A 57,671-nucleotide genomic window follows, 5' to 3' on the forward strand; every position below is an offset into this window, starting at 1 on the left:
ATTGCTCTTGGGCGCTTTTCTATTTTGCCAGAAATTCTTGCGCTTGTCAAGAACTTTTTTCTGGCCCGCTGCTGCCTTCTGCGACAGCAACGTTTTTTATCTTACTAAAGCTCCTTTGTTTTGTCAACTGGCTTTTTCAGAAAATTTGTACTCAAGCAATCACTCACTTAAGGACAGGTAATACTTTACACTTTTTAGCCGGTTCAGTCAAATAGGCCCTTTTGTTCGTGGTTTATGCAGCAGGAAAACACAATTAGTTTTTACTAATGGATGTCGTCCCTTATTTTTGGCTCTTTGCGGTAGTGTCAGTGCCAAACATTCGTAATTTGCTGATTTTAGGCTTGCTTTTGTTAACCAAAAAAATATTTTTTTATGAAACAAAAGGGGCTTTTTTGTTAAAAGCCCCTCATATCTATATTAAACTTGCTTCCTTAGTAATTTTCTTCATTCCGTTCATATATGGCACCAAGGCCTCCGGTACCGTAACCGTGCCGTCCACATTTTGGTAATTTTCTAAAATAGCGGCAACGGTGCGTCCAACTGCAAGACCAGAACCATTCAGCGTGTGGACCAGCTGCAGCTTGCCGTCTTCGCCGCGGTAGCGGATTTGTGCGCGGCGTGCCTGAAAGTCGGTACAATTGGAACAACTGGAAATTTCCCGGTACTTATCCTGGTGCGGCATCCAGACCTCCAAGTCGTAGGTCTTGGCGCTGGTAAAGCTGGCATCCCCGGTGGCCAAAGCAACCACGTGGTAGGGCAAATTCAACTTTTGCAACAAGTGTTCGGCGTTGGCCGTCAACTTGTCCAGTTCAGCCCACGACTCTTCCGGCTTGCAGATTTTGACCATCTCGACCTTCCTGAACTCGTGCATCCTAATCAGGCCCCTGGTATCACGACCAGCAGAGCCCGCCTCGCTTCTAAATGCCGGCGACATGGCGGTCACGTTGATTGGCAACCGGTCTTCGTGAATCACCTCATCGCGGAAGTAGTTCACGAGCGGAACCTCGGCGGTTGGAATCAGGGTCAAGTCGCGCGGCTTGTCCGGATTATCATTGTCAACAATCGTGTAGACATCTTCGCGAAACTTCGGGAACTGGCCGGTCCCCTGCATGGATTCGTCGTTAACCAAGTAAGGCGGAATTATTTCCGTATAGCCGGCCCTGGTATTTTCGTCTAGGAAAAAGTTGAACACTGCGCGTTCAAGGAGCGCACCCGCACCCTTGTAGTACACAAAACGGGCACCCGAAACTTTTGCACCGCGATCCCAGTCCAGAATGTCCAAATCTGTTCCGATATCCCAGTGCGCCTTGGGCTCAAATGCAAACTTCTGCGGTTCGTGCCACTTGCGTACTTCCTGGTTGTAGCTTTCGTCTGGTCCAATTGGAGCGGAATCGTCCGGAAAGTTGGGCAGCCGCAGCAAAATATAATTTTGCTTGGCGGTCAGCTCGTTAACGCGCTCATCCAGCTCCTTAATCTGGCTGCCAACTTCACGCATTTCCTGGATGGCACCCGCAGCATCTTCCTTGTTGCGCTTGGCCTGTGCAATTGCCTTAGACACCTTGTTGCGCCGGGCTTTAAGCTGCTCGCTGCGGCTCAAGCCCACACGGCGCTCCTCATCAATCTTAATCAATTCGTCTAGCTCTTCCGGTTTAATTCCCCGCGTGGCAAGTTTTTCCTTTGCCCAGTCCAGTTTTTCCCGGATCACTTTAATATCTAGCATTTTTTACCTCCATGAAAAAAGCCAACTCATCCCTCACGTTGGGACGAATTGGCTCATGCTTGGCTTCGCGGTACCACCCAGTTTCAGCCGCCAAAAGGCAGCTGCACTCATAAATAGGCGATAACGGTGCCGCAAGCCGTGTAACTATTAATTACCCACCTAATGGAATCTGGAAACAACCACTGTTCGCTTGCACCAACCTGTGAACTCTCTTAAAGCGGTCTTAGGATTCCGTGTTTGCCATTATTTTAAGCCATTCTGCTTTTTTTAGCAAACAGTATTTTTCGCCATATTCAGCCGCTGACAATCTTTTTCAAATTCAAAAAGGACAGAGCTCGCACAATAAATATGTTGTACATTTTTTGTTTCTGGCTTATTATTTTATAATAAATATTATTTTGGAGGCAAAAATGAACATCTTAAAGTGGTCCAATAAGAAATGGCTGAAGATATACTCTTACGAGCTGCTCTTCTGTATCCTGTCATTAGCACTGCTGATCCTATTTTTTCACGGATGGGCAAGCAAAACGGGCGCCAGGGGTGTCGCCTTAACGGTCTTACTGCTCATCGGGGGCACAAACCTCTACTGCCTAAGGTCCAGCCGGCCCAACCAAATCGTCCACGGCATATCCAAGTGGCTTAACATCGTCATTGTGCCTACTTACCTCTGTTCATGCTGGGTGCTTTTGGGCAACCTGCTGCTCAAAACGCTGCCTCAGGTAGAGATACTCACGGTCATCTTATTATGGCTAATCTACGTCGTTTTGTTGTTGCCCCTGGCAATGTCATGGGCGGCAACGGTCAAAAACTGGTTTTTGCGGCTGCTGGCCATTACCTTTATCGGCATTCAGTACGGGCCGGACGCCAGGTTAAACGTTGACAGGCACCTAACGCTGATGCATGCAATCACTTCCCAGGGTGTGATCGCAGCCCTCAGTCTCTTTGTTCTCGCCTGTTTTCTGGGTTACGCCTGGGGCTTTCGGTTTAACCCCAACCTTAAATTCCGGAAGGGCCCGAACTTCCAGCAATCCGTCTTTGTTATTTTGCTCTTGTTCACCCTGATTGATCTGCTATACAACTGCTTCAACGCGTACAACCAAGACCTGTGGTCAGCCCTGTTCCGCTATGATATCGGCAGCCTCAAGTTCTCTTGGCCTAACCTGACCGCTGCGCTTGAACCCGGAATCCTGGAAGAAACGGAACGCTACCTCAACATCATCATCCTGCTTGCCGGTTTCAACCGTTTTCCCAAGTGGCGGGTTCCAATTGCAGTCTACGGCTCGGCCCTCCTGTTTGGGCTGCCCCACCTCAGCAACCTCGGTATCTATGGTGAAACGTTGCCGGCCACGCTGGCCCAAGCAATTGGCGTTACCGGTGACGGTTTCCTCTGGGCCGTGCTTTACTTGTATAGCGGCAAAATCTGGCCCTCCATGCTGGCCCACTTCATGATTGACTTCATCGCCGACCTGCAGGTTGGCTGGAACGGGCCCGGTTGGGACTGGCACGGCTATGGTAGCGACTACCTGTATACCATTATCATCGTCGGCGTCCCGCTCATCTTTTCACTCTGGATGATGTACGGCAGGCGGCGCCAGGTCATGGAAGAAAACGTCGACCGCATGATGCGGGGTTCCCAATTATGGGCACCGCTGACAAGCGGCAATTTAACCTAAAGAAAAGGAAGGACACTAGCTGAGAGCTGCCCTTCCTTTTTACTTGCCATCTTTTTTACTTGTCTTCTTTACAAGCCAGCCAGTCGGCTTTTTTTAGCAGGTAATATTTTTCTTCATAGTCAAACAAGCGGCTTATTTGACCCAAGTCCACCGCATACACGTACGTAAAGCCCAAGCGCTTGAGCAGTTTTTGCGAGCGCTGGTTCTGCTTGAAGGTGCCAGCCCAGATTTCTTCCTGCTTCAACTGGTTAAAGGCATAGTCAAACAAAATTTTGAGTGCCGCCGTCATGTAGCCGTGCCCCGAAAACTCCTTGTCCAGCAGAAAGCCGACTTCCTTGGTCTTCAGGAGCTCACGCTCGCTTGTGCCCCGTTCGTACAATTCGACCAGGCCAATCGACTGCGTGCTCCTGCTAAGGCAGACCGCCCAGCTGTACGGGCGAGCCGCATACTGGCCCGCCGCAACTTCCGCCTCAGCCAGGTTTTGGTAGCGGCCAAAGCCGGCCATCTGCTGATAATATTCGTCCTGTCCCCACTTTAACAGCATTTGCGCATCGGCCCCCTTAAAGGGGCGCAGGTAGATTCGTCCACCCATCACTTGCCTACCAGCTTAAGCAGCCAGCCCATCCCGAACTTGAGGGCAATGCTATAGGCCCCAATCGTCCAGGGTTTGCCCAGAATAATAATCCAAAAGTAGGTCCAAAATTTCATGTCGGTCAAGCCGGCCAGGAGGCAGAGCACGTCATCTGGGGCTATTGGCGCCACGATGCAAATTGCAAAGAACCAGTTGAACTTGTGCTGATTCTTCGTCCACTTCATGTACTTGTCGAGCGTTTCCTCGGAGACGATGTGCAGGATGAAGGGCCGTCCGTAAAACCGGGCCAAAAAGAAATTGATGATCGAGCCCACGCAGACACCGACGTAGTTATAGATAAACCCGGCCCAGGGACCAAAGAAAATAACGCCGCCAAGAAGCGACACGCCCCCGGGAATAATGGGAATAACCACCTGAATTATTTGAATGATGACAAAAACGACGGGGCCGATAATCATCTTGTCGGCCAGGTAATTCTTCATCTTTGCTTGACTGGTGAAAATACCCAACCGGTACCAATAAATACACAATAGAACAATAATGACTCCGCTGACTACGGTTAGAATGTTAATCAACCTTCGACTGGCTTTGGGTGACAGACGCATAATTTACCTCCAGTATTACGTTTCATTTTACCAAAAAAACGGGCCTATGATTAGTGTTTCAGTCACTAAATACAATAATTATCTCAATTAACTATTCATGACTGAATAGCAGACCCCAATATGCTGGCCTGCCCGGTTCCCAACGCCCAAATCTTTGCTCGGGGGCAACTTTAGCAGAATGAAAATAAACGGGCCCCCTTATTTAACGTATAATAGTCTTAAAAAATAAATTACTGGAGGTATTCTAATGACTAAAATTACCACTGACGTTGTCTACGACCATCAAAAAAATCTGACCGTCGATATTTACGCGCCAACCGCGGATACGGCTCCCAGCAAGGTGCTGGTTTTTTGGCACGGGGGCGGCTGGTTCCGCGGCGACAAGGATAGCCTCAGGGACCTGTGCACCAGGATTGCCGACCAGGGCTTTATCGTATTCGCCCCCAACTACTCCCTTGCGCCCGCAAACCGCTTTCCCGCAGCGCACCAGGACTGCGTCCGCTTTGTCGAGTGGCTCCTTGCAAGCAAGTATGTTGATAACGACCACCATCCACGTGCCATCACCCAGATTGGAGCCAGCAGCGGTGGCGTGATGGCCCTCTACCTTGCAGGCAGGTACGGCTTTCCCACGGTCACTTGGTCTGCACCCGTCAACTATTCGGACTGGATGAGGGACCACGAAGACGTCAAGCCTTCAGCCGATGCTCAGAATGAGTTGGGCGTACGCGACCCAAGCGATATCAACAAAGCTTTTTACAAGTACTTCGCACTGACTTATGCCGGGGCAAACGACGCGGAAATTTTCGCCCGACTGGATGCCAAGTCGTACGACTACCACAAGCTCCACCAGCTGCTAATGATCAATTCGACCCGTGAACTTTCGCCCCTTAAGTACCTGCTGGACTTTGTTGACACGCTGGCCGGGGAAAACCACGGCGTCGACCTCAAAATAATTCCGGGCAGCAGGCACGCCATGTCATACGCAGACCAGTACTTGCCCCAAACCCTCGCCTACCTCAGCAGTGCCATCTAAGCGACCTGCGCATGACTGGCCAAAGTTACTTATTAATAATTAGTAAAGCCTGGGCCGATAAATATCAACCTTAGTGAAAACGTTTTATAATTAGCACAGTAAATAAGGAAAATTATTTTATTTTATAAAAATTGCTTTGTGAGGAGATAATATTATGGCTAAATATCAATCTATTAATCCATATACCAACGAAAATTTCGCTAGCTACGACAACCCAACGTCTAGCCAAATTGAAGAAGCTATCGGCTTGGCCCACGCCCTGTACAAGAAGTGGCGCCATGAAAGCCCTGAAAGCCGCGCCGCCATTCTTCATCAAGTTGCAGAAAAACTGCGTGAACACAGGGATGAGATGGCCGAGATGATGACCCGCGAGATGGGCAAGCTGCTTGCAGAATCAAAGGGCGAAGTTGATCTCTGCATCGGCATCTGTGATTACTACGCAGACCATGGTCCAGAAATGCTCAAGCCGCAGCCAATTGAATCAAAATTGGGCAATGCCTACTATTTGAAACAGGCAACCGGCGTTATCATGGCCTGTGAGCCGTGGAACTTCCCGCTCTACCAGGTAATCCGGGTCTTTGCACCCAACTTTATCGTCGGCAACCCGATCCTGCTTAAGCACGCGCACAATGTTCCGGGCTCGGCTGCTCTGACTGCCAAGATTATTAAGATGGCCGGCGCACCTGAGGGCAGCCTGATCAACCTTTATCCAAGCTACGACCAGCTCGATGATATCATTGCTGATAAACGGGTTCAGGGCGTGGCACTGACCGGTTCGGAGCGTGGCGGCGCATCTGTCGCCGAAAACGCGGGCAAGAACCTTAAAAAGTCAACGATGGAACTCGGCGGCAACGATGCCTTTATCGTTCTAGATGATGCTGACCCCGAAGTTCTCAAGCAGGCCCTAAATTCCGCCAGGACGTACAATACTGGGCAGGTATGTACTTCATCTAAGCGAATCATCGCGGTCAAGTCCCGCTACGAAGAAGTTCTGCATGAACTGAAGGATGCTTTTGCCAGCCTGGAGCCGGGTGACCCGCTCGCTGCCGACACGACTCTGGCGCCGATGAATTCTGCAGGTGCCAAGGACAAGCTGACCAAGCAGGTCAAGGCCGCAATTGACGGCGGCGCAAAGGTTTACTACCAGTACCCAGAAATTGATTCGGAGGGGGCCTTCTTCCGGCCAATCATTCTGACCAACGTTGACCGGGACAACCCCGCATTTGACCAGGAGTTCTTTGGCCCCGTAGCTATCGTTTATGAAGTTGCAGACGAAGACGAGGCAATCGACCTTGCCAACGATTCAAGCTACGGCCTAGGTTCGTCAATCATCAGTGCCAATGTTGAACACGCACGCGCTGTCGCTGCCCAGATTGAAACAGGCATGACCGTTATCAACGGTACCTGGATCAGTTCCGGGGAGTTGCCGTTCGGTGGCGTCAAGAAGTCCGGCTACGGTCGTGAACTTAGCGCGCTGGGCATGATGGCCTTTGTCAACGAGCACCTCGTAATCGACATAGCCCAATAGTAATTTTGGCAAAATAAAAAACTGGACTTAGAGCCCAGTTTTTTTATTGACTGCGGTATTTTTTACTGAATAAGTTGTAGGCAGCAAGCAGCGTCGTCATGAAGCTTGACAGAATCAAAAAGTACGTGGACGTTCCAACCGAGACCGCATACACAAGCAGCTCGCTCGTGATGCTGCGCAAAACGCCCGTATTGGACAACGCACCGCTTGACATGCGGTAAATCAAGTAAATAAGAAAAGCTGTTTCAATCAGGGACAGGGTAAGGGCGATTACCTTGCCCTTTTTGGTTCCCCGCAAGGTATTATAAATGATGAACAACGGGCCCAGCAAAAGCAGCAGCCAGATTACGCAGAGCAGTATGCCTGCAAGAAGCGTCGAACTGGAAGAAAACAGGTGACCCGCCAAACCAAACGTAACCCGCGTAACCGACATCTTGCCGGTGTATGCAACATCAGCAACCGACGCGCCCGAACCCGTAAACATGACAATCAGGTTGATCACAGCCATCAAAACCACCAGCAGCTGCACGTAAGTAAAGTGCTTCTTGAAGGCCACTTCCCTAGACTGTTCGCGGCTACGGGAAGCAAACCTGCCCCTTGACGTTGTATCCTCGACGTTGTTGAACATGTTTGAACAAACCTGGTTGACCTTTTCCGTTAAGCGCCGGTCCGCCGTGTAGCGTTCAATCTTGTCCGTCCGCACACAGACGAAGTAGAGCCAGACAAGCAGGACAAAGAAGCTGATCCAGCCAAAGCTGCGTGAGAAGCTCATGATGATGAGCAGCAGAACGCCCAGTAAAAATACAATCATACTGTTGGCGTGAATCCACTCCAGCATTTTTTGAACAACCTGGTTTTGCTTCTTGGGGTAAAATTCCTGCCGGTAAACCTTCCGGCTAGCAATCCTCTTCCCCGTTTCGTCATTTTCATGCTTAGCCTGCTGGTGCTCATTTGCAAAGAACGCATCACGGTATTTCTGCAGGTTAAAATGACATTTGGGACAGATTTCATCTGTGTCAGCAATCCGTTGGCCACAATTGGGACAAGTAGTCATATCTTTACTTCCTTTATTCGTCTCAAAACTCAATGACTTAATCATAAAACAAAATGCGCAATAAAAAAACTTCTTTAACCGACTTTTGGAATAATTTATCCTGCCTGCGCCCCAGCAAATAAAAAAGATTGAGAAAACTCTGAAATGAGTCCCAAAAGTTAGACAACTTTCGGGACTCATTTCACTCACTTCAGAGCAATTCAATCTTTTTCATTTTTACTAAAATTATTTTTTAACGCGTCTGCTCTTATTCCAGTGGATGCCTTCATAAGTGAGCTTAACGGCTGCCGACAAGGTGATTGGCATGATAAAGACCAGGATAACCAGGCCAATAATCACGGCCAGTGCAACTTCGATCAGGGTCGGAATGCCGGACGGAATCAGTGCGGCAAACGTACCGCCGAGGATAATTGCCGCCGAAACGACGACCGTTCCGATAATGCCGCAGGCCTTCAATATCCGCGCGCTCGGCGTGCCGCCCTCAAGCGCACGGTAGCGCGTCATGAGGAAGATGCTGTAATCAACGCCCAGCGCAATCAGCATGATGAAGCCGAAGAAAGGCGTATTCCACGTCAACATGTTCTTGCCCAGCGTCGCCTTAACCACCCACTCGCTGATTGACAGTGAGCAGAAGTAGGCGATGAGCAGCGTGCCCAGGATATATAGTGGCTGCAGAAGCGACCGGGTAACAAAAATCAGGGCAATCCCTATGCCGATCAGCATGATTGCTGCAGTTCTGATAAAGTCCTTGTTGGCAACGGCCCTAACGTCGGCAATCTTGGAACTCTGTCCGCCCATTGCCACTGTTGCCTTGTCGAGCTTCGTGCCGGCCAGCGATTTCTTGGCCGTCAGGCTAAGATCCTGTGACAGCTGCGTCGCCCTGATATTGCTTGGGTTTGAATCAAAGACAACAAACATCATTGCCGACTTCTTGTCGGGACTGAGGTAAACGTTAATCGACTTCTGGAACATGTTGTTCTTGATAAATTCCTTAGGAATGTAGAAGGTATCGGCCGCTGAAGAACCAGCTAGAGCGGTCAGGTAGGACGCACCTTGCCCCAACCCGCTGTTTACGTCATCAACGCCCGCGGTGAGCTTAGGCATGCCGTTAGCCAGTTGGCCCGCGCCCGAATTAAGCTGACCCGCGCTTGAGTTAAGCCGGCCAATGCCAGAATTAAGCTGGCCAACGCTCGAGTTAAGCCGACCGAGGTTTGAATCAAGCTGGCCGATACCGCTGTTCAGCGTTCCAGCACCACTGTTTAGCTGGCCCGATGCGGAAGCCAGCCGGCCAACGCCGGATTGCAGCTGGCCCATTTGACCGGAAACATCCGGCATGGCAGCCTGCGCCCAGGACTTTTCAAGAGCGGCACCGGCAGCCTGCATGGCCGCCATTTTTTGTTGCGGCGTCAGTCCCGGAATGCTACCAATACTCTTGGTCAAGTTAGCCTTATAGCTCTGCTCCAGCGTGGCCTTGGTTTGCTGCTGCGCAGCCGCCAAGCCGTTCGTTCCGCTTGCTAATTGCGAATTCAATTGATTTAGCCCGCTGGTCATCTGCTGCGTGCCGCTCTGCAAACGTCCGGCACCGTTTTGCAGTTGACCGGCACCATTTTGCAGCTGGCTGGTTCCGCTCTGCAGCTGGCCGGCACCGTTTTGCAGCTGACTAGTGCCGCTCTGCAGCTGACCGGTGCCGCTTTGCAGCTGGCTGGCACCTGAACTCAATTTTTTGCTTGCCTTGCTTAACTTACCCAGGCCTGCACGAGCTTGGTCAACACCCTGGTTGACCGTGTTCAATTGGTTCTTGACGTACAGTTGGTCAATGCTCTCGCCGTAAGGCTGGGTGACCGACGTAACAAAGGAAACGCCCTTGGTTTGCTGCAGCTGCCTGGTCAACTGGTCAAGAAGGCGCAGGTCGGCCTCGTTGTCGAGACGGTGGTTGCTCTTGATGTAAAGGGTGGACGGTTCGGCCATGCCTTTAGAAAAATCTTTTTCTACAACCAACATCCCCGCCTTGGCCGGAACACTGTCAGCAATTTCATCGGTGTCATCATAATTTAGGTGTCCGGTGTACATAAGCCCGAAAGGCACCACGACTACGGCCAGAACAATCAGGTAAACAATCGGGTGGGCCAAGGTGCTCTTGGAGATGCCGTGCCACAGCTTGTCCTCGTGTTCACCGGTAAACTTCTTTACCGGCCAGAACATTTTTTCGCCTAAGACCGCCATGAAGAATGGGTTTAGCGTCAGCAGCACAATTAACAGCGCCGCAACGCCGACCGCAACGCCGACCGCCGACCGGTAAATCGAAAAGTTGGCCAGGCTCAGAGCCGAAAAACCGATTAAGATTGATGAGCCTGAATACAAAATGGTCTTGCCGGCCACCTTGAGGGCATCCTTCATCGCTTTGTAGCGGTCCAGGCCCAGGCCCAGGTTTTCCTTAAACTTGTCGTAAAGCAGAATGTTGTAGTCCGTACCGATGCCGAACAAAACAATGATCATGAAGACCTGGGTAAAGTTTGAAAACGGGAAGTTCTGGTACTTGACCAGGTTCGTCACGATTGAGAAGGCGGTAATGAAGGAAACGCCTACCGTTAATAACGAAATTAGCGGCACAATCGGCGACCGGAAGACGATGACCAGAACGATGAAGATGAAGACAACGGTTATTGCTTCCGTCTTCTTGATGCCCTCCTGAATTGCGTTCGAGAAGGCGTTCTGGAGCACATCGGCCCCGGTGACATAGGTGCGGATGCCAGCGGTCTTGACCGCACTAGCAAGCTCCTTGTCCACCGCATCGATTGGCCCGTGCTTTTTCGCAATGTTCAGCTGCATCACCCAGGTATGGTTGTTCTTAGACTTGAGTTTCTTTTTGGTGGCGATGTTATCATCGGGCGCCAAAATATCCTTAATGCCGTACCTGTCCTTATTTTCCTTCAGGCTGGCAACGGTTTGGTTGATTGCCCGCTCATCGGCAGCCGTCAGTTGGCCGCTTTTCTTGTTGAAGACAACCGCAACTTCGTAGGTGTCTTTTTTGGTTGACTTCCAGTCTTTTTGAATGGATTGTGCAACTTCACTCTGAACGTCTGCGGGCAGGGACACATTCGAGTGCTCGCGTGTTAACCCCGTAATATCAGGCAAAGCCACAACAGAAATAATCAAAATTAAAATCCATGCAATTAATGAAAATATATGGTTCTTTAATAATTTTTGCACTCTGTAAGTCCTTTCTAATTTTGTAAAATACTTTTGGGCAGAACCAACTGTAAAATCAGTTCATGATACCCCTGGTTGGCTTCAACGGCGGTTTCGCCTTCAAAAGAAGCAGACACGTCTAAAAAGACGTAGCCAAGCACCGCACCGATTAGGCCGTGCAGCGAGACCGTACTGCCGCTGCGCAAGTTTAACTTGTCGGCCAGTGCGATTACATTCATGATTTCTCGGGTAATGGCATCATCATGCTTGAACTCATTCAAGTGGTAAAGGATGCTGAAAAGGGCCGGATCACCCAAGATAAAATTGCGCACGATATCCGCAAACTTAAGCAGGGCATCCTCGCCCGAAAGGCCCATCAGGTTCTCGACCAGTTTTTGACGCAAAATCTTAACCCTACTGGCACCCACAAGCGACAACAGCTGCTTGCGACCCGAAACATAATGGTAAAGGGACTGTGAGCGGACGTTCAATTCCCGGGCCAGGCGTGGCAGGGTAGTCGCAGAAAGACCATCGCTCCTAATCATCTCCGTCGCCTTTGCAATCACTTTATTCAAATCAAGGCTTCTTTTTTTGACCAACTTCACCCCTCCTCTAAATAACACAGTGAACAATATAGCACTACACCCTGAAGAATACAATCTACAAGTTGTAAATTATTTTTTAAGCAGATAAAAAGGCTGCGTGTTCCAAGAACTCAGCCTTTGCTTAGTGCTAACTCACAGGCGTTGGTGCACTCAGTCAAACAAGGCGGCAACGGCCCGGCCCAGCTTGACAAAATTGTGGTCATCATTGGCCCAGACGCTCACGCAGTAGGTGTGCCCGTGCGTCTGGATGAGCGCAACGCTTGATTTATCATCGCCAATGCCATAAACCAGGCCGCGTGCGGACCGTGCAACCCTGGGTCTATTCTTTGCCTGGCTCAGCGTTCCCAATACCCGGTTGGAGTACTGCCGGTTCAGCGTCTTGCTCCGGTAGAGGTTGACCATAACCGCGGCCAGATCGCGTGCGCTTGTCCTGCTGCTCGGGTTGGATGCAAAGCGGCGGTTAAATTGTGTGCTGGTGGCACCCATCTTGCGGACAATGCGGGTGGCGGCAGCCGGTTTGACCTTGCGCAGCAGAACATTGCCTGCGGTCTGGCTGCCCCGCATCAGTGCTTGCTTTAGATAGGCTACACCGTAGCCAATGCCCGGCTGCAGCATCCGTTCGCCCTTTACGCGGTCAGCTTTTTTAACCTTGACAACCGTGTGCTCAGTCAGCTTGCCGTGCTGCTGCTGGTAGTAAAGCGCAGCCAGCAAAAACAGGCGGCTCGTTTCAAACACGCCGTGCGACTGGCGTGTGTTAGCAACTCGCGCAAATTTGTCCGCCTGCAGGTCCTGCACGGCGACCTGGTAGGTCTGCTCCTTGCCCATCACGTGAACAATTCTCTTTGCCCACTTTTTTTCACTGCCGCTGGCAATCTTGACCTGGTTAGGATACTCAATGCGCCCAACTCGTGGTTCGCGCACCGCCTTGCCCTTGGGGGTTTTGATGACCTCCTTTTGATTTTGACTAATAACTTCTAAGTTGGCATTCTCAACCCGCTTGAGGTTGGAGGAATACAAGATGAAGGCAAGCAGCGTCGTAACCAGTGAACCAATAAGGACCTTATTTTTCATAAATCCGCCTCACTTAAAAGAAATGGTGCCGCTTCATCAGGACAACCAGCCAGCCCATTAAGAAAATCATTACGACTGTGATGATAATCCAGTCGGATGAACTATGTCCCACAGGCAGGCTAACGTTCATCCCGTAAAAACCGGTCAGAATAGTTGGAATGGTTAAAACCAGTGACCAGACCGTCAGGAACTTCATCGTATCGTTTAGATTATTGTTCATCATGTTATTCGATGTCGCCGAGAGCGTCTGGGTAACCTGCTGGGAAATCTTAACCATCTCCGCCGATTGGTTCGACTCAATCAGAACGTCATCAAGCCGTTCGCGTGCATGTTTGGTAAAGTCTAATTGGGACAGTTTCAAGCTGTGCAGCATCATCAGGTTCGTCTGAATTGAACTCGATAAGTACACCAGGCCCTTCTCAATATTGGACAGCTTGACCAGATCTTTGTTGTTGATGTCACCGGACAGCTTCTGGTCTAAATTATTGCGTTCAACGTCCAGCTGCATGACCGCCCGCTGAAAGTACTGTGATGAATACAGCAGGAACTTCATAAGCAATTCGGTAACGTCCTGCGCCTGTGCGAGTTCCTTGCGCATTGACCAGTCGTTAAACTCATCAAAAACATAACTGGTCGCTTCTGTGTGAAAAGTAAAGATATTCTCCTCCAGAACCAAAAAGGTAACGGGCTGCGCCGTAAAATGGCGGATTGACTTGGTCGGCCAAATGGGCACGTCGTAGACCAATAAGTGAATACGGGTGTGCGTATCGTAATCGTAGTGCGGTCGTTCGTGCCGGTCGGAAATATATGAGATCATGTCCGGGGTGAAATTGAATTCATCCTGCAGCTTGATGCTGTCCCCTTCACTTAAATTGCTGATGTCATACCATCTATACTTGGTCTCCACCGGAAATTTTTGCTCTTTAATCATGTTTTCACCCCTGGCTGCTTTATTAACTGGCAGGCCTGTCAGTTTTTCGCCCCTCCTATCTTACCATTCAAGCAAAAAACGACCAATAAAAAAACGGGGATGCCCCCGTTTTTTCAAAAGATTGCCAAAATTTTGTTATTTTACTGCTGCCAGGCCGCATCAAATTTTGTCTTGCCATTCCGTATTGCCTTATCCACGTCACGATTTTTTTGTGCCGCTGCCAAGATTGACTGCATAATTGGGGTCAATTGCCCAAAGGTCGCACTTGCATCCTTGATCACGGGCACACTGTATAAGGAGTTAACGGATAAAATGGTTTCCAGCTTTGCCGGCAGCTTAAAGTTTTTATTTGTCTTATAAGCATTGGTAATTGCGGCTTCCTGGTTAACGGGAATATAGCCCGTCTTTTTAGCCCATTTGATCTGGCTGTCTTTTGTCACCAGGAAGTGCAGCAGTTTGAATGCCGCAGCCTTCTGCATTGCGCTTGCGTTGTTAAACATATACAGGTCTGTGCCCTGCTGCATTGTGTACTTGCTCGGCCGCGGGGCTACCCCGTAAGTCAGACCCGGTTTAGCCGCCTGCTTGATCCAGGTTTCCGTTGACGAAGACGTAACAAACATTGCCAGCCTTTGGTTGGTGAACGGGATATACAAGTACCGGTCTGACCCTGACATCCTGAAATATCCTGCCCTTACCCCGGCAGCATAGTAATTGACCACTTGACGGGAATGGGCACCGGTAAAGTCAATCTTGCTGGAAAAGTCATGCCCCTGATTTTTCATCCCTAAAACATAGTAGTTGTTCAAGTCATCAAAGCCGGCACCAACCACCTGGTGGCTGCTTCTTTCGTAAATTGTCTGCGCCGCCTGCCTTAATTCCGCCATGGTCGTCGGCACCCTCTTGATGCCATAGCGCTCAAGCATAGCCGGATTGTATATCAGGACCTCAATTGACTTGTTAAACGGCATGCCGTATTGAGTTTGGTCAATCTTGGCGCTATTTAACAGGTCTTCCTTGATTCCCGAAGCAGACGCTTTGCCCCAACCGACTTCTTTATTGGCCATGTACGGCTTCAGATTAGCGAGCATGTTGTTTTGGGCGGCACTCTGGAGCCAGCCGGGATAGGCTTGCGTAATTGTTGGCAGGTTTTTCGGTGATTGCATCGTTGAGTTCAGCTTGGCCTGCAAGTCATTGTAATTGCCCTGCTGTTCGAGTTTTACCTTGATATTAGGGTTCTTTTTTTCAAAGTCGCGGACTAAATCCTGCAGCGTCGCCTTTTGCACGCCTTGCATGCCATGCCAGAAGACAACCGTTGTCTTTTGGCTGATCTGCGGAATTTTGTTTGAACTTGCAGAGGGCGCCTTATTCGAACACGCACTAATGCCCACCACTGCGCTTGCCGCAATAATTAAAGCCGCAAGTTTCTTACCCAAATTCATAATTGCTATTCCTCCAAAGTGGTTATTTAGTATCAATAATATTCCATATTGTATAGCAGCAATTGGCAGAATACAATTCAATTTGCACAGAAAAATTCGTTTTACCTGCTATTTTTTGATTGCCATCACTTTAATGTTCAGTTTTTATCCGACCATTAACCATTATTAATTATTTTGTTCTTGTTTGATGATTCAGCAGCAAACAAAAGGCCCGTCATAAAAGACAGGCCTTTGTAGGTAAAATTGTTATTTAGTTTCTATTGCTTCCACGCGGCGTCAAACTTTGACTTGCCCGTGGTGATTGCACTGTTTACATTCTGGTGCTTCTGCGCAGCAGCAAAGATGTTCTGCATAATCGGGCTAAGCTGTCCGTATGCGGCACCTGAGTCTTTAATTACCGGAATGCTGTAAAGGTTCTTCATGGCACTTTCCAACTTGGCCGGCAACTTCAGCTTCTTGTTGTTCTTGTATTCAGCAGAATCGGCAGCGGTCTGGCTAACCGGAATGTAGCCCGTTGCGTTGGCCCACTTCAACTGGCTGGATTTTGATACCAAGAACTTGATGAAGGTAAAGGCAGCAGCCTTTTGGTCAGCCGTTGCGTGCTTGAACATGTAAATGTCGGTCCCTTGTGACATGGTGTACTTGCCCGGACGAGGCGCAACATCGTAAGTAAACCGGTTGCCGACGCCCTGCTTGACAAAGCCTTCACCGGCTGAGGTGCCAATGTACATTGCAACCTTCTGGTTGGCAAACGGTCCGGACAGGTAGTGCTCGGAGCCAGCCACACGGAAGTAGCCCGCCTTGATGCCATCGGCGTAGTAGTTGATGACCTTCTTTGACGTGTCGCCGGCAAAGTCAATCTTGCTGGAGAAGTTAACGCCGTTGTTTTTCATGCCTAAAACGTAGTAGTTGGACAGCGAATCGAAGCCCACGCCAACAACCTTGTGCTTACTCTTGGTGTAGATAATCTGGGCATCCTTCTTCAATTCATCCATTGTTGCCGGGGCCTTTTTAATGCCGTACTTCTTAAACATGTCCGCATTGTAGGTCAAGGATTCAATCGACTTGTTAAAGGGAATGCCGTACTGGGTGCCATTAATCTTGGCGCCATCAAGAAGGGCCGGCTTGATATCAGATTTTGCGCTGCTGCCAAAGCCAACATCCTTGTTGTTGATGTAAGGCGTCAGGTCGACCAGCATCTTATTCTTGGCCGCCGTTGCCAGCCAGTCCGGATATGCCTGGGTAATCGTTGGCAGGTTGTTCGGCGACTGCAGGGTCGAGTTGATCTTGGCCTGCAGGTCCGGATATGCCCCCTGATTTTCCAACTTGACCTTGATCTTCGGGTTTTTCTGCTCGAATTCCTTGGTCAATTCCTTCAGGGTATCCTGCTGAACGCCGGTCATGCCGTGCCAAAAGACAATATTGGTCTTCTTCGTCACCTTGGCAATCTTTTCCGTGCCAGAGTCTGAGGAAGAGCTTTTGCCGTTTGAACAGGCAGCAGTACCCACGAGCGTTAATCCAACGGCAAAAACAGCCGCAAGTTTCCTACTAAACTTCATTTGGTAAACCTCCAAAAATAAAAAACTAAACAACAACTTTTTTTGATTCACTAAAGCGTGACTTGTTCACCACGCTCCGGTAAAATCCGTTCTCCAAATGGGTTCTCCTCCAGCTCCGGATGCAATGTGTGCACCGGGATTAGTATCTTGGGCTGAACTTCCCCAATAATTTCCGTGAGTTCCTCTTCATCCGCGTGGCCGGAACAACGCAGCGCCTTGAACTCAATCTTCTTGTCCGCCAAGTCCTGCAGAAAAGGTTTGTAGGCCGGATCAAAGTCACCCAGCGGCTCGGCGTTGGAATGAATGTAGAGGCCGCTTTCCCGCAGGTCGGCATAATTGCGCACGACTTGCCAGAGGTACTTGTGATCGTCACCCAGCAGCTCCTCGTATGAAACTGCTAGTTCCGGCTTCAGATCAGTAAATTTTTCCTCCCCTGGCAGGTAATAGTACGGAAAATCCTGGTCAAGGCTTTCCTTGAGCAGGTGCGCCCGCTGCGCGTGCAAAACAACCTGACGCGGCGAAGCGCTGATTATGCGCAGGAGCCGTTCAACGTTGGTTGGGTACGTGTTGAAGGTTATCTGCCGGTGCGGATTGTCTTCCTGCAGCTGCACAATCTGCGTCGTTAGCTCCTTCTCATTTTTGGGACCGGTGAATTCCTCGCTGCTGCGGTCGTGCTTTTCTTCCGGCCAGGAGAAGCCGGTTCCCTCACAAATGAGAACGTCACTCCCCCTAGCAGCGGCCAGGAACTGATGCACCCAGTCGGGGTGGTAGCCGTGCAGCCGAATGTCGCCGGTGTAGGCAATCCTCTTATCGGGCGTTTGCACAATTAGCCCCGTTGCCCCGTACGCATCATGGTCACTGGGCCAGACTTCCAGGCTGATGTCGCCGACCTGGATGGGCTGACGGTACGTGGCCGCGGTGATTGGGCGCACGTAGCTGGCCTCGTGGCCAGCCGCCGGCAGCAGAAAATCACCGTGCTCATTCAGTGCCGGCAGCACTTGGGCCGTTATTGGACCCGCGTAAAGCGGAATTTCAGGCGCCAAAAAGTTGAGCGCCTTGCTGTGATCGAGGTGGAGGTGGGAGATATAAGCCGCGGCATGCGCCCAGCGGTCAGTATCAAGCGGCTTGCCCGTCAACTGCGGATCGTAAAAGTCAGGCACATCCCCGATTAGCTGATTCTTGATCAGCGTCTGGTAATGCTCATCCGGTAGGTCGAGCTCGGGCCGGTAAACTTCGCCCAGGTCAAACAGAACGTGGGACTTGTTGTAGGCCACCTCGATCATCGGTCCGCCAATTGTCGTCAGGCCGTTGTAAAAGGTAATGGTTGTCTTAGCCCTTGAGGTCATTGCGTACTACTCCTTTAATAATTTGCTTTCTAAAAATCAGGTACAGAATCAAGATCGGCAGTACCGTGAGCGTTGCCGCCGCGAGCTGCAGCTGCGTTTCGCTGCCCGCATCCGAGGCAAAGGCCGACAGACCGTTGTTAAGCAGCCTCATCGTGTCTTCATTGGTCACAAGCAGCGGCCAGAGGAATGAGTTCCACCCCGATATGAAGCTGAGCAGCCCAACGGTGAACAGGCCTCCCTTGGACATTGGCACCAGGATCTTCCAAATATACTCCCAGTCGCTCGCACCGTCGATCATTGCAGCCTTGTAGATGGTGCTTGAGATCGAACCAAAGTAGCTCTGCAGGTAATACATGTAAAAGATTGACGTTAAAAAGGGCAGAACCAGACCTATGTAAGTATTGAGCAGCCCCATCTGTGCAATCGTATTGTAGTTGGTAAAAATAATGGCCTCGCCCGGCACCATCAGAAGCGACAGCAGAACCATCTGGATGACGCCCTTGCCCTTAAACTGCAGGTTGACCATCGCAAACGCGCCCAGGAGCGAGTTGAACAGGCTGACGATGGTGGTCACGCTAGCAGTCAAAACCGTGTTGAAGAAGTAGCGTGCAAAGGGCGCCCGGGCAAAGACCTTAGCGTAGTTGGACCACTCAAAGTGGTGCGGTATCAGGGTCGGCGGGATTGACGTGGTCTCCTGAAAACTCATCAGGCCGCCTAGGATCATGTAGATGAAGGGAAAAACCGTGATTACAGCGAAGAAAAATAAAATGATGTAACTGAACAATACACCTAAGCGAATTCGTTTCATTTAATTTTCTCCAATCTTCTTCATCATCTTGCGCTGCAAGAAAGTTGCAAACAGGATAATCAAAAACAAGATTACCGTGGCTGCCATCGCAACGCCCGGCGTGCCAACAATCTGGAACTTATTATAAATGTAGAAGACCGCGGTCGTACCGGAATTGCCCACCCCGGCTTGACCATTGAACAGCGCATAGACCGACGTGTAGATTTTAAACGCTCCGATTATATTCATCGTGAGCAGGAAGGCAATTGTGGGCACGAGTTCCGGCACCGTGATGCGCCAGAACTTGTCCTTGCCGCTTGCCCCGTACATATCAGCCATCGTATAAAAGTTGGGGTCAATGTTACGCAGCGCGCCCATCAGGATAACGATGTTGAAGGCTAGGCCGGTCCAGATGCCGAAGATAATGATTGTCGTCAACGACATTGCCGGATCGTCAATCCAGTCCGGTGCGGGCAGGTGCAAAATCCGCAGCAAGAAGTTAAGCATCCCGTAGTCGCCGTTAAAGATATAACGGAAGACAATGCCGATGGCAATCGTAGACGTAACGTAGGGCATGAAAAAGGTCGTCTCAAAAAAACTCTTGTGCTTCACCTTGTCAAAGATAATCCAGGCCAGCATGATTGAAATTGCCAGTCCCACCGGAACGGAAATCACGGCGTACAGAGCCGTGTTCTTGATTGCCAGCCAAAACTCGGGGTCTTTAAAAATATACTGGTAGTTTTTAAGTCCAGCCCACGAAAGGTCAATCAGCGAGCCACTTTGAAAACTCATGCCAAATGCCCGCAATATGGGATAGATACTAAACAAGCTAACAAAAATGATCGTGGGCGCGAGAAAGAGCCACGCCTTTTTTTGGTTGGTCTTCATTAGTACACGCGCTCCCCTTCTGGTGTGAAGATAAATACCTGGTTAAAGCGCATCTTAAGCGTGACCGCGTCACCCAACTTAACCGGTGTTTCTAAGCCCACCAGTGACCGTTCCTGCACGCCGCCACAGGTAAACTTCAGGATACGCTCACGCCCGATAAGCTCAATATCGTCAATCTTTACGTGCAACACGCCGTCGGGGTCCGGCACGACGTTTTCCGGCCGCACGGAGAGGGTGTACTTGCCATCGGGAATCTCCCGCTTAAAGCGACCTGCATCAAGGTCGGCAAGCTTAATCGTGAATGCAGCTGACCGGAGTTCACCAGCACTCTTAACCACCTCAAAGTTGTCAATAACCGGATTGCCAACAAAATTGGCCACAAAGTAATTGTTCGGTTCCAGGTAAAAATTTTCCCCCAAATCATCCTGCTGGATTATGCCATCGTTGAACAAAATAATCTTGTCGCCGATTGACAGCGCCTCTTCCTGGTCATGGGTAACAAACAGGGTGGTTATCCCCACCGACTTGACCAGCGCGCGGATTTCCTCGCGAATCTTGAGCCGCAGCCGCGCATCCAGGTTGCTCAGGGGTTCGTCCATCAACAAAATCTGGGGCTCCTGCACCAGTGCCCGCGCAATGGCTACCCGCTGCTGCTGCCCGCCAGACAGCTTGCCTGGCTTTTCGCCGGCAAGTTCCGTAATCTGGGTTAATTCCATGTACTTTTCCGCAACCTTCTGCGCTTCCGCCTTGGTTTTTTTGTTTTTTCCTACCACCAGGGGAAACATGACGTTCTGCAGAACCGTCATGTGCGGATACAAGGCGTAGTTCTGAAAAACGTAGCCGATCTGCCGGTCCTTTGGGGCAATATCGACCACAGACTTGCTGGCAAAGAGAATCTCGCCCGACGTCGGATTAAGTAGACCCGCTATCATGTTCAAGATCGTTGTTTTGCCACAGCCCGAGGGGCCAAGCAGGCAGACTAAATCGCCCTTTTTGACGGAAAAGCTGACGTTTTTAATGGCCTCGTGACCATTTTCGTAGACTTTTCTGAGATTTTTTACTTCAACAAATTTGTTGTTATCCATACACTCGCACCACTATATCTGTATCGCATTACTTGCTGTTTCAACTCATCACCTTAATTTTAAGATAAAAGCGGGTTGAACACAACCATATCTTCTTGCCGTAAAATTCGCTTTTTGCAGTCCCAACTAATCATTTTAAGATTTAGTGGCTTTAAACTTCAAACGATTATTAATTATCTAAAGACATTAATCATGAATGTTCTCATTTTGCTACTTAAAGTCAGCTTGAGTTTGCCAGCAAAAATTTGCCCAAACAAAAAGTCCCTGCTTCACGCAGAAACTTTTTACAGTCAATATGCTTCTCTCACCTGGATCTCCCGGTCAACCCGGGCCCGCCCGTTCTGGTAATTAAAGGCGTACCCCGGCTGCACGTTGAACAGGTAGACGTTAAAGTCCAGACTGCCATCGGTCGAAACGGCCTGCAGGTTAATTCCACGCGCCATCAGCTCACTCCCCCGAAAAATGGGCGTTGCCTGGTAAAGCACGCGCTTGTGCTGGCGCAGGGCCGTGCGCACGCGGGTTTCAAAAATGGTCTGAATCCGCTGGTTGGAAAAGGCCGACTGGGTGAACAGGTTCTTCGGGTTGTTCTGGTCGCCGGACAGGTTATCGGGGTTGTAGTTGCCCTCCAGGTCGATGCCGCCCGAGATGGAATAGGCAATCAGGTGGCCGCGATTGTATATTTGCTCGCCGTTGCGGCGGTTATAATGCCAGCCCGTCGGTTCAACGAATTGCCGCACGCGCAGGCTGTCGCTGGCAACATTCCGCCGCTCCAAAAATGCGGTGTTTGAATGCGACGCCCGGTTCAGGCTGTCCAGGTCTGCGTATATGACCCGGTTGACCCGCCACGCGTTCTTCACCAGCGTGGAGCGGTTGTTGTTGACCTCAATGTAGGCCGCACCGCCACTCTTAAAGTCAAGCCGGGCTAATTTTGCGTAGTCCTGCCGTGAAAGACCACCATAGGCTTTGGCCGCTGGGCGGGCCTTCTTTATTGTGCCGGTCTGCGCTTTCTGGTTGTTTGTAATCCGTTCAACCGTTTTGTGGGCGCTTGGATCGGATCCGCCCGCGGTTGAAACAAACCACACCAAAAAGATGATGATGATCACCATTGCCCAAAAGTCGCTGCTGCTAGTTCTTCTGCTCCGCCTTCTTCGCCTGCGTGCCATACTCCTGCTCCTTACTCAATGATAATTAAGTATAGCCAATCGAACTTTTGTTTGCAATACTGCAATAAAAAAACAAGGTTTCCCTTGCTCTTCACGTGGGACTAGCTTCGGGCCCAACCGTCAATCATATTCAGAAAATATGCTTCGGACAGGCGCTTAATCTTGCTGCCAGTCTTATTGTATTCCTGGGCCTGCTGCCAGGCCCGGTTGTTTTTGCTAAAAAAGCCCCGGTCATCCAGAATCAAATAATCCGTATCGGCCCCGATTGAAGCTTGCGCCTGACCACCCATATTATTGACCATTAGGGCAGCCTCCGCGTTGTTCATACCCACCTCATCGGCAAAAACAATCTTCTTATTGTTGACGGGATCACGGAACCCGCGTTCCCAGACTGCAAGCTCTTCTGTGAGCAGGTCCATGTTTTTGACCTTGGCCTGAGCCCTTATGAGCAGTGCATCATCGAAGTGTTCCCGAAAATCATCGTAAACCTTTTTGGTATCGATTGAGTCGGCCAAGCCGTGGTGCTGCTCTTCCTGGGCAATCCCCGCACGCTGAATGCAGTCAAGCAGGCGGTTGTGCTGGCGCGGGTAGTAAACGCGGGCAAGCCGCAGCACGTCAACGTAATCATTATTTAATTCCGGCAGCTTAAACTTTCGCGCCAGATCGTACAGAAAGTTCAGGTCGAAGTTGACGTTGTAGCCGATGATGATGTCGTCACCAATAAAGGACCGAAATGCGGTCATCGCCTCCTTGACGGGCTCGCCCGCCCCAAGCAGCATCTCTTCGGTAATGCCGTTGAGCTTGGTAATAAAGGCGGGAACCCGATTTGACCGCGGGTAGACCAGGAGCTTGCTGAACTCATCCACAATCTCATTGTCCCGCACCTTGACCGCGCCCAGTTCGGTAACGTGATCACGGTAGGGATTAAGCCCGGTCGTCTCAATGTCCAGCATTGTATAGTCTCTAATAAATCCGGGCTGTTCCTGACCCTTGCCGCGGATTTTTTCCTGCGCGCCTGAAACGTGCAGAACGCCGTTTTTAATAAAAATACTCATTAAATTCTACCCCGTGATCAGTGCGTGCAGCAATTGCGCCGCATCGGCATTCACCGCGGCACTGCGCTCCTGGATTGCTTGCGGCAGCTCCTCCTGCTTCAGGTCGGCCGCAACATACGACCACTGCGGAAACTGTTCGACCAAACGGATAATCGGCTCGAGCAGCTGCGGGCTCGTTTCGTCAACGCCCAGTTCCAGAAAAACCACCTTTTCTTCCTCATTGCCGGTTAAAAACCAGCGAAAACGCGCGTTGGCATCGGAATCCGGATAAAAGTGATCGTTTAGCGGCATGTGCAGTTCCATCGGCTGACCGCAGACGCTGCACTTGGGCACCAGAGCAGCAATTTTCTGTTCATTATCTGTTGCACTGAATTTGCGCACGACCTCACGGCTATCTTCCAGGCCATGGTTAATCCCGCTTGAACACTGCATCTTGGTCCAGTCGCCAAAGGCGTTAAAGATACGCTTGTCGTTAAAGCCGGCTGCCTCAAAGAAGTGACCGAAGGTTGACGTCGCGACAAAGAATTTCTTCTTGCCGATGACCTGCTTCAACTCACGCATGGTCCGACTGGGGCGGTAGTCGAGTGAGTATTTTTGAATCAGCTTGCCCCACAGCTGCCACTGCTCGGACCACGAGTGCATTTTCACGCCAAGCGCCGCACCGACCGAATGCACGTTATTTGCCCACGCAATGGTGGGAAAATCTCGAACAAAGGCCGCTTGGCCCAGGAGATCCAGGCCCTCGCTCTTGGCCAGTTTATTGCCTGCAGTTACTATCACAACGGTCGCCTCGTTGACCAGCTGCTTGGCCTTAACTATGTTTTCCATCTATTTTTTTCCCCCGCCTTGGTTGTAACCGGTGAAGGCAACCTGGTCGTTCTCAACATCGGCTAAAAAAACATCCTTGGTGTTGCTAAAGCCGGCTGCTTTCGCCTGCTGATTCAGCCAGTCTTCATCCTTGTCAATCAGTTCAAGCACATCTTGGTTGACCTGGCCGTCACTGATTAACGGGAAGCGCAGGTTCTTCTCATCCTTCTTGATGACGGTTAGCTGACCGTTTTTTTCAAAAATACAGTTCTTAACTACCTCAACGGAATAAATCCCCTGATTGCGCAATTTAAACATCAGCTCGTTGGCCGAAAGTCCAGCCGCTAAACAGTTCTTAACCAAAACCTGGCCGTTTTTGATAATCTGAATCGGCTTGCCGTCAATCATGTCCCGGATAAAATTGCTGTGTTCGCGGGCAAACTTCATGATAAAGACCACCAGCGTCCACACAATCAGAACGAGCAAAAATTGCAGGACCGTGATATTAGAATTGTAAATGACGCCGCCGATGATGCCACCAAGAACGTAGTTTTGCAGCTGGTCCAGGGCGGTGGTCGGTGCGATGTTGCTTTTGCCAAAGACGTTAATCTGAAAAATCAGTGTTAACACACCTAAGACAAATTTAATAAAAAGTTGCGTATAATCCATATTAAAATCCTCCTAATTCTTCACATTGACTTCGTGGTTAATAACGTGGGCCTTGGTCAGGGAGTAGCTGTTATTGTCATCGTTCAAATTCAGCTGATAATCGATGTCCTGTACGTTCAGCCTGACGATAATGCCATCCTGGAGCGTGGTTGAATTGACCAAGACGTCATTTTCGGCCACGCCGTGATCCTTGGCAATCGCCTTAATGAAAGGCGCAATTTGCTCCGACTGCGACTTGTTGACGTTGGTCTGGACGTATTTTTCGTACTGGGTGCCGACAAATAATAGTAAAAACAGCAGTGCGATGATGCCCAGGTCACGGTAACGCGTGTCAAAACGGTGACGCAGGTACAAAACGGTGAATGCAATCATGGTCAAGGCTGCAATTGCAATCAACGCGTACAGAATCGTCTTACCCGTATTTTGATTTTGTTCAATATATTTTAATGTATAAAAAGTCATAATATTGTCTCCTTCTTTAAATATTTTACACCGAAATACCCGATCAATGTACTTTTATGAATAATGCAGTTAAAAACAGTATAACAAAAAGTGGTTAGACTTGATCTAACCACAAATTAGTATTTAACTTTGCGAAGCGGAAGTAGTGGAGTCAACTTCTTTTGCTTTTTCAATTGGCTTTGCTTCCTCGGCTTGGTTTGACGGACCAGTCTTTGCGTCTGGGGCAGAATTGCGCCGGTACGTTGCCCCCGTCGTTGCGTCTGGGTCTAGCACCAGTTTCTGTCCGGTAGTTTCACAGAAGTACTTGACTAGTGGGTACAGGTCCTGAACCCATTCGTAGATACCGGCGTAGTTGCCGTCATCATCAACCACACGCTTATAGTAGTGCAAGATCAATTCCTTTAAATTACCGGTAGGCACCGGCATGTACACATCCTCATGGCCCTCCTGCTTGTTGCGCAAGGCGTGAACTACTTTTTTAACTTCAGGAATAACGTCACCTACATGCGGATGTACCGTGTCCAGCGGATTACCTACCTGGGCAGGCACCCGTTTGGCCTTCATCCTGGTATCAGGATCAACTGGACGGTTATACCATAAGAACTGATTGTTGTCATCAACAAAAGTCAGTTCGCCAATCGTATTGCGCAGCATCCAGTTAATCTGGTTAACAGTCAGAAGGCCGCTGTCGAGCTTAACATAGTCGTCGCCACTGGCCGCATGCGTATTCGCCGCTGCCTTCTCAAGCCAGTCAGGATCATTCTTATCGATTCCTTCTACGGTGTAACGGCTCTTGCCGCTGGCCTCAAGGTCCTCCTGCAGATATTCCTGGTCATCCATCTTTTGCAGCCAATCTGGTTCTGCCATAATTATTCTCCTCGTTTCACATAATCCATTTTCTGTGAATTATAGCATAAGAAAAAGAATGAAATAAGAGCGCTTTAACCTAATTCATGAATATAATTTCACCCATTGTGCCTTGCCGATTTTCTTTTCAATTATATGTGAGCTAAAATAAGTGTAAACATAAATAAAGGAGATTACTATGAAAACTGGCACCAAGATTATCACTCTAGATAACGGCTACCACCTGTGGACCAACACGCAGGGCCACGGCGACATCCACCTGCTCGCCCTACACGGCGGGCCCGGCGGCAACCACGAATACTGGGAGGACACCGCTGATCAGCTCAAAAAGCAGGGCCTCAACGTCCAGGTAACGATGTACGACCAGCTGGGGTCGCTTTATTCCGACCAACCGGATTATTCTGACCCCCAGATTGCTCAAAAATACCTCACCTACGAATACTTCCTAGACGAAGTCGATGAAGTACGCGCCAAGCTCGGCCTTGACCACTTTTACCTGATTGGACAAAGCTGGGGTGGACTACTCGTTCAAGAATACGCCGTCAAGTATGGCCATCACCTCAAAGGCGCGATTATCTCGTCGATGGTCGACGAAATTGACGAGTACGTAGACGCGGTCAACCGACGGCGCCAGGAAATCCTGCCACAATCTGAGATCGCATTTATGCATAAATGCGAGCACAAAAACGATTATGACAATGAGCGCTACCAAGAGGACGTCAACATCTTAAACATTAATTTTGTCGACCGCAAACAGCCCTCAAAACTCTACCATCTCAAAGACATTGGCGGTAGTGACGTCTACCATACCTTTCAAGGCGACAATGAGTTTGTCATTACGGGCAAGCTAAAGGAATGGCACTTCAGGGACCAGCTTCAAAACATTAAGGTGCCCACCCTGATCACCTTTGGGGAAAGCGAGACAATGCCAATTGCGACAGCCAAAATCATGCAAAAAAAGATTCCTAACGCCCGCCTGGTAACCACACCGGACGGCGGCCACCACCACATGGTCGACAACCCGAACGTCTACTACAAGCACCTAGCTGACTTCATCCGCCAGGTTGAGGACGGCAGCTTTAGGGGCAAATGAAATTAAGCGCGGCTTTAACCATAGCCGTGCTTTTTTGTCGCGCCCAATTTATCAGATGTAGTCCCCAAATTGCTAACTAGTTGACAATGGCACTAGTATAAAATCACTATACTACAACAGCATAGATAACGTTGTTACTAGTAGTCAAGGTGTTACTATTACGTTAATGGCAATTAAACCAAGAGAAAACTAGCAATAACTTATTCCGAAAGATCTTATCCTACCACACGCCTGAAGAATTATATGAAAGAAGATTAGATTACATCTATCAGACCAAGTAGGGTGTTCAACTTAAAATTGCAATTTTCGATTTTCTTTTTTAAAAAACTTACGAAAATTTTTTCTTTTTGCTATGATAACCGAGTTGCTCTTAAGAGCACCAAAAGTGAGAGGAGTTTTTTATGAAAAATAATCAAGCACGGGTCCAGGTCAAGCGGCCGTGGCTTGCAATGATGAGCATGATGATCGGGGCCTTTGTGGGCATGTTGTCGGAAACCTCATTGAATATTGCCCTGCCCCAATTGATGAAAGCATTTAATATTAATTCGGGGGCCGTGCAGTGGCTGGTTACCGGCTATATGCTGGTAATCGGCGTTATCTTGCCCTTTTCAAGTCTGCTGACCAAGTGGTTTACAACGCGGCAGATAGTGATAATCGGCTTGCTCGACTTCATTGTTGGAGCCGTAATTGCGGCTCTGGCCCCCACCTTTACCATTCTACTGGTTGGGCGCATGATTCAGGGCCTGGGAACAGGACTCATCCTGCCGTTAATGTTCACGGTGGCCATGCTGATCTTTCCCCCATACAAGTTGGGTACAGCCATGGGCGTCTGTGCCCTGGTTATCATGCTAGCACCAGCAATTGGACCAACTGTCACCGGGATCATCCTTGGTAAATTGTCCTGGAACTGGATTTTCTGGTTCTTTATTCCCTTCTTGGTGATTGCATTAATCTGTGCAATCTTTGGTCTTCCCAATACGGGCAAAATCACTAGACCAAAAGTCGACGTGCTTTCATTAGCAGAGTCTATTGTCGGCTTTGCTAGTTTGGTAATGGGTGTTAGTTTTGCCTCAGATATGGGCTGGGCTTCACCCATGGTCTTAATTTTGCTAGCCGTTGGCATCATTGTTCTTATTCTGTATGCTTACCGGCAATTGCACCTGGAGCAGCCCATCATCAACCTGCACGTTTTTAAAAAGATTGCCTTTGCACAGGGTGCAATTGGCGTCATGCTGGACTTTGCCATTATTTTGTCGGCCATGTACCTGCTTCCGCAATACCTGCAGCGGGGACTGTTACTGCCGGTTGCCCTCACTGGCATAATTATGCTGCCGGGTGGAATAATCAACGCAATCGTTTCGGCCTTTGCGGGGCGCCTATATGATTCTCTTGGTGCCAAAAAGCCGGCCGTAGCAGGTTTTGCAATTGCTGTTATTGGAATTGTGATGCTGCTTTTCTCACGCAGCACTTCTTCCATCGCCTACGTAATTGGCGCCCATATCATTTTGATGATTGGCTGTCCGCTTGCGATGTCACCGGTACAGACGCACGCCCTAAATGCTCTGCAGGGGGCCGAATCAGCTGACGGCAGCACAATTCTAAACACCATGCAGCAGATTATTGGCGCCGTAGCAACTGCCTTGGCAACCAGCTTCTTAAGTCTCGGTCAAAGTGCCTACCATGGTGCGAATAAGGCGGCGCAATTCACCAACGGCGTGCATTACGGACTGTACTTTACGCTAGCCCTAGCAGTTGCCGGCCTGATCATTGCTATTACGCTAAAGTCGGAACGTCCTTCTGCTGACGAAAAGTAGTTTTGCAAGCTGCACTCCCAACAAGTTGAAACATATTTTTGATTTCCAATAATTTTCGAAATTTCTTGCTGACTATGCAATAGATGAGCAAGTTAACCCGCCTGGAAATAATAAAAAGGAAATTCTACCACGTGTAGGATTCCCTTTTTTTGTGTCCCAATCATCATTGATCTGACAACCATCTAAAACAGCCGTAATAGTCACGTTTGGCAACCCCTGCCGTTTGCTAAAACAATGCAATGCCTACTTAAATTCCTTTGCGGCCTTCTCCTTGATTGTTGCTGCCGAGTGCTGCAGTTTTTCTTCCTCCTCATCGGTCAGCGCCAACTCAACGGTCTGAATAATCCCATCTCGGCCCACAATTGCCGGGTAGGACAAGTACGTCCCGTATTTTTCCTGGTAGTTCGACACGGGCATCTCCGTGTGGGCATCGCTCTGAACGGTTTCAATCAGACGAGTCACCGCCGCAGAAATACCGTAGTTGGTGTACTGCTTGCCCTTGTACACGGTCTGGCCGCCATATTTGATTTCTTCGTTGAGATCCTCCAGCTTCCAGGACTTGTCCTTAGCCACTTCAGTGATCGGACGCTGCAAAACCTTGACCGTCGACCAGGCTGTAAACTGGGAATTGCCGTGCTCTCCCAAGTTAAACCCTTCAACCGAACGGGGATCAACACCCAGGCGCTGGCCCACGGCCCGCTTCATCCTGGCCGTATCAAGGAGCGTGCCTGTCCCGATCACGTGCTTTTGCGGCAGTCCGGTCAGTTCTTGGTACATGCTGGTGATAACGTCCACCGGATTGGTAATTGCGATGAGGATACCGTTAAAACCACTCTGCTTAATCGACTCAGCAATTTGTCCGATGCGCTCTTTATTGTAGCGCAGCTCGGCAAAGCGGTCGCCGCCGGCCTCCAGGGCAATATTGCCAAACGCGGAGACGATGATCTGTGCATCCTTGAGTGCCGCATAGTCGTTGATGACAATATTGGTGTGGTGGCGCAAGTTGGCCATGGCATCCTGAAAGTCGAGCTCGTCCGCCGTGACTTTGGCATCGTTGACATCAATCATTACCAGGTCGTCAACTAGTCCGGAAATGATTAGCTGGTGTGCTACCGTGCTGCCAACGTGACCGTCGCCAATAATACCGATTTTATTACTCATAATAATGCCCTCCCGCTTCTCAAATTGAAGAATATTCACTAACTCTTATAAAATTTTCATATCCTTATTGTAAACAATGTTCAGCAAAATAAAAATAGTTTTAAATTGATTTTTGAAATTTAATTTATTATGTAGTGTTTGCTTAATCAAGCCATTTTAGCCACAGGCGGCGTAAATAGCCGTATACTAACTCTAGGAGGTACTAATTATGAAACAAATTAAGATTGGCAACACAAATTTTACCGGATCTGCCATTGCACTGGGCATCATGCGCATGAGCAATTTGACGATTGGTGATGCGGTTAAGACGCTTGAAACCGCGCACGAAGCGGGCATCAACTACATTGACTCGGCTGATGTTTACGGTCACGGCAAATCCGAAGAGGTTTTCGGCGAAGCCCTGCAAAAATCTTCCCTAAAGCGGGCCGATTTCTACATTCAATCCAAAACGGGCATCTTTGAAGAGCCTACACTGAACTACAAGACGACGCGCTACGATTTTTCCAAAAAGCACATCATTAATGCGGTAGACGGCATTCTGACCCGAATGAAGGTAGACTACCTTGATAGCTTGCTCTTGCATCGCCCGGACGCCCTGATGGATCCCACCGAAATTGGCGCAGCCTTTGACGAATTGCAGGCAACCGGCAAGGTCCGCCACTTTGGCGTGTCCAACTTCAATCCGATGCAAGTTGATCTCTTGCAGGCCGGCATTAGTCAAAAACTCTTGGTCAATCAGCTGCAGTTCAGCGTCATGCACACCGGTCCGATCAACTTCAACGTTCATACCAATATGACTGATGAGCGCAGCATTGACCACGACCGGGGGATCTTAGACTATTCTCAGCTGCACAACATGACCGTTCAGGCCTGGTCGCCGTTCCAGTACGGACAGATTGAGGGCAACTTTATTGGTAATCCCAAATTCCCAGAAGTTAATGCTGCCTTGCAAAAACTGGCCGACGATAAGGGCGTATCGAAGAATGCCATTGCGGCAGCCTGGATTCTGCGCCATCCGGCTAAGATTCAAGTCATCATTGGCACGATGACCCCTGAGCATATTCTTGACAGTGCCAAGGGCGCTGATATCGATTTATCTGCCCAGGAATGGTACGACATTTACCTAGCCGCTGGCAATGACCTGCCTTAATGAATCAATAAAAAGAGTCTGGAAAAAACTCTAACCTAACCAAAAAGGCTGACAAATCACGTTAATAAAACGTTGATTTATCGGTCTTTTTAAATTGTGAAATTTTTCAATTTAACTTCAAAGAGCATTTTTTTACCAGACTCTGTTTGCTTGGCCTTAATCCCATGCAGTTAAGTCGGGCTGAACATTTAATGCTGCTAGTCACCTTTCTTTCTGACATAACTGTTGGGAATATTTAGTTTCTTGCGGTACTTGGCAACAACGCGCCGGCTCAAGCTGATGCCTTGTTCAGCAAAAATTTCTGCCAGCTGCTGGTCACTAAGCGGCGCCCGGGAATCCTCACTTTTAACTAAGCGCGCTAAGTCATATTCAATCCGGGCCTGGGACAAGTCGCTTGTCACTTGGCGGGGAAAAAGCAGTTTTAAACTGAAGACCTTATTTTGACACTGGATGTATTTGTCCTTGATTGCGCGGCTGATTGTGCTGGCTGACAGTCCAAGTGCCCGGCCTGCTTCTTTTAGGCCTAGCGGCTTTAGTTCTTGTTTTTTCAGCGTCATTAAAAAGTCATGCTGGACCTGGCCAACGTATTTCCCGAGCCGCAGAATCGTCCGTTGGCGCTGTTCAATTGCATTTTTCATTTCAACATAGTGCTGGCGCTGCTCAGAAAAATACTTGCCTTGCTGCGACTGGCCTTTCAACTGTGTGAAGGTCCGCTCATCAAAAATCAATTCTGGTATTTGCCCTTGAAAGCCCTCAACGGTCAGCCTGCCGTCTTCAACCTTGTAAATCAAGTCGGGCAGCAGATATTGCGTATTATCGGAAACGCCATACGCACTGGCCGGTCTCGGGTCGAGCGTCTGAATGCTGGCCAGGGCCTGGGTCAACTCTTTGCCAGAAAATTCGAACTTCGCCCATTGCTGGGGAGCGGCCAGCAGTTCAAGCTGTCCCGCACGCAGAATCTTCATTGCCACCGGATCAAAATTTGTTTTTGCTTGGGCCTGCAGCAGCAGACACTCATTCAAATCAGCAGCACCAACGCCGCAAGGATCAAGGCTCTGCAGCAGCTTTTGTGCGTGTTTCAGATCAGCTAAAGAAAATTCTGTCTGTTCCGCAACTTTTGCCAAGTCAGCGCGCAGGTAGCCGTCCGGTTCCACGTTGAAAATCAGCAGTTTGACCGCCTTTTTCTCCTTACCGTTCCACTTACTCAGCCGCACCTGTCCTAGCAGGTGGTCGATGAGGTTCTCGCCCTCCGGCGCACCAATCCATTCCAGGTTCTGCATTTCTGTCTTTGGCTCGCGCAGTGACACGAAGGGGTTGCTTTCGCTCAGGTCCTTCATTGCGTTAATCAAGTCATAGGTGCTGTAGGAAAGAACCGTCAGATCCTGCTGCAATTTTGGTGACAAAAAAAGCCGGGTAACTAATTGCTCTTGCGGTTTTAATACCAACTGCTGCGACTGTCCCATCGGCTTCTTCTCCTTGCTCAAAAAGTCAAATACTTAATCTATAATTTGTTACCTAATTATAACCAATTAGTAGAGCGCTTTCTATCTTATCCACATTTTTAGTCACATTTGTACTCTTTTTAAAATTAAGTAACATAATTATTTTGCTGGCTAAAACGCAAACATGCTTGTCACTTTAAGGGGAACTTCTACCCACTTGCTATTACTTTGTATATTTAAATTAAATTTCTGCTTGACGCGCGCCCTTTTATCTTTTATAATTCCCTCATAAAGGTTGGAGGTAAATTCTCATGAATTTGAAGCAAAACTTACAACTGAATAATTATTATCCTAGCTACTATAGATAAGTTTGGGTTCATCTGGATGGATTCAAACGCAACACAAGTTTGAATTTATCTATGATGGCTAGAACTTTTTAGTGCGGTTAGCCACATAGCTTCTAAGTGGCTGATCGCTTGCGATTATCTTTTTCAAATGTCTTAATTGATACCCACTTAGGAGTAAGTGGGTATTTTTTTATGGAGGCATGAAAATGCATATCAAAAAATTAGTTACAGGAATTAGCCTAGCGGGAATCCTGCTCCTCAGCGGCTGCAGCGGCAAGGGTGCGGATAACAGCGCCAAGGTCAAGCACGTGGGCGTGCTGCAGGTCGTGCAGCATCCCTCTCTGGATAAGGCTTACAAGGGCTTCAAGAAGGGGCTAAAAGAGGGCGGCTACGTCGAGGGCAAGAACCTCAAGATTGATTACCAGAACGCCCAGAATAACCAGGACAACCTCAAGAGCATGAGTGAGAAGCTGGTCAACGACAAGTCCGATCTCATCCTCGGTATCGCCACCCCGGCGGCACAGAGCGTGGCCAATGCCACCCAGGACATCCCCACGGTGGTAACCGCGGTAACCGACCTCAAGGCGGCCAAATTGGTCAAGTCTAGCGCCCACCCCGGAACCAACGTCACGGGTACAACCGACATGGTTTCAATCAAAAAGCAGATTGCCCTGCTCTTGTCCATCGTGCCTAAGGCCAAGTCCATCGGCATCATGTACAACGCCGGCGAGTCCAACTCGAAGATCCAGGCAGACAAGGCCACCGCGGTCCTGAAGAAGGCCGGCGTCAAGGTTGTCATCAAGACGGCCAACACCACTAACGACGTGCAGCAAGTCACTGAGACACTCGCTTCCAAGGTCGATGGCATCTTCGTTCCCACGGACAACACCTTTGATTCCGCCGCTTCGGTTGTCGGCAGGGTCGTCAAGGAAAAGAAGGTCCCACTCGTTGCCGCATCGATTGACCAGGTCAAAACCGGCGGTCTGGCTTCAATCGGCATCGACTACGAACTTCTAGGCGAGCAAACGGGCAAGATGGCCGCTAAGATCTTAGACGGCAAGGCCAAGCCAAGCTCGATGCCCGTTGAGAAAGCACACGATATGAAATTAGTGGTCAACAAGAAGATGGCCAAAGCGCTGGGCATCGACCCGAAATCAATTAGGGTTCCCAAGTAAACTTTTTCTTGACTTTCATTTTTTAGTATTTTATAATTTTTTCATCAAGGTTGGAGGTAAGTTACGATGATTTTGAAACAGAACTTACAACTGAATAACCGTTTTTACTTTAGCTATTTTAGATAAAGTTTGGATTCATCTAGGTGGGTTCAAACAAACGCAAGTTTGAATCTGTCTATGATGGCTAAGGTCCTTTGAATTACGGTTAGCCACATAGTTTTCTAAGTGGTTAGCCGCAACCAATTATTTTGAATAATAATTCTTGTCGTACCCACTTAGAATAAGTGGGTATTTTTGTAGTACTAGAATATTGGAGGAAGAAAAATGCACGTTAAAAAATTGATTGCAGGCGTTGGTCTGGTTGGGTTGCTGCTGCTGAGCGGCTGCAGCAACAATAAGTCTGGTGATAAGACAGCCGTCAAGCACGTGGGCGTTTTGCAGGTTGTGCAGCACCCGTCCCTTGACAAGGCCTACAAGGGCTTCAAGGAAGGACTCAAAGACGGTGGTTATACTGAAGGCAAGAACCTGAAGATTGACTACCAAAATGCCCAAAACAGCCAGGACAACCTCAAAAGCATGAGTGAAAAATTAGTTAATGACAAGTCTGACCTGGTTTTAGGTATCGGGACCCCGGCTGCACAAAGTCTGGCCAACTCTACTACCGATATTCCAATTGTGGTAACGGCAGTGACCGATTTAAAGGTGGCCAAACTAGTTAACTCAGATGCCAAGCCGGGCAGAAACGTCACGGGCACAACCGACATGGTGTCAATCGACAAACAGATTCGCCTGCTTTTGTCAATTGTGCCTAAGGCTAAGACAATCGGCGTGATGTACAACGCCGGCGAAGCCAACTCGAAGATCCAGGCGGATATGGCCATTGCTGCATTAAAGAAGGCCGGCGTCAAGACCCTGGTCAAGACAGCCAATACAACCAACGACGTCCAACAGGCAACCGAGTCACTGGTTGGCAAGGTTCAGGGCATCTACATCCCAACCGATAATACTTTTGCTTCCGCCGCTTCCGTTATCGGCAAGATCGTTAAGGAAAAGAAAATTCCGCTCGTTGCGGGTGCAGTGGACCAGGTCAAGACCGGTGGTCTCGCTACAGTGGGAATTGATTACGAAAAATTAGGCAGGCAAACCGGCAAAATGGCGGCCAAGATCTTAGCGGGCAAGGCTAAGCCTAAGCAAATGCCTGTTGAAAAGGCCGACCAGCTACAATTAGTCGTTAATAAGGAAATGGCCAAGGCGCTAGGCATTAGTCCTGATTCAATCAAGGCACCCAAGTAATAGAAAGGAAGCGTAAACTAATAATATGTTGAATACTTTTTGGGAATTATTTCTTTCCGCATCTTCACAGGGATTATTGTGGTCGCTAATGGCCATCGGCGTTTACTTGACTTTCCGGATTCTGGACCTGGCCGATATGACCGCCGAAGGTAGCTTTCCCTTAGGCGGGGCCATTGCCACCATGTGCCTAATCAAGGGCATCAACCCCATTATTGCGACCATTGCCGCCTTTGGCGGCGGCTTGGTTGCCGGACTTGTTACCGGTCTGCTCAATACCAAGCTGCGCATCCCCTCGCTTCTTGCCGGGATCATCACAATGACGGGGCTCTATTCCATCACTTCACGGGTGATGCAGAATGCCGCTAACGTCTCGCTTCTGGGCAAGGATACCATCTTCACGAGTGCCCAAAATTGGGGCCTATCCCGCAACAATGCCGTCATCGTCATGGGCGTCATCATTGCCCTGCTCACGATTGTTCTCCTAGTTGCGTTTTTCCGGACCGAAATTGGCCTGGCCATGCGTGCAACGGGTGACAACCCCGAAATGAGTGCGGCCAACGGAATTAAGACCCAGAACATGAAAATTTTAGGCTATATGATTTCCAACGGGTGCATCGCCCTATCCGGGGCACTGCTGGCGCAAAACAACGGCTTTGCCGACCTGAATTCCGGTGTTGGCACCATCGTTATCGGCCTGGCCTCGATTATTATCGCCGAAGTTTTGGTCCGCAACTTGCCTATTGGTGCCCGTCTCCTTACCCTGGTACTGGGGGCAATCATCTACCGGTTAATCCTGGCCCTCGTCTTCCAGATGAACGTTGAGCCGTCCGACGCCAAGCTGGCCTCGGCCCTAGTTTTAGTCGTTTGCCTGGCGCTGCCTAATTTTCACCTGCCACGCAATTTAAAAGGAGGAAGCAAGAATGCCCCAAGTACTAAAGATTAAAAATCTGCACCAAACTTTTGAACGCGGAACCGTCAACGAAAATCGGGTGCTGCGCGGCGTTAATCTTGACCTTGCGGCCGGCGACTTTGTCACCATTATCGGCAGCAACGGTGCCGGCAAGTCGACCCTGCTGAACAGCATCGCCGGCACCCTGCCAATTCAAGAAGGACAGATTATCCTCAAGGGCACCGATATTAGCAGGCTGCCCGTAACCAAGCGTTCCAAAAACATCAGCCGGGTGTTCCAGGACCCCAAGATGGGCACGGCGGTCCGGCTAACGGTTGAGGAAAACCTGGCTCTGGCAATGAAGCGCGGCCAGCGCCGCGGCTTTCGCGCAGGCGTCAAGCGCCAGGACCGCAAGTTCTTCAAGCAGCAGCTGGCCCAGCTTGACCTGAACCTCGAAAATCGCCTGGAAACCGAAATCGGCCTGCTCTCCGGTGGTCAGCGCCAGGCCATCACCCTATTAATGGCGACGCTACAGCGGCCCGACCTGATCCTGCTCGATGAGCACACGGCCGCGCTTGACCCCCAGACGTCCATCACCGTCATGCAGCTGACGGAAAAGCTGATCAGCGAGCAGAAATTGACCGCCTTCATGGTCACCCACAACATGGAGGACGCCATCCGCTACGGCAACCGCCTGATAATGCTCCACCAGGGGCGTGTAGCAATTGACCTGGCGGGTGAAGAGAAGAAGAGCCTGACCGTGCCCAAGCTAATGGAGCTCTTCCAGAGCCACGTCGGCAATGGCCTGAAGGATGACGCGCTGCTGCTGGGATAATTGTCAGCAAGCAAAAACTCTGAAGAAAATTCTTCAGAGTTTTTTTGTGTCAATTAAAATCACTCACATATTGTCACTCATCCTTCCCGCGCTAAAATTGACAAAAATTTAGCAGCCAAGAATTCCTTTAATTGTGCAGTAGTCCCCTTCTCAAACACCCTAATGCTTTCATCACTCATCACCAGCATGCTGCTAATCATCCCCAGTGCCTGCGTTTCTTCAGCCGTGCTTTTTCTGGGTGCCAGCAAAATCAAAAAGCGCTGGACTTCTATTTCCTTGCGGTCCATCGCACTCATTTTAACCGGAGTGTGCAATTGGCAAACGGTCACGTAAGGCTTCCAAACAGCTGAGCTGCTTGTGTGGATTAATGCCAGATGCGTATTGGGCAAGCCCACTGGTGAGAGATTAATTCTGGACAGCAGCTTCTTTGCAACCTGGATTGGATCAGCAACTACTTCTTGAGGCAATAATTTAATCACTTCATCAATTATTTCTTTCAGCGGTCGTTCAACTTGATTATAGAAATTAAAGACAGCAATTTCTTCAACTATCTGCGTATATAGGTCAACTTCTTTTTTTCGAGCCATCAATTGTGTTATGGCAGATTCACTATAAGTAGCCTTTTTGGAATTTGCATATTTATACTGGTAAGTTTTTAAATAGTTCTTGATTTTTTTAACTTCATCATTTAATAACAAGGGACTAACAACTTGGTAATCCCGGGGGAAGCCAGGCAAGTCAACTGTTGTTAGCACAATATCATATTGGGATACATCTATTTGATTCAGTTTTACTATTTTGGACGTATCAATCTGACTTATTTCAGGCACTTCTTGCTGCAAGCGACTTTTCAGAATCTGTGATGTCGAAAACCCATTTTCACAAATCACCAAAGCACTCAACCCCTGACAATACTTGTGGTTCTCACATTCGTTGGCAAAATATAACAGCAATAATTGCTTTTCATACTCATTCAAATATTCTGCTGCAAAAACTTCACGCCATTTTTCCACAATAATATTAGTCAGCTTTTGGTATTTTTGCTCCAGGGCCTTAACAGATGCCAGGTCAGCCTCAGGCAGCGGCAACGGCTTCCTCTTCAAGAGGCTCTCAATATGCTGACCTATTTTTTCCAAAAAAGGGGGGTTGCGGGTAAAATCCCACCCGTATGCCGTTGATACTAACGAAACAAATTCTTTGACCTGAACAGAAGTAGATAGGTCTATATCATCCAAGTTCTTAAACAAAACCTGGTGATCGTTATTTTGCAGTTGAACCGCTAAGAAGTTCACCTCTTCCTTGGGCAATCCCTGATCACTATCATGATAATTCAATTTGGATAAGAACTTATAAGCAAGCCCTAAATACTTAATGTCAATTTTCTTATTAGTCATTTTAGGCAGCTCACAGCCTTTTAAAAAGCGGTAAATTGATAATGCGAACATAAGCGTTAGTGAGATAGTCTGACGGTCATAAACCCCTTTGATTTCAGGCAAAACAGAACTGACCAAAGCCTGGTAACTCTTGAACAGAAGATCAGTTGGAATGAGGAGAGCAAAAAAATTATCGACATTTTTCTTCTTACCCTGTAAATAAAGCGCAAATTGGTATTCATTAATCTCGTTCAAAACCACCCTGCAAAAAAGGTAGCGGCGAACGTCTTCTGGTCCGCTGACAATAATTCCCACGCCCTTCTTACGGTGCAAGTGTAACCCATACGCCGTTAAAGACTGTGAAACAATGTTCAAATCACGCTGAACTGTGCCTTGGCTTACTTCCAAGTTTAGTGCCAGGTCGTTGATCTTCATTTCCGTGCAACTCAATAACAGCATGGCAACAATTGCATTCTGCCGTGAAGATACTGACAGGTGAAACGATTTCTTTTGATTGATCAGGTTGTTTTTAACCTTGTTTAGAGCACTTTGACTGCCTTCTATTTGGTACGTGCCCTTGTTGTTAATTAAAATCACGCCTTGTTGCTCAAGGTAAAGTCGCAAATCAGCAAACTCACGGTATAGGGTTCTTTGGCTAACATCCAATTGTTGTTCCATCTCAACTAGAGAAAGTCCCTTTTTATGTTCGATTAGCTTTAGTAGAATCTTCCTTTGCCGTTCTGTAAACACAACCATGATTACCACCCCCCTTTTATATGGTTAAACTGCAAAAACAGTCATTATGGTTCAACCACTTCAAATGACTGTTTTTAATTAACTAATTTTATTTTTTAAACTCTGCGGAGATCTTGCCAGCAATTGCATCAATCAACTCCTGGTCTTTCAGGCTAGTAGTTGCCGCAACAACTTCTGCAAACTTATCCTGAATCATCTGCTGCAGCTTAACGCTCTCATCATCGCTTGGAACGTCAAACTGGTATATCTTAGCAGCAGTTTCAAGAAGCTTGTCATATTCTAGGCCACGTTCTTTAGCTTCACGAATTGGTCTAATAAAGCGCTCATCGTATCCCAGCTTGCGAATAGGCGTACGCCCCACACGCGCAATCGTATCTGAGATATACGGATTCTCAAAGCGGTTAATAATCTTCTGCTGGTACTTTTCATGTTCATTGCGGTCGAAGTCCCACTTAGCAATAAGCAAGTCGCCCGTTTCCTTCAGAACACCCTTCAATTGGTTGAGCACATGGTCGTCCTTGATTGCTTCCCCGATACTGTCGTAGCCCAGAGTCTTACCGGTGTACGCAACGGTCGCATGGCCGGTATTGACTGAGAATAATTTACGCTCAATGTAGGGCTCTAAATCTGATGCATAATCAACACCTTCAAGTTTCAGCGTTGGATTGGCCATCTGCGATTCATCAACGATCCATTCTTTAAACGGCTCAACTGAAACCATCAATGGATCATCATGCTTTTGCAGTGGAACGATTCGGTCAACCGCCGCATTAGGAAAGCCAACATATTCATCAGCAAAGGCCTTATCCGTGTCCTCTAAATGCTTGTAGACCTCTTCTTTTAGCAGCTGCGAGCCCCCAATCATGTTTTCACAGGCAATCACATCAATCTTTTGCTCATTGCCCTGACTTTTCCGGGCACTAATTCCCTGGGCAATCAGTGGTGCAATAAACTGCAAAATTTTCGGACCAATCGCAGTTGTGATGATGTCCGTCTCCACAATTGCATCGACAACCTGTTCAGGATTTTTACCGTTGTTAATTCCGCGCACGTTTTTGACGTTAATCTTCTTCTGACCTTCAGCCGCTAGTTCAATCGTATATTCTTGACGCTTGTTTAGCTCATCGATAATTGTTTCATTCACATCAACAAAAGTTATTGTAAAGTTATTGGCAGCCAGTGTTTCACCAATAAAGCCACGTCCAATATTGCCTGCTCCAAAATGTACTGCTTTCACTATTCTTCTACCTCTTTCAAAAAATCAATTACTTCTTGTTCAGACTGCGCATCAGCTAGCTTGGCAACATTTTCGATTTTTGTGCAGAATAGCGCAATTTGCGACAGAAGATCCAAGTGCTCATTGTTCACGCCGGCAATACCAAAAACAATGGTTACCAACTTGTGGTCATCTTTGTTCTCTCCAAATTCAACTCCTTCTGGAATTTGAATGAGAGAGATACCGGTCTTTTTGATATATTTTTTCCCTTCGTCAGTACCGTGCGGGATTGCAATGAAATTACCAATATATGTTGATAAATCTTTGTTACGCGCAAGCATCGAGTCAATATAACTGGGATCGACACAGCCATTGTCAACCAGCAGTTGCCCAGCCGCTTTAATTGCATCTTCTTTAGAAGCAAAATGCTGCTTTAGCTTAATCATTTCTTTATGAAGTTCCATTTTTTGCCTCGCCACTATTTCAAATAAAGTATTAATTTCTGTAAGTCTTCGTTCTGCAACAAATTATCAACTGCGATAACTTGGCCCTGTGAAACGTGCCCTCTTAGTTGCTTTTCTAACGATCTAGTCGTGATAAACAACTGGTCCGGCGCATCCTTGACAGTAGTCAAAGATACTCGTTTGGCAACAATTTCCTTTTCCGATGTCCTAAGCTCATCATTAAATAAACTGACAGCCATCGTCGTTGATCCAACAGTTTCGGGACCACTTACAAAACTAACTTTATTTATTCTGTCAAAATCAATGTTGCTTAATAGGGCCGAACTGCCGCTAGCAGGCTTTTCTGAATCCCCGTTAGAATCTTCTTTTGAAGGACCATGCTTTAGCATTTGCGCAATTTCGTCATAACGTGGACTGCTCATAAAGTTGCCTACAGAAACATGGACTGCATCGGGAGTCTTCTCGATCGCACGATCGGTTAATTCTTTCTGGGTAACCACTAGCAAGTTTGGTTCTGGCTTTAAATCACGTACAGCCACATTGGTAACTGGAATATCAGTAATACCTTCCTTTTTTAGCTTGTCACGCAATAATGAGGCACCCATTGCTGATGAACCCATCCCGGCGTCACATGCAAAAATGATTTTTTGAATATTGTTTGAAGGCGATACAGTTAAAGTTGAATTATCGTTGACAATTCCCTTAGACTCGTCTTTCATTTGCTGCATTTCGGCTTGTTTGGCTTCTAAATCCCCAGCTAAGGACTTGTCACGCTTCAAAATAATTGCGGAAAGAACAAATGATACAACTGTAGCAACTAAAATACCAGCTAAGTTAGCAATATAGCTACCCTTCGGTGTCATCAGCAGAACTGCAATAATCGATCCGGGAGATGCGGCAGCTTTTAATCCTGCACCAAGTAACTGAAAGGTAAACGTTCCAGCAATACCAGCTAAAATAGCAGGTACAATTAGAAGGGGCTTCATTAAAATATATGGGAAGTAAATCTCATGAATACCACCCAAAAAGTGAATAATTGCTGCACCGGGTGCTGATGACTTGGAACTACCTTTCCCGTAGAGACAAAAGGCAAGCAAGATTCCCAGACCTGGACCAGGATTAGATTCAAGCAGGAATAGGATAGATTTGCCAGCTTGGCCAGCTTGTTGGATACCAAGTGGTACAAGAATACCATTACCAACAGCATTGTTTAAAAATAACACCTTTGCGGGCTCAATGAAAATGTTGGCCAGTGGCAACAAGTGCGCTGAAATAATCCATGATACGCCTTGGGCTGCAATATTGCTGCCCCCAACAACCAGGGGGTTAACGATAAACTGTCCAATAATCGCCAAAATCATGGCAATTATTCCGGCAGAGAAGTTTTGGTAAATCATCTCAAAGCCAGTTCTGATCTTATTTTCAAACAAGCGGTCAAACTGCTTGATGCACCAACCGCCAAGTGGACCCATAATCATTGCTCCAAGAAACATTGGCACATCGGCCCCAACAATCACGCCGATTGTAGCAATTGCACCAACCACGGCGCCGCGTTCATTGTAAACCATGCGGCCACCAACATACCCAATCAGCAGTGGCAATAGGTAGTGCAGCATTGGGTTAATCAATTTAGCAATATGTGCGTTGGGAAACCAACCACCGGGTACCAAGAACAGTGCAGTTACCAGCCCCCACGCAATAATTGCCGAAATGTTCGGCATAATCATACCGGAAAGGGCTGTACCAAAGCGCTGAACCTTAGTCTTCACCGAACTTTTTTTCTTTGTGGGCGTTTGTCCAACAGCCCTACTATTTTGTGACATCGTATTCTCCTTCTCTTTTACTCATCCGTATTTTCATTTTAGGCAATTTCGTATACGCTTACAAGAAAATCTAGTGGCCTTTTTGGCAGACAATCCTCTGCCAAAATTAATTTGTGAAATTTTGTTAGCATAAAACAAGTCACAAGGTCAGCTTGATTTAACCTTGTGGCTTTAATTAATATAGCTTTATACTAATTTTTATTGACAGATATCTTAGTCTAACTTCTATAGACCTCTACTAGTAGAATTTTTGTGCACAATAAAAGAGGCCCTAAGCCCTCTGTACAAATGATCTTTTTACACTACTCTTCAGATTTATTTAGGATTTTGCTTGTGACCTCTCTTTTAAAGGAAGCAATCAGAAAGTACATTGACTACCACAACAATCAAAGAATCAAAAGCAAACTAAAAGGACTAACCCCGATTGAATATCGAAGCTAGTCCTCAGCTAAAATTTATTAAATTGTCCTAATTTTAGGGTACAGTTAGGTTCTGTTATACTCCTATCTGTTTTCTGCTTTATTGATGTTTACACTAGTACAGTTAAAATTTAAACAATTTCCTTATAGTTATTTTAAAATATTACATAAGATTTTTATTAATACAACACTTCGTATTTTTACACATTAACATGATTTTTACGACTAATAATAATTATCCTTTAATACTTATCCAAAAGCTGAAAAGTACAATTTAGCTGCATGTTCCGCGTTAAAGTCAATCATTTTAATTATATCAATTGCAGGTGCAGATTCACCAAAGTGATCATAACCCATTGTTACTCCATTACGTCCAACGTATTTTTGCCAACCAAGTGTTGATCCAAGTTCAATAGACATTCGACAATCAATCTCAGGTGGTAAAATTTTAGCTTGGTATTCATCAGATTGTCGAGCAAACAGTTCCCAGGAAGGCATTGATACAACTCGGACAAAAATTTGCTTTTGTGCCAAAATTTCTTGCGTTTTGATCGCAAGGGCTACTTCCGAACCAGTCGCAATAATAATCCCTGTTGGTTTATTATTTACTGCTTCTGAAATAATATATGCGCCTTTTTGGGCTTGAAGTCGATCACTACCAGCTAATTGTGGCACTGCTTGACGATTTAAAATTATCGCAGTTGGTGTATCAGTAGCGTCTAAAGCCAATTGCCAAGCCGCTTTTACTTCTTCATTATCCGCTGCTCTAAATACATTGATATTTGGCATCGCTCTTAAAGACATCAACTGTTCAATTGGCTGATGAGTTGGACCATCTTGACCAACATATAAACTATCATGCGTAAAGACAAAAATAGTTGGAATTTCCATAATTGCGGCTTGGCGAATTGCATTCCTCATATAATCAGAAAAGACTAAGAAAGTTCCGGTATATCCTCGTAATCCACCATGTAAAGTGATTCCATTAGCAATTGCTGCCATTCCAAATTCTCTAATCCCAAAATAAATATTTGGCCCACAATAGCGATGCTTGGACATAAAGAATTTATCGTTAATCGTGGTCTTGTTAGAAGTACCTAAGTCACCACTTCCACCAACTAAAACTGGTACTTGGGGATAAATTGCATTTAAAATTTGCCCTGAAGCAGCTCTAGTTGCCATTTTCCCTTCAATCTTTAGCGATCCAAAATCGGGTTGAGGCAGTTCATTTTTAATAATATTGCTCAATTGCTTTGCCAATTCAGGGAATCTGTGTTGATATTTTTTAAATAAATTTAACCAATTCTTTTCGGCTTCAAAACCTCTATCTCCGACATCATCAAACCATTTTGCAACATCTTCTGGCACATAGAAAGGCTCTTGATTAGAAAAACCAAATTGCTTTTTCATGTACTGTGCTTCTTCATCAGAAACAGGATCGCTATGAATTGCACTAGTACCTGCTAAATGTGAACCATAGCCAATGATAGTATTAACTTTGATTAAGGTTGGTCGATCTGAACACCGTTTGGCTTGAGCAATTGCAGCTTTGATTTCACTAAAACAGTTGCCATCATGTACTTCTATTGTATTCCAACCCATCGCTTTAAATTTCTGCAACTCATCTTCAGTATTAGAGGCAGATAATTCTGCATCAGACGTAACTTGATTTGCATCCCATAATACAATTAATTTATTTAATCCTAAATTACCAGCAATTGAAGCAGCTTCTTGGCAAACCCCTTCCTCGAAATCACCATCTCCAGAAATTACGTAAGTATAGTGATTAACAATTGGAAATTGTGGTTTATTAAAACGATCAGCCAAATGTGCTTCTGCCATTGCCATGCCAACACCCATTGCAAATCCCTGTCCTAAAGGACCCGTACTAGCATCAACACCAACTGTTTTCTTATATTCAGGATGTCCAGGAGTAATACTATTTAACTGCCGAAATTGTTTGATATCTTCAATAGTTAAAGGAAAGCCGCTTAGATGTAATAAGGCATACAGAAGCATGGAACCATGACCTGCACTTAAAACAAACCGATCCCGATCAAACCATGTCGGATCATCAGGATTAACTGATAAATAATAACGCCATAAAATGTATCCCATCGGGGCTGCCCCTAAAGGCATACCTAAATGTCCGTGATGAGCAGTTTGAACTGCATCAAGTGTTAAATTTCTAATTGTATTGACTGATAATTGATCTAATTTTTGTTCCATTATCAATAGCTCCTTTGTTACTATAAAATGCTATGAATTAACTGACCAATAAACTTAATGATTAAGGCAACTGCATTGAAATCTGTTTCTGGAAAAGCCGTTCCTGTCAATCCAATTGACGAAAGAACCGGATAAACCAACGATGGACCGACAGCAATTAAAATGCCGACAATAAACGAACCAACAATACAACCTTTCCATCCGCCAGTTGCATTACCGAATACTCCGGCAGTTGCCCCAATAAAGAAATATGGAACAGCGACTGGAATAATTACAGGCATTTTGAAGAATGCGAAGACAAACATCATTACCAATCCAGCTAAATATGCCGAAACAAAACCAATTACTGTTGCCGTCGGTGCATAAGGAAAGACAACTGGAACATCGAGAGCGGGTTTAGCATTGGGAATTAATTTCTCTGAAATTCCCACAAACGCACCCACAATTTCACCTAATAATAGACGAACGCCGGTAATGATAACGTATAAGGCAGCTGAAAATTGTAAGCCTTGTAGTAAGGGATAAATTAACCAGTTAACTCCCTTTGAAAGCTGTTCAACTTGTGCTTTGCCAGCAAACAAAGCAGCAATGTAATAAAAGATAACCATCGTAATTGAAACGCCAATGACATAATCTTTAAAGATGCTAAGCCAGCCTGGTAACTTCAGCTTCTCAGTACTATCTTTGGGATTGCCAACTTTACCGCCAACCCAACTAGAAAGGGCATATCCAATTGAAACATAATGAGCTAAAGCAATATCGTCCCCACCTGTCACCTTACGCATTCCTGGTTGAGCAATTGCTGGCATGGCCGCTGACATAAATCCAACGATAATACCACCGATGATGATAATAGCAGTGTTGTTCAAGCCAACCGATTTCAGCATAATAGTCGAAAGCGCTGATAAATATAAATTGTGTTGTCCAGTTAAGAAAATGAATTTCATTGGAGTAAGCCGAGCCACAATTAAATTAACAACAAATCCTAAGGTCATAACTAAAGCCACTACAGTGCCAAATCTTTGTTGAGCAAGAGCAGTTACTGCTTCAGCCAAAGGCAGAACACCTTGTAAGTGAAAGCCTTTGGCAAACAAAGCTTGAAAATCATTCAAAGCTACAGTTGCTGCAGCGCTCCCAATACTAAATACTAAGAATCCAACAATAGTTTTCAAGGTTCCATTAATTACTTTGGTAGGACTTTCCTTTTGGAGAACTAAACCAACAAAAGAGATTAATCCTATCATAATTGAAGCTGTACTTAATAAATCAACGATTAAAGATAGAATTCCATTCATTATTCATTACACTCCTTTACAAAATCAAGATGTCAGGTCTTGTTGGTCTAAAAAACTTTGCAGCTTCATTTTGATTTCTTCTTTATCGGTTAAGTCTTTAATTCCAATGGCTTGACGGACTTCACCTTTCACATCAGGTACTAAATCTTCCATGGTAATTAATAAATCTGGATCGATTCCCTTTGCAGAATCAATCACATCGTGTGAAACTTCAAACGGAAAATTATTTTCCTTGACTACTTGATTAACTTTAATCTTTAACATCATGGAAGAGCCCATCCCAGTGCGACAAGCGACTAAAATAGAAAATTTCTTACTCATTTTCTTTATACCTCGATTCAAATTCTTTAATTAATGAATAAACTTCAGCTTGATTAACTGCTTGACCCAATTGCACTAGAAATTTTTGATCGCTAATAAAATTTACTAATTCTGACATTGCTTTTAAATGTGATTTATTATCAATTGCACATAATGCAAAAACAAATTTAACTGGATCATTACTGTGATTCCCAAAATTAATCGGATTTTTTAGAGTTGCTACTGTAATACCAATTTTTTTAGCTCCCTGTTCTGGTCGGGCGTGGGGTAGAGCCACTCCTTTACTAATGACGATATACGGACCGGCTTCCTCAGTAGTTTTAATCATTCCTCTCACATACTCTTTAGTAGCATAACCATGTTGAATTAAGGGCTCTGCACTTTTGATAATCGCATCCTGCCAGTTGGTAGCTTCAATATTAAGTCTGATTAAAGACTCATTAGTAACTTCACTTAACATTTTTTCACTTCCTTTATTAAAATAATTATGAGCTATAGTATTTTCAATTCTTTTCTTATCTTGCTGGTTAAGCAATGCGCCAACTACAACGATTGGTATCTCAAAAGTTTTACTTAAAGAAATCGTTGAAACAATCAAATCAATTGGTGCATTCTTGATAATTTGCTGATGAAGGGTACTGATAGAAGCATCACCAACTACAACAATATTATTAAAGTAAGCCTGAATCTTAGCTTTAATTAATTGAGACGTTGCAACACCGGTAGTACAAACCACTAAGACTCGAACATACTTACGATTTTGCTCTAGGTAACGGGCAAAATAGAGAGTAATAAATCCACTTTCATCAGCAGAAATTGCTGGTAAATTGTACTTGTTAGCAACTTTATTAGAAACTTTCTCAATCGCATGAAACAACTGAAAATATTCTCTCTTTATCTCTGGCAAGAGCACATTATTTAAATTGATTTTATTATAAAGACGATTAATCATTGGCCGTATGTGATTTTGAAGATCTTTTTTGAATCCTTGATCAATTTTTTCGATTTTTAATTCAGCGACGACGTTTTCAAGGTAAAAATCAGTTACTTCTTGCACTATGTGATTTTGAAATCCCACGTTTTCAATTTTGTCCATAACATTTAAACGTGATGATAAAAGATATTGAAGAAAAAAATATACTTCATTTGACTCCAATTTAGTGCTTAAAAATCCTTCAACATGTTTAACAACTTGGCTTGCAATCGAATATAATCGTTTATTTTGCTTAATTATCAATTTGTCATCAGCTGTGAGCTTAGTTAAAATTGGATGATTAGGTGCATTTTTTTGATATCTAGTAAGCAAGATATACAAATGCGATATTATATTTACATTATATGGGTAAGTAATTTCACTCTTGAGTCTTGTATTGATAAAATCCAGTTGTTTTAAGCAAAAATTGATTAGAAAAGAGTCAATTCCATGACTTATAGACAAAGAAAAATCCGGAAAATTTTGTTTAACCAGTAGGTCTTGAAGAGCACGACGAATATTTACTTCCGTTCCATTAACTCTTACTCGATAATCCTTTCTTTTGAGAATAAGCGAATATGAATTCAAAAAATTTCGAATTGATTTTAAATCTTCATTAACAATCGTCTTGCTCAAATAATATTGATTAAATAATGTATCAATTCGTAAAGCTCGAGGGGCAGAAATCAATAATTGTATTATAATCGATTGCCAACGATTTTGGGGTGACTGACTGCCAATATAGCGCTGTTTATGCACTTCTTTGAGATAATTATCATAATTAATTTTCATTCCCCTTCCTTTCTTACTAATAATTAAATCGCCAGATGGCATACCAGCATTAAGATGTTTAATAGCACGATAAACTGTCTTCGTCGAAAGCAGAAGTTGATTAGCAATTTCTTTCGCCGTAACAAAAGAGTTGGTAGTAAGTAAAAAATTTATGATTTCTTTTTCAGCTTCAGTCAACATTTACTTGGCATCTCCCCCCGTAAATAATTATAAGATCTAAAGCAGGAAAACGTTTCCAGCATTATGTCCATTGCATTAGCCAATTCTGTACTCTACAACCCAAATATAAATTTTCTCAATCGAAAAAAGGAGAGAAACCTTCTTGGATTCTCTCCTAACTTAGTATTTTGGCAATTAATCTACATCAATAGTTTTGTAATTTATAATTGCTTTATTTGATAGCTATTAAATTTTGGTAAATTGTAAAATGAAGTTGAATAGTTCCTTGTTTTAGAAAATCAAAAAGTCCAGTGGGCTTCTTTAATAGAATGTAATTACACAGCAATTTTAGAAAGAAGTTTCCAATGAACTCACTTGATTCTACCATATCTAGTCACACAAAGGTCAACAGCTTGCTTTAACTGACCGCATCTTGATTCAAATCATGCACAGTTAGGACAGACCATTAAGAACTGGAATCTAGAGCAAATCTTTGGCATTGCGGAATTGTGCAATAACCTGCCGCACAAGATTCTGACCTACCACACCTCTGATGAATTTTATATAAAAAAGATTAGACTGCATATAAATTCATCAGTAGTTGCTTAGAATCAGGGCTTATACTAAAAATTTCAGTTAGCTCAAACTCACTATAGGTTGCTTCACTTAAATAAAGATTGATTTTTTTCTTGTCAAAAATTTTACCTTCATCAACCAAACTATCTAATTAATCTTCTATCATCCCCCATTCACCACATCCCTGATCCCGGAATCAGGGGACTTGGCATAGTCCAGGCCGTGAATGCAAACTAGTGGAATGTTGACGCCGCGCTGGCCCATTACAAGGCCAGCACTAGCAGCCAGCAAGTCGCAGAGCGTCTCAGACGTGTGCGCCTCCTCATTTACCCGCAGGCCGCTGAGGCCATAAAAGCCGACCGCAACTTGCGTGACACCCTTTTTGTCAACCCGGCCATCGCTGTCGGTAATGATGACGCTGGTGCGCACGCCCAATTCAGCCAGCACGGCAGCACTAATTCTGCGTGCACTCTGGTCGCAATCGTGCGGCAGGGTAATTGCGGTACTGCTCCCGCCCTTGTCAACCCCGCCACTGGTCAAAAACAAACCGCTCGGCAGCCAGGCACCAATGTAATCGCCCGCTACTTCAAGTGCGCTGCCGTCCGGAGCCCCCGTTTGATCGATTATCACCTGGATCAGCCCGGCATCCTTGCGTGGAATTTGCGCGTGGATTTTTTGTGCCAAAGGGGACGGTGTTACACGATCGAGATTAAGCACATTTCCCTCCGCAATGGAACAAATCTTTGAGGCTACGCAAAGAATATCCCCGTCTGCAACGGGAAATTTTTCTTTTCTAATAGTATTTACAAGCAGCTGCGGCAGATCGCATGGTCCCGTAATTTGCGGAACATTGTGCAGGCCATCAATTTTAATCATTTATTTGCTCCCAACCAGACTTTACATCTTTCAAAAAAACTTGCTAGCTAAATTATAAAAGCAATTCCCCAAATACTCCATATTGCGTGAAGAGATTTTGCACAACTATTGAGCATTTTCACCTTCCCAACCTTTTTTTACTAAAAATCATTATTGACAAAACAAATAACCATGGTATTCTTAATTTAATTAGCCGGCTAACTAAATTGAAACGGGAAGGAGAATAGAGAAGAAACTTGAGCAATTTTGATTTTTGGGACAGACCTGATCACGAAAATATTTTAGAAGTGATCAAAAGCACTAATATCGCCATTGATCCTCGTACCGTTCAGCTGTACCTGGAATTTCAACGGACTTACCGGGAGATTGAGCGGTCTTATGACACTTTATTTAAAACATTTGGTTTGAGTGAGGCCCGCTTTGTCATCTTGATGTATCTGTATCATGAACCCCACCATTGCCTGCTGCCCTCGGAAATAGCGGCTAAAACGAATTCTACGCGGGCAACTGTTAGCAAATTAACCGCTAAAATGATCGATCAGGGGCTGGTGGCCAAGTCTGCTTCAACTAAAGACAAGCGTGCATCATACGTCAATTTGACCGCCAGGGGCATAAACGTTCTGCAATCTTTTTTGCCCTACAATTACCAAGCTGTAAAAGAAATAATGTCACCGTTATCGTCAAAAGAAGAAAAAGAGCTTTTCAATTTGCTCCAAAAATTAACAATTGGAAAAGACAAATTGGAGCAATGGGAGAAAAAAATTGGATAAAAAAGAATTTTTAGAAACTTATCTGAGCTTATTCATCAGTCATACAGAGCTAATAAACGATCAAAATAACAAATACGTGATTTTAGATGTGCGCAACGCACCAAGTGAAGTGAAAAAGATGCAAATCAAAGGGGCAATTCCCTGCCCCGCAAAGGATATTGCCTCGCACTTAAATACGTTCGATCACGATAAAACTTATGTCGTCTACGACTGGAATTCGGGCACAATTCTAGCAAAGACAGCACTTATGCAGCTTTTAGATGCTGGGTTCAATGCTTACGAACTCGCAGGGGACTTTGAAGGTTGGCAGGGAATGAATCTGCCACTCGAAAAAGCTTATTAGGGCTTTCCGTCAGACTCCCCGGCGAAGCAAATCAAAAAATTAAAGACCAACTAAAAACAGGCCATTTCCAAGTGTTAGGAAATGGCCTGTTATTTAGGATTGGTACCAATGGCACGAGGTACCAGCCAGATGCACTAGTGCTTTTTACAGCTGGTCGATCTGTTCTTCAATGCTCAATACTTCTAAGACATCGGTGGCACACTCGGCACCCTTGTTGCCCGACTTGCCACCGGCGCGGTCGGTGGCCTGCGCCACCGTATCGGTCATAAGCACCCCGAACATCACGGGAACCGGGCCGTTAGCCGAAGCCGCGGCAATTTGGGCCGTCGTCCCCTCGCACACATAGGTAAAGTGGGCCGTTTCGCCGCGAATCACGGCACCCAGGGCAATCACGCCGTCAACCTTGCCGCTGTTGGCCAGGCAGTTGGCCGTGCGTGCAACCTCAAACGCGCCGGGCACGTGAACAACGACGATGTTGTCGTCTGCAACGCCCGACTTTTGCAGCTGGGCTATTGCCCCCGCCAGCAAACGGTCGGTCACGACACCGTTAAACTGGGCGCAGACAATGCCGATTTTCTTGTTCTGGCCCGCAACAATATTTCCGCTAATTTCTTTCATCTTAGTCCACCTCGTTTAAGATATGATTCATGACGTGCTTCTTGGTCGTCAGGTACTTCTTGTTTTCTTCCGTCAGCCCGACCTCAACTGGCAAGCGCTTGATCACCTTGATGCCAAAGCCTTCAAGCTGCTCTACCTTGTCCGGGTTGTTGGTCATCAATTCAACTTCACGCACGCCTTTTTGCCGTAAAACTTCGGCGGCGATGTTGTAGCGACGCGCATCAACGGGCAGTCCCAGGTGCTGGTTGGCCTCGACCGTGTTCATCCCCTCATCTTGCAGCTGGTAGGCGCGCAACTTGTTTTCCAGACCAATGCCACGGCCTTCCTGGCGCAGGTATAAGACCGCGCCGGACCCATTGGCCTCAATCTTGGTCAGTGCCTCGGCCAGCTGGGCACCGCAGTCACAACGCTTAGAACTAAAAACGTCCCCGGTCAAGCACTCGCTGTGCAAGCGGAGCAGGAGCGGTTCATCCGTCTTGACCTTGCCCTTGCTAATGAGCAGAGTTGGTTCTTTCTCCGGGTGTTTCCGGTCGCGGAAGCCTTCCAGGGTAAAGTGGCCGTACTTGGTGGGAAAATCAACCCGGGCAAACGATTCAAGGGCAAGGTCCTTGTTCTCCTGGCGCTTGCGGTATTCAATCAGCTCTTCAATGGTTAGGTACGGGATGTTGAGCCCCTCGGCCAGGGCCTTAAGGTCCTTGCGCCGGGCCATCGTGCCGTCCTTTTTGATGCATTCGCAGATAAAGCCAACAGGGGCTACACCAGCCAGGCGGGCCAGGTCAAGGGCCGCTTCGGTGTGACCCGTGCGTTCCAAGACGCCACCCTCTTTAGCGACCAGCGGAAAGACGTGGCCGGGATGGTAAAAGTTGTCCCACGTGCTGGACGGATCGGCCAGCTTCTTGATCGTCTTGGCCCGGTCATACGCCGAAATACCCGTAGTGGTCTCGGTCGAATCCACGCTCAGGGTAAACGCCGTGCCAAACGTGTCGTTTGAGCCCGTTTCGATTGGCGCCAGCTGCATGCGGTCAGCGTATTCCTTGCTCATCGGTACGCAGAGCAGGCCACGGGCCTTAGAGATCATCATGTTGACCGCCTCCGGCGTCACCTTTTCCGCCAGTCCAATCATATCGCCCTCAGACTCACGCTGGGGTGAATCCGCCACGATTACCAGTCCGCCTGCGCGCATGTGGTCCAAAATTTTGGTCATTTTTTCATTTAATTGATCTTTCATTCTTTTTCTCCGTTAAAATTCCTTTTTCCATGCCTGAATCTGCTTAACTGCATAGCGTCCAATCATGTCCACCTCAATGTTGACCAGGTCATGCAGTTGGTAATGGGCCAGCGTCGTATTCGCAATTGTATAGGGAATCAGGCTGACCCCAAATTCGTCACGAGCCGCCATGGTCACCGTCAGGCTGATGCCGTCAATCGCAATCGAACCCTTTTCAACAATATAGGGATCGTACTTGTGCGGCACCCTGAAGCGCAGTTCCACCGCATTCTCATTTTCGACCCGGTCGATTAATTCCGCCGTCGTATCGACGTGGCCGGCGACAATGTGCCCGTCCAGCTTGCCGTTTAACGAAAGCGCTGGTTCCAAGTTGATCAGACTGCCCGGCGCCAGCTTGCCCAGGTTTGTCCGCCTCATCGTTTCCGGCATCACGTCCACCGTAAATGCGCTTTCCTGCCAGTCAGTGACGGTCAGACAGATGCCGTTAACCGCGATGCTGGCCCCGAGCGGCAAGCTCTCTTGCACCAGCTTGGGTGCACTGATTCCTAGCCGGGCGTGCTCTTCGTTCACATCCAGGCGCGTAATTTTGCCCGTTGTTTGAATAATTCCTGTAAACATTTATTCTCTCCTTGCGCAAATGCGCACATCCTGTCCCAGTGTCTGCACGTCCTGCAGCCGGTAATGCAGCCGTTCGGGCAGTGCCTGGCCCAGAGCCACGGGCAGCGCCGTACCGCCCAAAAGCTGCGGCGCAATGTAAGCCACTACTTCATCAGCCAACCTTGCTGCGATAAACTGGGCCTGCACGTTGCTGCCGCCCTCAACTAAAAGCGACTGCAGGTCATGCTCTGCCAACAGCGCTGCTATTTTAGCGGGCGTCCACTCAGCGGCGGTAAAGCAGCGAATATTATCTGCGTGCCTTGCCGCCAGTTCCGTCGCGCTGAGCAGCCACACTGGGCCTCGTGACGTAAATATTTTCTTTGTAAAATCAAGTCGGTTGGCGTCGCGCGTCAGCACAATTCTGATTGGCGGCTGGGGCAGGCTCTTGATCCTAACCGTCAGAAGCGGATCATCTATCCGCAGCGTGTTGGCCCCCACCAGGATGGCCTGATGACGCAGGCGCAATTTTTGCACGTCATCCTGGGCCGCTTCGCCCGTCAGCAGGGTGCGCCGCGTTCCGGCTTCGTTGAGCTTGCCGTCAAGCGACATTGCGTATTTAAGCGTGACTAGCGGCCTGTGCTGGCGGTAGTAAAAGTTATACGCCTCATTGAGGTGCTCTGTGCCCCCGATGACCGAGGTTTCCACACCGTGCTCATTAAGGTACTTAATGCCCTTGCCGCCCACAACTTCGTGCGGATCCACCTGACCAATGACCACGCGCTTGATGCCGGCCTCCTTCACCTTCTTGCAGCACGGCGGCTGTTTGCCATAGTGGCTGCACGGCTCCAGCGTCACGTAAAGCGTCGCTCCGCGTGCATCCTCAGGCCGCTTGAGGTGCATCAGCGCGTTGACTTCCGCGTGTTCACGCCCGTACTGGTGGTGGTAGCCTGTTGCCAAGACCTGACCGTTTTTGACGATCACCGCACCGACCACGGGGTTGGTCCAGGTCATGCCCCGGGCTTTTACCGCTTCGTCTGCGGCCATCCGCATATAATCCTTATCCTGCAAATTTTCCACTTCCTATGCATAGAAAAACCCCGTTGAACTTAATCAACGGGGCTCTATTTTGTTAACCAAATAAGATTTCAGCGAAGTATCAATAACGACGCGAGTCAAATATCAGTTGTTACTTGTTCTTCTCCCATCCAGACTTTAACTGTCGGTACTAGACTTGCACTAGTTCCACCGCGTAATGCGGGTCACGGACTTCAACGCACGCGTTGTCACCGTCGGTAGGGAATTGCACCCTGCCCCGAAGAAACCGTATTCAATTACATATAGGATAGTATAGATTGCACCGGCCGTCAATAGGAAATTCACGAAAAGCATTCACGCCTTACGATCACGTCAAGCTAAAGCGGTGCTATTTGCCGGCGCAGCATTTGCTTTTCAGCTAGCTTATCCTTTAGCCGGTCAAAACTTCCAGTCCGATAGGTGCAGCGGAATGTTGTTGTTCTTCCCGAAGTATTTTTTGAATGCATTGCCGAAGGGCAGGTTCTCGTTTCCTTCGACGTGGTGGCTATGAACATCATTCAGGGCCAGGCAGGCGGTAACAGCCAGGTTGGTCAATAGGATAATTACAAGTCCGATAAGTGTGTATACAAGATAAAGCATAATTTTACCCTCCCATTAGTAATCTATCAGTTTTATTCTGTACTATTTAACTAATACAGTATTATATTTTAAAAAACTTGTCAATACCGTGGGGGAATTTTTTCTGCTTTTGCGTATGGCAATTATTCTGAGCGGCTCCAAGCGCCCCCACCATACCAGCGCAAAGCAAAAGACCAGTCGCTTTTTTGCCAAGCTCCTGGTCTTTTTCACTTTATCAGTATAAGTATTTTTGAATTGCTCTTTGCGGATCTGCACCCGCGCGAATCGCCAGTTCCAATTCAATTGCCACGTCCGCAATGATCAGCTGCGGATCAATTATGTTGTAGGGGTGGTCGGGCGCCTTTTCCTGGGCCAGCGACAGTTCCGTACATCCCAGCAAAATGACGTTGCAGCCATAGCGGTCGTGCATTAAGCGCAGAATACGGTGGTAGAGGTCCGCATCAACAACGCCCCTCTCCTTAATCTGCCCGTAAATGAGCTCGGTGACCAGCGGCTGAATCTCGGGACCGCCCAGTTCCACGGTGCGCCCCGCCCGCGCAATTTCATTCGCGTACAGGTGGTCGTAAATCGACCCTTCGGTTGCAATCAGGCCAATCTTCTGCTCGTGGGGATAATCTTCCACAAATTTATGCACAGCGATTCGCATCATGTGCAAAAAGGGAATGGTGGTCAGCTTGACCAGGTCATCGTAAAAGTAGTGGGCCGTGTTGCAGGGCATCACAAAGAAATCCGGCCCCAACTGCGCCTGCTGCAAAACATCCGCGCGCAGGTCGTTAAAGAAGTTGGGCTGCGTGTGGTCCTTGATGTAGGCCGTGCGGTCGGGAATCTGCGCGTCGTTTACCAAAATATAGTTCAGGTAATCCTGATCCTTAGTGATTTTTATCCGGTGGTTGAGCAGGTGCACGTAGCTCTCGGTTGCAATGGTGCCCATGCCGCCAATGATACTAAAGAAATTCTTCATTTTCCCGCTTTTCTCGTTCTGCTAACTGTTAAAGTGCTCGTCTTGATCTTCCAGTTCGTTAATTGTCTGCTGGGCCACGGTGATGTCCGAAGCATATGGCGTGTCGACCCCGCGAATCTTCTGAAAACCATCCTCGCCCTTGCCACAAATCAGAACAACGTCACCAGCGGTGGCCATGCCAATGGCTTCACGGATTGCCTTGACGCGGTCTAATTCAATCGTCACGTCGACCTTGGAGTGGTCGATCCCCGCATCGATTTCCTGGGCAATCTTGGCCGGATCCTCAAAGCCCGGGTCATCGGTCGTCAAGAAGGCCTTTGCAGCGTAAGCGTTCAGGCTGCTGCTGAACCCAGAACGCCGGGAGACGCCCTTGTCCCCGGGCGCACCAACAACGACGATGATCTTCGGGTTATCAAATTCACGCTGCATGAAGCTCATGAGTGCCATCATCGAGGCCTCGTTATGGGCGTAATCCACCACAACAAGCCCGTGGTCCTTCGTGACCGCAGTCTGCATCCTGCCGGGTACGGTGACCATGCCCATCCCCGTGGCGGCCGCATCGTGCTCCATGCCGGCCAATCCGGCACCGATCACGGCCGCAGCGCCGTTTGACTCGTTGAAGTCGCCCAGCATTTTCAGCTGGTAGTCCCCGGAAATTTGCAGTTTCTTGGCCTTTTCGCTCACGCACAGCAGCTGAAAGCGTGTCCTGGCCATGTCGTTTTCCAATGATGAATAGCGGAAATCGATCGTTTCCTTTAGGTCCGGCGCGGCAAATTTATCCTCGGCAAACAGGTAGATGCTGTCCGGCGCGGTTGTCGTCGTGGCCGCAGCATAAACCTCACTGAAGTGATCGGTTTGGGCATTAATAATGCACTTGCGGG

Annotated in this window: 50 protein-coding genes, 1 pseudogene and 1 riboswitch (1 of these 52 running past the window's edge); of the genes and pseudogenes, 13 read left to right on the top strand and 38 right to left on the bottom strand. The window is 47.3% G+C overall.

The features are described 5' to 3' along the window. Positions 1 to 412: 412 nt before the first annotated feature. Positions 413 to 1,720, bottom strand: coding sequence for a serine--tRNA ligase (gene serS / locus AC2JF8_RS05375; protein ID WP_500761787.1), 1,308 nt, complete (start codon positions 1,718 to 1,720; stop codon positions 413 to 415). A 410-nt stretch (positions 1,721 to 2,130) separates the two neighbouring features. Here serS and AC2JF8_RS05380 point away from each other — a divergent pair, with 410 nt between their 5' ends. Next, positions 2,131 to 3,393, top strand: coding sequence for a CPBP family intramembrane glutamic endopeptidase (locus AC2JF8_RS05380; protein ID WP_500761789.1), 1,263 nt, complete (start codon positions 2,131 to 2,133; stop codon positions 3,391 to 3,393). A 55-nt stretch (positions 3,394 to 3,448) separates the two neighbouring features. On the opposite strand, the gene AC2JF8_RS05385 is transcribed toward AC2JF8_RS05380, so the two are convergent. Then, entirely contained in the window at positions 3,449 to 3,985 is a 537-nt protein-coding gene (locus tag AC2JF8_RS05385) for a GNAT family N-acetyltransferase (protein ID WP_500761791.1), read from the bottom strand. Continuing rightward, positions 3,985 to 4,590: a TVP38/TMEM64 family protein gene (locus AC2JF8_RS05390; RefSeq protein ID WP_500761793.1), complete on the bottom strand. Its 606-nt coding sequence runs from the start codon at positions 4,588 to 4,590 to the stop codon at positions 3,985 to 3,987. Before AC2JF8_RS05390 ends, AC2JF8_RS05385 begins: the two co-directional genes overlap by 1 nt. Positions 4,591 to 4,837: 247 nt before the next feature. On the opposite strand from AC2JF8_RS05390, the gene AC2JF8_RS05395 reads away from it, so the two are divergent. Both AC2JF8_RS05395 and AC2JF8_RS05400 read left to right on the top strand, forming a co-directional pair. Continuing rightward, the gene (locus AC2JF8_RS05395) at positions 4,838 to 5,623 is read left to right on the top strand and encodes an alpha/beta hydrolase fold domain-containing protein (RefSeq protein WP_500761795.1); all 786 of its coding nucleotides are present in this window, start codon (positions 4,838 to 4,840) and stop codon (positions 5,621 to 5,623) included. Positions 5,624 to 5,777: 154 nt separating this feature from the next. Further along, on the top strand, positions 5,778 to 7,151 hold the full coding sequence (locus tag AC2JF8_RS05400) for an NAD-dependent succinate-semialdehyde dehydrogenase (protein ID WP_500761796.1): 1,374 nt from the start codon (positions 5,778 to 5,780) through the stop codon (positions 7,149 to 7,151). Positions 7,152 to 7,194: 43 nt separating this feature from the next. Here AC2JF8_RS05400 and AC2JF8_RS05405 read toward each other — a convergent pair whose 3' ends face one another. The 17 genes from AC2JF8_RS05405 to AC2JF8_RS05485 form a co-directional block, all read right to left on the bottom strand. Then, a complete protein-coding gene (locus AC2JF8_RS05405) occupies positions 7,195 to 8,205 on the bottom strand; it encodes a zinc-ribbon domain-containing protein (RefSeq protein WP_500761798.1) in 1,011 nt (336 codons plus the stop codon). A gap of 225 nt (positions 8,206 to 8,430) precedes the next feature. Further along, positions 8,431 to 11,415 carry an MMPL family transporter gene (locus AC2JF8_RS05410; protein WP_500761800.1) on the bottom strand — a complete coding sequence of 995 codons (2,985 nt, stop codon included), beginning with the start codon at positions 11,413 to 11,415 and terminating at the stop codon, positions 8,431 to 8,433. Between the two features lie 14 nt (positions 11,416 to 11,429). After that, positions 11,430 to 11,993 carry a TetR/AcrR family transcriptional regulator gene (locus tag AC2JF8_RS05415; protein ID WP_500761802.1) on the bottom strand — a complete coding sequence of 188 codons (564 nt, stop codon included), beginning with the start codon at positions 11,991 to 11,993 and terminating at the stop codon, positions 11,430 to 11,432. Between the two features lie 156 nt (positions 11,994 to 12,149). After that, entirely contained in the window at positions 12,150 to 13,070 is a 921-nt protein-coding gene (locus tag AC2JF8_RS05420) for a serine hydrolase (RefSeq protein WP_500761804.1), read from the bottom strand. 13 nt (positions 13,071 to 13,083) lie between these two features. After that, a complete protein-coding gene (locus AC2JF8_RS05425; protein WP_500761806.1) occupies positions 13,084 to 14,001 on the bottom strand; it encodes a magnesium transporter CorA family protein in 918 nt (305 codons plus the stop codon). A gap of 140 nt (positions 14,002 to 14,141) precedes the next feature. Next, positions 14,142 to 15,440: an extracellular solute-binding protein gene (locus AC2JF8_RS05430; protein ID WP_500761808.1), complete on the bottom strand. Its 1,299-nt coding sequence runs from the start codon at positions 15,438 to 15,440 to the stop codon at positions 14,142 to 14,144. 257 nt (positions 15,441 to 15,697) lie between these two features. Continuing rightward, positions 15,698 to 16,999: an extracellular solute-binding protein gene (locus tag AC2JF8_RS05435; RefSeq protein ID WP_500761810.1), complete on the bottom strand. Its 1,302-nt coding sequence runs from the start codon at positions 16,997 to 16,999 to the stop codon at positions 15,698 to 15,700. 50 nt (positions 17,000 to 17,049) lie between these two features. Further along, complete coding sequence (locus AC2JF8_RS05440; protein WP_500761811.1) at positions 17,050 to 18,345, bottom strand: MBL fold metallo-hydrolase; 1,296 nt, start codon at positions 18,343 to 18,345, stop codon at positions 17,050 to 17,052. After that, complete coding sequence (locus AC2JF8_RS05445; RefSeq protein WP_500761813.1) at positions 18,329 to 19,153, bottom strand: carbohydrate ABC transporter permease; 825 nt, start codon at positions 19,151 to 19,153, stop codon at positions 18,329 to 18,331. Before AC2JF8_RS05445 ends, AC2JF8_RS05440 begins: the two co-directional genes overlap by 17 nt. Beyond that, on the bottom strand, positions 19,154 to 20,020 hold the full coding sequence (locus AC2JF8_RS05450) for a carbohydrate ABC transporter permease (protein WP_500761815.1): 867 nt from the start codon (positions 20,018 to 20,020) through the stop codon (positions 19,154 to 19,156). After that, positions 20,020 to 21,105, bottom strand: coding sequence for an ABC transporter ATP-binding protein (locus tag AC2JF8_RS05455; protein ID WP_500761817.1), 1,086 nt, complete (start codon positions 21,103 to 21,105; stop codon positions 20,020 to 20,022). The genes AC2JF8_RS05450 and AC2JF8_RS05455 overlap by 1 nt, the downstream gene beginning before the upstream one ends. A gap of 290 nt (positions 21,106 to 21,395) precedes the next feature. Then, entirely contained in the window at positions 21,396 to 22,268 is an 873-nt protein-coding gene (locus tag AC2JF8_RS05460) for a DNA/RNA non-specific endonuclease (RefSeq protein WP_500761819.1), read from the bottom strand. Between the two features lie 101 nt (positions 22,269 to 22,369). Next, positions 22,370 to 23,323, bottom strand: a complete 954-nt coding sequence (locus AC2JF8_RS05465; protein WP_500761821.1) for an exonuclease domain-containing protein — start codon at positions 23,321 to 23,323, stop codon at positions 22,370 to 22,372. Between the two features lie 6 nt (positions 23,324 to 23,329). Further along, positions 23,330 to 24,151, bottom strand: a complete 822-nt coding sequence (locus AC2JF8_RS05470) for a Sir2 family NAD-dependent protein deacetylase (RefSeq protein ID WP_500761823.1) — start codon at positions 24,149 to 24,151, stop codon at positions 23,330 to 23,332. Then, positions 24,152 to 24,799 (bottom strand): DUF421 domain-containing protein, encoded by a 648-nt coding sequence (locus tag AC2JF8_RS05475; RefSeq protein ID WP_500761825.1) that lies wholly within the window; start codon positions 24,797 to 24,799, stop codon positions 24,152 to 24,154. It lies immediately after the preceding gene. Positions 24,800 to 24,811: 12 nt separating this feature from the next. Beyond that, positions 24,812 to 25,261 (bottom strand): DUF3290 domain-containing protein, encoded by a 450-nt coding sequence (locus AC2JF8_RS05480; protein WP_500761827.1) that lies wholly within the window; start codon positions 25,259 to 25,261, stop codon positions 24,812 to 24,814. 123 nt (positions 25,262 to 25,384) lie between these two features. After that, positions 25,385 to 26,128 carry a PAS domain-containing protein gene (locus AC2JF8_RS05485; RefSeq protein ID WP_500761829.1) on the bottom strand — a complete coding sequence of 248 codons (744 nt, stop codon included), beginning with the start codon at positions 26,126 to 26,128 and terminating at the stop codon, positions 25,385 to 25,387. A 178-nt stretch (positions 26,129 to 26,306) separates the two neighbouring features. Between AC2JF8_RS05485 and AC2JF8_RS05490 the strand changes: the two genes are divergently transcribed. After that, a complete protein-coding gene (locus AC2JF8_RS05490; RefSeq protein WP_500761831.1) occupies positions 26,307 to 27,221 on the top strand; it encodes a proline-specific peptidase family protein in 915 nt (304 codons plus the stop codon). A 401-nt stretch (positions 27,222 to 27,622) separates the two neighbouring features. Further along, complete coding sequence (locus tag AC2JF8_RS05495) at positions 27,623 to 29,035, top strand: DHA2 family efflux MFS transporter permease subunit (protein WP_500761833.1); 1,413 nt, start codon at positions 27,623 to 27,625, stop codon at positions 29,033 to 29,035. Positions 29,036 to 29,278: 243 nt separating this feature from the next. On the opposite strand, the gene AC2JF8_RS05500 is transcribed toward AC2JF8_RS05495, so the two are convergent. Continuing rightward, the gene (locus tag AC2JF8_RS05500) at positions 29,279 to 30,196 is read right to left on the bottom strand and encodes an L-lactate dehydrogenase (RefSeq protein WP_500761835.1); all 918 of its coding nucleotides are present in this window, start codon (positions 30,194 to 30,196) and stop codon (positions 29,279 to 29,281) included. A gap of 208 nt (positions 30,197 to 30,404) precedes the next feature. Between AC2JF8_RS05500 and AC2JF8_RS05505 the strand changes: the two genes are divergently transcribed. Continuing rightward, positions 30,405 to 31,346: an aldo/keto reductase gene (locus AC2JF8_RS05505; RefSeq protein ID WP_500761837.1), complete on the top strand. Its 942-nt coding sequence runs from the start codon at positions 30,405 to 30,407 to the stop codon at positions 31,344 to 31,346. A gap of 197 nt (positions 31,347 to 31,543) precedes the next feature. Here the strand turns inward: AC2JF8_RS05505 and rpoN are convergent, their stop codons facing one another. Then, positions 31,544 to 32,830: an RNA polymerase factor sigma-54 gene (gene rpoN / locus AC2JF8_RS05510; protein ID WP_500761839.1), complete on the bottom strand. Its 1,287-nt coding sequence runs from the start codon at positions 32,828 to 32,830 to the stop codon at positions 31,544 to 31,546. A 511-nt stretch (positions 32,831 to 33,341) separates the two neighbouring features. On the opposite strand from rpoN, the gene AC2JF8_RS05515 reads away from it, so the two are divergent. The 4 genes from AC2JF8_RS05515 to AC2JF8_RS05530 all read left to right on the top strand — a co-directional run bounded on the left by AC2JF8_RS05515 (position 33,342) and on the right by AC2JF8_RS05530 (position 37,327). Continuing rightward, positions 33,342 to 34,310 carry an ABC transporter substrate-binding protein gene (locus AC2JF8_RS05515; protein WP_500761841.1) on the top strand — a complete coding sequence of 323 codons (969 nt, stop codon included), beginning with the start codon at positions 33,342 to 33,344 and terminating at the stop codon, positions 34,308 to 34,310. Positions 34,311 to 34,634: 324 nt separating this feature from the next. Further along, positions 34,635 to 35,603, top strand: a complete 969-nt coding sequence (locus tag AC2JF8_RS05520; RefSeq protein WP_500761843.1) for an ABC transporter substrate-binding protein — start codon at positions 34,635 to 34,637, stop codon at positions 35,601 to 35,603. A gap of 28 nt (positions 35,604 to 35,631) precedes the next feature. Continuing rightward, positions 35,632 to 36,546: an ABC transporter permease gene (locus AC2JF8_RS05525; RefSeq protein ID WP_500762225.1), complete on the top strand. Its 915-nt coding sequence runs from the start codon at positions 35,632 to 35,634 to the stop codon at positions 36,544 to 36,546. Next, positions 36,524 to 37,327: an ABC transporter ATP-binding protein gene (locus AC2JF8_RS05530; RefSeq protein WP_500761845.1), complete on the top strand. Its 804-nt coding sequence runs from the start codon at positions 36,524 to 36,526 to the stop codon at positions 37,325 to 37,327. The genes AC2JF8_RS05525 and AC2JF8_RS05530 overlap by 23 nt, the downstream gene beginning before the upstream one ends. A gap of 77 nt (positions 37,328 to 37,404) precedes the next feature. Here AC2JF8_RS05530 and AC2JF8_RS05535 read toward each other — a convergent pair whose 3' ends face one another. The 4 genes from AC2JF8_RS05535 to AC2JF8_RS05550 all read right to left on the bottom strand — a co-directional run bounded on the left by AC2JF8_RS05535 (position 37,405) and on the right by AC2JF8_RS05550 (position 42,959). Continuing rightward, positions 37,405 to 39,456 (bottom strand): BglG family transcription antiterminator, encoded by a 2,052-nt coding sequence (locus AC2JF8_RS05535; RefSeq protein ID WP_500761847.1) that lies wholly within the window; start codon positions 39,454 to 39,456, stop codon positions 37,405 to 37,407. Between the two features lie 88 nt (positions 39,457 to 39,544). Then, the gene (locus tag AC2JF8_RS05540; protein WP_500761849.1) at positions 39,545 to 40,693 is read right to left on the bottom strand and encodes a mannitol-1-phosphate 5-dehydrogenase; all 1,149 of its coding nucleotides are present in this window, start codon (positions 40,691 to 40,693) and stop codon (positions 39,545 to 39,547) included. Beyond that, positions 40,693 to 41,136, bottom strand: a complete 444-nt coding sequence (locus AC2JF8_RS05545) for a PTS mannitol transporter subunit IIA (RefSeq protein WP_500761851.1) — start codon at positions 41,134 to 41,136, stop codon at positions 40,693 to 40,695. The genes AC2JF8_RS05540 and AC2JF8_RS05545 overlap by 1 nt, the downstream gene beginning before the upstream one ends. Before the next feature lie 14 nt (positions 41,137 to 41,150). Next, positions 41,151 to 42,959 carry a PTS mannitol transporter subunit IIBC gene (locus AC2JF8_RS05550; RefSeq protein ID WP_500761853.1) on the bottom strand — a complete coding sequence of 603 codons (1,809 nt, stop codon included), beginning with the start codon at positions 42,957 to 42,959 and terminating at the stop codon, positions 41,151 to 41,153. A 345-nt stretch (positions 42,960 to 43,304) separates the two neighbouring features. Between AC2JF8_RS05550 and AC2JF8_RS05555 the strand changes: the two are divergent. Continuing rightward, positions 43,305 to 43,400: pseudogene (locus tag AC2JF8_RS05555) on the top strand (IS3 family transposase); the annotation flags it as partial. Positions 43,401 to 43,627: 227 nt separating this feature from the next. Here the strand turns inward: AC2JF8_RS05555 and tkt are convergent. The 5 genes from tkt to AC2JF8_RS05580 all read right to left on the bottom strand — a co-directional run bounded on the left by tkt (position 43,628) and on the right by AC2JF8_RS05580 (position 50,599). After that, positions 43,628 to 45,607, bottom strand: a complete 1,980-nt coding sequence (gene tkt, locus AC2JF8_RS05560) for a transketolase (RefSeq protein WP_500761855.1) — start codon at positions 45,605 to 45,607, stop codon at positions 43,628 to 43,630. 20 nt (positions 45,608 to 45,627) lie between these two features. After that, positions 45,628 to 46,902, bottom strand: a complete 1,275-nt coding sequence (gene ulaA, locus AC2JF8_RS05565) for a PTS ascorbate transporter subunit IIC (protein WP_500761857.1) — start codon at positions 46,900 to 46,902, stop codon at positions 45,628 to 45,630. Positions 46,903 to 46,926: 24 nt separating this feature from the next. Further along, the gene (locus AC2JF8_RS05570; RefSeq protein WP_500761859.1) at positions 46,927 to 47,223 is read right to left on the bottom strand and encodes a PTS sugar transporter subunit IIB; all 297 of its coding nucleotides are present in this window, start codon (positions 47,221 to 47,223) and stop codon (positions 46,927 to 46,929) included. After that, on the bottom strand, positions 47,216 to 49,168 hold the full coding sequence (locus AC2JF8_RS05575; RefSeq protein WP_500761861.1) for a BglG family transcription antiterminator: 1,953 nt from the start codon (positions 49,166 to 49,168) through the stop codon (positions 47,216 to 47,218). Before AC2JF8_RS05575 ends, AC2JF8_RS05570 begins: the two co-directional genes overlap by 8 nt. A gap of 717 nt (positions 49,169 to 49,885) precedes the next feature. Beyond that, on the bottom strand, positions 49,886 to 50,599 hold the full coding sequence (locus AC2JF8_RS05580) for a coenzyme F420-0:L-glutamate ligase (protein WP_500761863.1): 714 nt from the start codon (positions 50,597 to 50,599) through the stop codon (positions 49,886 to 49,888). 236 nt (positions 50,600 to 50,835) lie between these two features. Between AC2JF8_RS05580 and AC2JF8_RS05585 the strand changes: the two genes are divergently transcribed. Continuing rightward, the gene (locus AC2JF8_RS05585) at positions 50,836 to 51,369 is read left to right on the top strand and encodes a MarR family winged helix-turn-helix transcriptional regulator (RefSeq protein WP_500761865.1); all 534 of its coding nucleotides are present in this window, start codon (positions 50,836 to 50,838) and stop codon (positions 51,367 to 51,369) included. After that, on the top strand, positions 51,362 to 51,712 hold the full coding sequence (locus tag AC2JF8_RS05590; protein ID WP_500761867.1) for a rhodanese-like domain-containing protein: 351 nt from the start codon (positions 51,362 to 51,364) through the stop codon (positions 51,710 to 51,712). The genes AC2JF8_RS05585 and AC2JF8_RS05590 overlap by 8 nt, the downstream gene beginning before the upstream one ends. 144 nt (positions 51,713 to 51,856) lie before the next feature. Here AC2JF8_RS05590 and ribH read toward each other — a convergent pair whose 3' ends face one another. From ribH to AC2JF8_RS05625, 7 genes are all read right to left on the bottom strand, one after another. Further along, positions 51,857 to 52,330 carry a 6,7-dimethyl-8-ribityllumazine synthase gene (gene ribH, locus AC2JF8_RS05595; RefSeq protein WP_500761869.1) on the bottom strand — a complete coding sequence of 158 codons (474 nt, stop codon included), beginning with the start codon at positions 52,328 to 52,330 and terminating at the stop codon, positions 51,857 to 51,859. A 1-nt stretch (position 52,331) separates the two neighbouring features. Next, the gene (gene ribA, locus AC2JF8_RS05600; RefSeq protein WP_500761871.1) at positions 52,332 to 53,558 is read right to left on the bottom strand and encodes a GTP cyclohydrolase II; all 1,227 of its coding nucleotides are present in this window, start codon (positions 53,556 to 53,558) and stop codon (positions 52,332 to 52,334) included. A gap of 12 nt (positions 53,559 to 53,570) precedes the next feature. Continuing rightward, a complete protein-coding gene (locus tag AC2JF8_RS05605) occupies positions 53,571 to 54,176 on the bottom strand; it encodes a riboflavin synthase (protein WP_500761873.1) in 606 nt (201 codons plus the stop codon). Next, complete coding sequence (gene ribD, locus AC2JF8_RS05610; RefSeq protein ID WP_500761875.1) at positions 54,177 to 55,232, bottom strand: bifunctional diaminohydroxyphosphoribosylaminopyrimidine deaminase/5-amino-6-(5-phosphoribosylamino)uracil reductase RibD; 1,056 nt, start codon at positions 55,230 to 55,232, stop codon at positions 54,177 to 54,179. Between the two features lie 112 nt (positions 55,233 to 55,344). Further along, a riboswitch (FMN riboswitch) is annotated at positions 55,345 to 55,479 on the bottom strand. 149 nt (positions 55,480 to 55,628) lie between these two features. Then, positions 55,629 to 55,829: a hypothetical protein gene (locus AC2JF8_RS05615; protein WP_500761877.1), complete on the bottom strand. Its 201-nt coding sequence runs from the start codon at positions 55,827 to 55,829 to the stop codon at positions 55,629 to 55,631. A gap of 214 nt (positions 55,830 to 56,043) precedes the next feature. Then, positions 56,044 to 56,790: an aspartate/glutamate racemase family protein gene (locus AC2JF8_RS05620; protein ID WP_500761878.1), complete on the bottom strand. Its 747-nt coding sequence runs from the start codon at positions 56,788 to 56,790 to the stop codon at positions 56,044 to 56,046. Between the two features lie 21 nt (positions 56,791 to 56,811). Then, positions 56,812 to 57,671, bottom strand: the 3' portion of a protein-coding gene (locus tag AC2JF8_RS05625; protein ID WP_500761880.1) for a UDP-N-acetylmuramoyl-L-alanyl-D-glutamate--2,6-diaminopimelate ligase. Its footprint extends 712 nt past the window's final position; 860 of the gene's 1,572 nt are visible here — the last part of the coding sequence; its start codon lies beyond the right edge, outside the window; it ends in the stop codon at positions 56,812 to 56,814.

Source organism: Lactobacillus sp. CA30L, assembly GCF_059900845.1.

Coding starts and splice junctions, on each gene's coding strand:
- serS (WP_500761787.1), bottom strand. CDS start 1,720: ATGCTAGATATTAAAGTGATCCGGGAAAAACTGGACTGGGCAAAGGAA.
- AC2JF8_RS05380 (WP_500761789.1), top strand. CDS start 2,131: ATGAACATCTTAAAGTGGTCCAATAAGAAATGGCTGAAGATATACTCT.
- AC2JF8_RS05385 (WP_500761791.1), bottom strand. CDS start 3,985: ATGGGTGGACGAATCTACCTGCGCCCCTTTAAGGGGGCCGATGCGCAA.
- AC2JF8_RS05390 (WP_500761793.1), bottom strand. CDS start 4,590: ATGCGTCTGTCACCCAAAGCCAGTCGAAGGTTGATTAACATTCTAACC.
- AC2JF8_RS05395 (WP_500761795.1), top strand. CDS start 4,838: ATGACTAAAATTACCACTGACGTTGTCTACGACCATCAAAAAAATCTG.
- AC2JF8_RS05400 (WP_500761796.1), top strand. CDS start 5,778: ATGGCTAAATATCAATCTATTAATCCATATACCAACGAAAATTTCGCT.
- AC2JF8_RS05405 (WP_500761798.1), bottom strand. CDS start 8,205: ATGACTACTTGTCCCAATTGTGGCCAACGGATTGCTGACACAGATGAA.
- AC2JF8_RS05420 (WP_500761804.1), bottom strand. CDS start 13,070: ATGAAAAATAAGGTCCTTATTGGTTCACTGGTTACGACGCTGCTTGCC.
- AC2JF8_RS05425 (WP_500761806.1), bottom strand. CDS start 14,001: ATGATTAAAGAGCAAAAATTTCCGGTGGAGACCAAGTATAGATGGTAT.
- AC2JF8_RS05430 (WP_500761808.1), bottom strand. CDS start 15,440: ATGAATTTGGGTAAGAAACTTGCGGCTTTAATTATTGCGGCAAGCGCA.
- AC2JF8_RS05435 (WP_500761810.1), bottom strand. CDS start 16,999: ATGAAGTTTAGTAGGAAACTTGCGGCTGTTTTTGCCGTTGGATTAACG.
- AC2JF8_RS05440 (WP_500761811.1), bottom strand. CDS start 18,345: ATGACCTCAAGGGCTAAGACAACCATTACCTTTTACAACGGCCTGACG.
- AC2JF8_RS05445 (WP_500761813.1), bottom strand. CDS start 19,153: ATGAAACGAATTCGCTTAGGTGTATTGTTCAGTTACATCATTTTATTT.
- AC2JF8_RS05450 (WP_500761815.1), bottom strand. CDS start 20,020: ATGAAGACCAACCAAAAAAAGGCGTGGCTCTTTCTCGCGCCCACGATC.
- AC2JF8_RS05455 (WP_500761817.1), bottom strand. CDS start 21,105: ATGGATAACAACAAATTTGTTGAAGTAAAAAATCTCAGAAAAGTCTAC.
- AC2JF8_RS05460 (WP_500761819.1), bottom strand. CDS start 22,268: ATGGCACGCAGGCGAAGAAGGCGGAGCAGAAGAACTAGCAGCAGCGAC.
- AC2JF8_RS05465 (WP_500761821.1), bottom strand. CDS start 23,323: ATGAGTATTTTTATTAAAAACGGCGTTCTGCACGTTTCAGGCGCGCAG.
- AC2JF8_RS05470 (WP_500761823.1), bottom strand. CDS start 24,151: ATGGAAAACATAGTTAAGGCCAAGCAGCTGGTCAACGAGGCGACCGTT.
- AC2JF8_RS05475 (WP_500761825.1), bottom strand. CDS start 24,799: ATGGATTATACGCAACTTTTTATTAAATTTGTCTTAGGTGTGTTAACA.
- AC2JF8_RS05480 (WP_500761827.1), bottom strand. CDS start 25,261: ATGACTTTTTATACATTAAAATATATTGAACAAAATCAAAATACGGGT.
- AC2JF8_RS05485 (WP_500761829.1), bottom strand. CDS start 26,128: ATGGCAGAACCAGATTGGCTGCAAAAGATGGATGACCAGGAATATCTG.
- AC2JF8_RS05490 (WP_500761831.1), top strand. CDS start 26,307: ATGAAAACTGGCACCAAGATTATCACTCTAGATAACGGCTACCACCTG.
- AC2JF8_RS05495 (WP_500761833.1), top strand. CDS start 27,623: ATGAAAAATAATCAAGCACGGGTCCAGGTCAAGCGGCCGTGGCTTGCA.
- AC2JF8_RS05500 (WP_500761835.1), bottom strand. CDS start 30,196: ATGAGTAATAAAATCGGTATTATTGGCGACGGTCACGTTGGCAGCACG.
- AC2JF8_RS05505 (WP_500761837.1), top strand. CDS start 30,405: ATGAAACAAATTAAGATTGGCAACACAAATTTTACCGGATCTGCCATT.
- AC2JF8_RS05515 (WP_500761841.1), top strand. CDS start 33,342: ATGCATATCAAAAAATTAGTTACAGGAATTAGCCTAGCGGGAATCCTG.
- AC2JF8_RS05520 (WP_500761843.1), top strand. CDS start 34,635: ATGCACGTTAAAAAATTGATTGCAGGCGTTGGTCTGGTTGGGTTGCTG.
- AC2JF8_RS05530 (WP_500761845.1), top strand. CDS start 36,524: ATGCCCCAAGTACTAAAGATTAAAAATCTGCACCAAACTTTTGAACGC.
- AC2JF8_RS05535 (WP_500761847.1), bottom strand. CDS start 39,456: ATGGTTGTGTTTACAGAACGGCAAAGGAAGATTCTACTAAAGCTAATC.
- AC2JF8_RS05545 (WP_500761851.1), bottom strand. CDS start 41,136: ATGGAACTTCATAAAGAAATGATTAAGCTAAAGCAGCATTTTGCTTCT.
- AC2JF8_RS05550 (WP_500761853.1), bottom strand. CDS start 42,959: ATGTCACAAAATAGTAGGGCTGTTGGACAAACGCCCACAAAGAAAAAA.
- tkt (WP_500761855.1), bottom strand. CDS start 45,607: ATGGAACAAAAATTAGATCAATTATCAGTCAATACAATTAGAAATTTA.
- ulaA (WP_500761857.1), bottom strand. CDS start 46,902: ATGAATGGAATTCTATCTTTAATCGTTGATTTATTAAGTACAGCTTCA.
- AC2JF8_RS05570 (WP_500761859.1), bottom strand. CDS start 47,223: ATGAGTAAGAAATTTTCTATTTTAGTCGCTTGTCGCACTGGGATGGGC.
- AC2JF8_RS05575 (WP_500761861.1), bottom strand. CDS start 49,168: ATGTTGACTGAAGCTGAAAAAGAAATCATAAATTTTTTACTTACTACC.
- AC2JF8_RS05580 (WP_500761863.1), bottom strand. CDS start 50,599: ATGATTAAAATTGATGGCCTGCACAATGTTCCGCAAATTACGGGACCA.
- ribH (WP_500761869.1), bottom strand. CDS start 52,330: ATGAAAGAAATTAGCGGAAATATTGTTGCGGGCCAGAACAAGAAAATC.
- ribA (WP_500761871.1), bottom strand. CDS start 53,558: ATGAAAGATCAATTAAATGAAAAAATGACCAAAATTTTGGACCACATG.
- AC2JF8_RS05605 (WP_500761873.1), bottom strand. CDS start 54,176: ATGTTTACAGGAATTATTCAAACAACGGGCAAAATTACGCGCCTGGAT.
- AC2JF8_RS05615 (WP_500761877.1), bottom strand. CDS start 55,829: ATGCTTTATCTTGTATACACACTTATCGGACTTGTAATTATCCTATTG.
- AC2JF8_RS05620 (WP_500761878.1), bottom strand. CDS start 56,790: ATGAAGAATTTCTTTAGTATCATTGGCGGCATGGGCACCATTGCAACC.